Below are 57,671 nucleotides of genomic sequence, written 5' to 3'. Positions count from 1 at the left end.
CGGTACCTGGCAACTATCTGGCAGGAGGGATCGCCGTTACCATGTGGCAGGGTTTTCTGCTCTGTTGTTATAACAGTTTTAGAGGGTGTTTGGAGGATTAGGCAAAACTTCCGCATGAATCGACTAACCCGTTTCCGGAAGACTGACGCATAATAGACCTGCATTCATTAAACGGAAGGAGTAGTTGATATGAAATATAAAACACTTGGCAATACCGGGCTTCTTGTATCCGAGCTATGCCTGGGAACGATGACGTTCAGCAGCGGGCAAGGCGTCTTTCAACATATCGGCCAGGTAGGCCAATCGGGCGCGGACGAAATGGTGAAGGCCGCAGTCGAAGCCGGCATCAATTTCTTCGATACGGCCGATTCTTACGCGAACGGCGAGAGTGAAACTACGTTGGGGCAGTCTTTCAAAAACCTGGGGATCGCCCGCAAAGATGTCGTGTTGGCCACGAAGGTTTTCAACCGGCTGAGTCCGGACAAAAATGACGTGGGGCTTTCCCGCAAGCACATTATGGACGCGGTGGACGGCAGCTTAAGACGTCTTCAGACGGACTATATCGATCTTTATCAAATGCACGGCTTCGACCGAATCACGCCGATGGAAGAAAGCCTGCGCGCATTTGAAGATCTTGTGACGCAAGGCAAGGTCCGGTATATCGGGGTCTCCAACTGGTCGGCATGGCAAATCGCCAAAGCGCTGGGGATTTCGGAACGCAAAAATTGGGCCCGTTTCGAGTCGCTGCAAGCCTATTATTCCATTGCCGGAAGAGATTTGGAGCGCGAGCTCGGTCCTATGCTGGAATCCGAGAAGGTGGGGCTGATGATTTGGAGTCCGCTCGCCGGCGGACTGTTGTCCGGCCGCTTCAACCGGGACAACCAAAGCCCAGAGGGTTCGCGGCGCACCAGCTTCGATTTCCCGATTGTCGACCGTGAAAGAGCGTGGAACATTATGGATGTCATGACGCCGATCGCGGAAGCCCATAACTGCAGTCCTGCAAGAGTGGCGTTGGCTTGGCTTTTGTCCAGACCGGTGGTGACTTCCGTCATCGTAGGTGCAAAACGGCTCAGCCAGCTGGAAGACAATCTGGCGGCGACGGAATTGGAACTCACCGCCGAAGAGCTCCGGCTGCTTGATGAAGCGAGCGCCCTGCCGCCGGAATATCCGGGCTGGATGCTTGACTATCAGGGAGGCGTGCGCCCGTGATCCGCTTCAAATAAGCCGAGGGATACAAAGAGAAAAGGGACCGCTCAGGTCCCTTTTTTTGCGTTACTCGCCCTGAAGGGGACAGAGATTTTGTTTATTTTTCCAATATGAACTATGATCTTATTATTGGAGACATCCACCCCGACATACGAACGAGTTGAAACTGTTTTCGAACTGGAGGAGACGATTGACCATGGAATCCGGCGATCAAAATTTGAATGAAGAATTGATCCGCAGTCTTGAACGTTTTACCGGCAAGGACGGCGTTTATGAGACGGACATCCCCGATCTGCGGATCATACGTGCCTCGGAGCTTACGAAAATGGATCATACGATATATAAGCCGTCGATTTGCGTGGTCGCACAAGGGTCGAAGCAAGTGATTACCAATCAAGAAAGCTTTATTTATAGCCCCGAGAACTACTTTGTGGTCACCGTCGATATGCCGGTGCAAGGCCAAATTTTGCAAGCGACACCGGAATCGCCTTATTTGTGCCTGCAGCTATTTTTTGGCGCGAAACAAATCGTTGATATTATGAAGGATTCCGGGCTCAACCGGAACACCCAAGAAGACTCCGGAAGGGGGCTTGCGCTCAGCAAGCGGAGTCCTTTGTTCATGGATGCTTTGGTTCGGTTGGTGAACTTGCTGGAAGCCCCTGAGGACATCCCGCTCCTGGCTCCCATGCGTATTCGTGAGGTGCTGTACCGGGTGCTTCAGGATGACAGCACACATGCCGTCCGGCAGATGGCGCTAACCGGCAGCCATTCCCAGCGGATTTCCGGGGTAATCGAGCGGATCAGGGATGATCTCGCCTCGCCGCTGCGGATTTCGGAGCTTGCATCAAGCGCAAACATGAGCCCGTCCTCGCTTCACTTTCATTTCAAACAGGTTACCGGAATGAGTCCGTTGCAATTTCAAAAAAGGATCCGGTTGCAGGAGGCCCGAAGGCTGATTCTTACCGGGGCGGCGGATGTCGGAGGCGCCGGCTTCAGCGTGGGCTACGAGAGCCAATCCCAGTTCAGCCGCGAATATTCCAGATTGTTCGGCATGCCGCCGACCTCCGATATCAAACAACTGCGAGATGCTTTGCAGGCAAAATAGATGAGGAAACCGTGCGGGTTCGGTTATCCCCTTTGAACATAGCTCGTCCGCAATCCCGAGCAGGGTCACCCCGATCATGAAGACGATCCATGCGTATTGGATTTTGATCAACCGTTCCTTAAGGCAAATCCGGGACAGAATCACGGAAAATATGCTGTACGAAGTAATCAGCGGTGCTGAAAAAGATTGCGTTGCTGGACATGGCGAAGACATAGAAGAACTGTCCGGTCGTCTCGAAGACAGCGGCGTATCCTTTGACGCGCTCCTGGAAGAGGGGGCAAAGAATATGGGTGCATATCGCATCGCATTTCATGCAATATTTGCTTGGATGTAGGCAGGTAACTTACTATCATTCATTTATACACCCTTTTTGTGGAGGCCGATGGGAGCACTTGGACCGAAGGGTTCTAGGAGAGTAGGACATCGCCAAGCAAATGAAAGAGCATTGCTGACGCTCGGCTGTTTTGTCCTTTTCGGGCCACTTATTGCTGTTCCGTTGCTAAAATACCTGCAAAAGTGCAGTAATTTCCGGCTTCGTCGCAGAACTGGAGGTAAAAACCTGCAAATATGCAGTTTTTGAGCCGAATACGTCCTCAATTGCTGCTTTGCAGACCCAAAGCCTGCACTTTTGCAGGTATTTTGCGAAAATGCGGTTAATCGAGTGAAATAACTGTACTTTTGCAGGAATATGAAAAGATCTCTTCTACAAACAAAAAATGAAGAGTTTTTTAGGTCTTTGAGCATTAACGGAAAGCAATGAGATGGGAACAACGAATAGGGAGCAACAATCTGCAAGAGCAACACCAGCAAGAGTTTGAGTGGGTTAAGTGCTTTCTTTTTGCAGTTTCTTTGCTCTTGAGTAAAGATCAGCGCAGCTTGTTTGATGCAATGGAATTCAGATACAAAAGACACCGCAAGGGTGTCTTTTTATCTAAATTCGTTCGGGCCGCCTTAAAGCATCACATCAGCCCTTTCATTGCGTTAAAAAGCGGCATGATGGACTTAATCGCGTTGTAGCCCATTTGCACGTACGGGACCGCTTTTTGCACCATGCCGAAGAAGCCGACACGGCCCCCCGTGGAGCCAGCCGCCGCAGCCCCGGCCGCTTCCGCTCCGGCCCCGGCCCCTCCATCCCCTTCAGGTCCTCCTGGTATTCCTGGTCTCCCGTATGCTCCTGGTCTCCCGTATGCTCCTGGTCTGCCATATGCCCCGGGTCTGCCATATCCTCCAGGTCTGCCAGGCCCTCCAGGCCCTCCGGCTCCACCGAAGCCCGCACCGGGTGGTCTGCCGGCACTACCGCCTCCAAAGGAGCCGAATCCCCCAAGTCCGCCCATAAAAGAGCCAAACAATGGCATAAACGCGGATACGGCGGCTTTTTGTTTTCGCGAGCGGGTGCGGGACGATTTTTTCGATTTTTTGGTTTTCTGCTGTGTGGACAGGGTCACTCCGTCCCGATCGATTCCCGTTATCCACCCTACGTACGTCCTTCCGTCATACAACGTCACGCAAACCGGCTGGCCTTTTAGTTGTTTTGCCTTATTTCGGATCTTTGCCGAATTTGCCATTCGTGGATCACCTCGTCGTTCTTTTTTACTTTATATTACTCATGATTGCCTGCACGCTGCCTGTGCTTGTTCCCCATAAATTGTGAAATCATCTCACCTTACGCTAGGGAATCGATATTCCTTGACTTATATATTCCCCATTGGGTATATTTAAAACCAAAGCATAGTGGGGAGTAGATGGCTTATGAACTTAACGACATTTTCCGCTCTTGCCGAATCGAACCGGTTTGACATCGTGGAGCTTTTGCGCGACGGTCCGCTGCCTGTGGGAGAAATCGCCGATCGGCTTGAACTGAACCAGCCCCAAACCTCCAAGCATCTTCGGGTTCTTAGCGATGCCGGTCTTGTGGAGGTCCGGCCGGTTGCGAATAAGCGGATTTACCAATTGCGGGCGGAGCCGCTGCAGGAGATGGGCGCCTGGCTCGATTCCTTCAGACGGGTCTGGGAGGAAAAATTCGACAACATGGATGCTTATTTGCGCAAGCTGCAGCAGAAGGACGAATTTCACCCGTAAACGGAAGTATCGGAGTCCCGGCAAACCGGCACTTCGGGTGCGGATTGCTTTGATTCAATATATTCTTTTTTGGGAGGATTGACATGACTGAAAACTTCGATTTTGAGTTCACTCGCACCTTTGATGCTCCGCGTGAAATTGTTTTCAAGACATGGTCAGAGGTCGATCATCTCAAGCGCTGGTGGGGACCGGTAGGCTTTGAATTGGGCGTGGCCGAGTTTGACTTTCGTCCCGGCGGCATTTTCCACTTCAGTATGAGTTCCCCGGAAGGGGTTGAAATGTGGGGGAGATTCGTGTTTCGGGAAATCGAAGCCCCCGAAAAAATCGTGTATATCAATTCTTTTTCGGACCCGGAAGGCCGCATCGTACCAGCTCCTTTCAGTACTGCTTTCCCGGAAGAGATCCTCTACGTAGTGACTTTCGAGGAACTGGACGGAAAAACGAAGCTAACCTTGCGCGGCGGGCCTGTTAACGGGACGGAGGAGGGAAGCGAAATGTACAAGAGCATGTTCGATTCCATGAAGCAAGGCTTTGGCGGAACCTTCGATCAGCTGGAGCAGTATTTGGCCAACATTTAGAAAACGGCAGTTGGTAAAAATAGAAAGGTCCTGCCCGACGGGTTGTCGTCGCAGGGCCTTTTATTATGGTGCCTAAAATCAAAAACGAGATATTTTCGGATAACGAAAATAATTTGTATTATTTTTGTTTTCAAATTTGCATGACTTTACCTTCCAATGACCCGTAGTTTACAATTCCTAATCTGTCTTGAAGTACTTAAGAAGGACAATATTTCCATATGGATGAAATCGATTCCACGAAGTCCCCTCAAAGTTTTATTTCTAAAAAAGCCCCCTCCGATTTCTTACCGCCCAGTTCCATATAACATCCTGTAATTACAAATACAAGGAGAAACGGAAATAAAGTAATTATCTCTCCCTGGAAAAAAGAGGAATCCCCCAGTGACTTCCATCCGGGGTTTTACATAAACTTTATCCCGGCTTTACGGAGGATGAATTGAATGAAGCCCCCCCAGTCTTTATGATTCCTAATGAAATTATTTTATACAGGAGGGAAGAGGGAGAGTGAAGAGAGGAATCATGCTGACAAGCCGCGTGCTGGCAGCGATACTGCTTGTAACCTCGTTGCTGACTTCGGGTTTTGCCCCGGTGCATCCGGCAGTCGCGGAATCTGTGGAGAGGAACGCATTTGCCGGCGAAGGCGTAACGGCTACCGCTATCGGGTCCGTTTCCGACGAGTTTGGTCCGGCGAAAGCCATTGACGGCAGCCTGGGAAGCGGAAAATGGAGTTATGTCGGGGGCAGCGACTTGCCCAGTGCAGACAACCCGTACTGGCTCAAAGTTGACGTTGGCGCCGAAGCGACAGTGACCCGTTTTGTAGTTGCGCATGCAAGCGCAGCCGGAGAACCGGAGGAGCTGAATACGAAGGATTTTACCATCGAAACCAGTGACGATGACACGAACTGGAACCCCGTCGTTACGGTTCAGGGTAATACTTCCGGAGTAACCGTGCATAATCTGGATATACCGGTAACCGCCAGATATTTCAAGCTTAGCATCACCAACCCGGGGGCCGCAGATCTAGCTGCAGGCCAATATTCCGCGAATATCTACGAGTTTGAGGCTTACGAGACAACGGTGACGGAAGAACCGGCCGGTCAAAATCCAAACGGCCAAGAACCGGCAACCGGACAGCCAATTGAGCAGCCTGCCTCCATTCCGGTGTCGGGAATTAGTTTGGACAAGTCTAGTCTGAATTTGGCCTTAGGGCAAACGGAGAAGCTGTCCGCGGTAATAGCGCCGGAGAATGCAACAACCCCCGCATATATCTGGTCAGCGGACGATGAGAACGTAGCAACTGTAGCCGAAGATGGAACGGTAACCGCGGTAGGAGCGGGGACAACCGGAATTACGGCTGCTGCTGTAGACGGGGGATTGAAAGCCTCCGCGCTCGTAACGGTTTCCTTGACTCCAACCGCCGAAGTGCGAGTTGCCGGAAACGGGTCGCAGTTGATTCCTAAGGACAGCGACTGGGCCTATTTGGATAACGGCTCCGACCAGGGAACAAGCTGGCGCGAACCGGATTTCGACGACAGTGCCTGGAAAACGGCCGGGGCACCGCTTGGTTATGCGAGCGCCGGCAAGGGACTCGATCTGACAACCTGGATTGAGTACGGCCCGAGTTCCAGCAACAAGTACATTACAACTTATTTCCGCAAAGAGTTTCAAGTAACGGATGTCAATTCGATTGGGCAACTGGCCGCTACTCTCGTCCGTGATGACGGCGCGGTTATTTACTTGAACGGTCAAGAAGTATACCGTACCAACTTGCCTGCGGGCACCATTTCGTCCAGTACTTTATCCCCCGTTGCCGTGGGCGACGAACGGAACGATGAACACTTTGACATCGATCCCTCCCTTTTGGTGAACGGAACCAATGTGATTGCTGCGGAAGTTCATCAGCAGCGAGCCGACAGTTCCGACCTCTTTTTCTCCCTGGAACTGAGTGCGCCTCCCCTAATTGAAAAAGACCAAGGCTTGCTTGCCGAATATTATTCGGGAAACAGCGATTTCAGCTTTGGCGATCATAAAGCAACAACCGTAGACCCACAAATTAATTTCACGAATCTGGACCCGACTCTTCAGTCCATGACCGGCAGCCAGGATCATGCCAATGCTCGCTGGACCGGACAAATCATGCCTCCGGAGACAGGAGACTACACGTTTTACATGATTGGCGATAACGGCTTCAAGCTGTGGATCAATGACCAGCTTGTCATTGACCATTGGGAAAACGACTGGGATAAGGAACAAATTAGCGTTCCTATCACGCTTCAGGGCGGTACGAAATACAACTTCAAAGTGGAGTATTTCGAAGAAAGCGGCGGCTCCAATCTTTATTTGCGCTGGTCCACACAAAATATAGCTAAGGAAATCGTTCCGAGCTATGCTTTTTTCCTTCCGCAAGATTATGCCGGACCCGTAGCCGGAGCAGTATCCAATACCGGCCTGACTGCCACGCTTACTATGCCCTCCGCTATAAACGGATTGCCTGCTGCTTTGGAACAGCATTTCACGCTTCAGGCCGACGGGCAAGCGACCGATGTGCAAAACGTAGAACAAGGTACCGATCCGTCCGAATTGGAGCTGAATTTGTCCTCCAGAATCAATCCGGGGCAAAAAGTCTCCGTTTCGTATGACGGACAAGCCGGACTGCAGCTTGCGGACGGGACGGTCGTTGGCAGCTTTGCATTTAATCCCGCCAACGATTTAGGAAATTATTCGCCGATAGCTATCGCCATGTCGCTCTTCGGCAGCGCTCAGACCAACCGTTCCTTTGCCTGGTACACTACGTACGAAAATCCGGATAAGGCTCCGGCCAACATCAAGGACAGCATCGTGGAAATCGTGCCTGCGGATCAGGATTTCGGTTCCGGCGCGGTGCAGCGGTTCGTAGGAAAGCCGGAGGATACGCGTGTATTAAACAACCTGAAAATCACGAACGACACAACGGGATCATTTATCAGCCATAAAGTCGTCGCACAAGGCTTGAATCCCGGAACAGCCTATAAATACCGGGTCGGCAGCGACGGGAACTGGAGTCAAACCGGCAGTTTTACAACCGAGGCCCCTAATGAGAATGATTATGATTTTCTCTACATGACGGATTCCCAAGGCTCAAATACAAATGATTATGAAGTTTGGGCCAACACGCTGAAAAACGGCCTTACCGATTATCCGAACGCCAAATTCCTGGTTATGACCGGCGACGAAGTGGATGCCGGTTCGCTGGAATCACAGTGGCTCGACTACTTTGGCCAACCGCAGGACATGCTGATGAACCTGCCGATTATGGCGGCTGTAGGTAATCATGAAGGACCCTATAACGATAACTACTATTATCATTTTAACTACCCGAATGATTCGATCCCGGATCCGTTGCCTCCGGGCAGCGTGTACTCCTACGATTACGGGGACGCCCATATTATGGTGCTGAACACGATGGATATCGGCTGGGACGACCGCCAGAAAGCCTCTTTTGACCAGGAAATGGAGTGGCTGAAAAGAGAAGTGGCCCAAACGGATAAGAAGTGGAAGGTCGTCGCTTTCCACAAAGCGATTTATTCGCTTGGCAACCATGCGCTTGATTCGGACATTCTGGCGCTCAGACAAACACTATTCCCGGTCTTTGACGAATTGGGCATCGATGTGGTTTTGCAGGGGCATGACCATACCTTTATGAGATCCTATCAAATGTACAACGACAAGAAAGTCCAAAATATCCAAAAGGATGCGAACGGCAATCCGCTGAATCCTGACGGTACGTTGTATATGATCAACAATTCGTCCGGTACGAAATATTACGATCTGAAAAACGGCGTCGACCGATATTATGCGGCGGTGTATGAGCAGCCGTACGAACCGATTTATTCGGGCATTCGAATGACGGAGGACAGCTTTACCATCAAATCCTATAGATCCGGTGAAGATAATCCTTTCGACACTTATACAATCGTTCGGGACGACAGTAAACCGAATCCGGTCGGTCATTTGGCAGCCGGCCAAACCGGCGACGGAAAACTGGTTATTTCCTGGAGCAAACCGGCGGATAAAAGCGTGGACGATGCCGTACGAGGTTTCAGAATTTACGAAGTGGACGGCAAACTCGGGAAAAACTGGAATGCTTATGTTCCGGTTGAAGAAGGCCAAACGAATTATCAATACGTTGTTAACGGCGCGGCAACGGGTCAAACCTACCAATTTGCGGTCAGAGCGGTCGACAAACGGGATAATTCCGCGGCAAGCATCGTGAGTACGGACCCGAATGTCCCAGCGGCTCCTACATCCCCCGTGGTGGATGACGGGCATAACTTGTTCGGATGGACCAGCGTCCCGGGATATTCCGATCTGTCGGATTACGAATACAGCGTCGACAGTGGGGCCAATTGGCAGGATGTGACGGCAAATCCGCAGCCGGTCGGTGATCGCAATTATCCGGCGGGGACGGTCATGGTGCGCGTCAAAGCCGACCCAGCCTCCGGCATGTCCGCCGGTCTGCCGCTTGCGTCGGATCAACCGTTTACCGAAGGCGGAATTCAAGAGACTTACTCGCTCACGGGTGTTGTGAAGAGAGAAGGTCAACTGAAGCTGGAGATTACGGCCGACAAGCAAGTGGATTACTCCGGAGATGCTTACGTCGTCTTTGAATTGCTTGAGGGGAACACGCCGGTCCTGATTAATGCGATTCCGCTGCAGGAGGACAAGCTTACGATTTCCCAATACTTTAACGTAACGGGAACCCGGTACAGTGTGAAGGCATTTGTGTTTGACCAGTTCAACAGCGATTCGCGCGTTCCGGTCCAATTGGCTAAACCGATTGTGCTTCAGTGACAGAAAGAAAGAGAGGACGGATACGGTGAAGAAATATATAGCGGCCATTTTGGCCTTGTTGTTCGTGCTTTCACCGGTTTCGGCTCTTGCGGCGGGCTCCTTTACACTCGATTTGAGTCAGAAGGAGGTCCGGCGCGGGAGTGAAATCACGGTCTCCGGCACAGTTGCGGACGAGGCCGGCAATGTAGTGGTGAAAATCGTTAGTCCCAATCAAACGGTGTTTTTTATCGATACGTTGACGCCGAAAGACGGAGCGTATTCCAAAACGGTCTCTATTCCGACAAATGAGGATCTTGCTCCGTCCGGCTTATATACGGTAATCGCAGGTGACGGAACCGAGACGGAAAGCAAGACGTTTACCTTAACGGAGCAAGCGGTCAATCCGGGAACCCCGGCTCCTGATCCTGTAGGTGACCCGCAGGAGGGGAACAGTCCTGTAGCGCCTCCAGCGGGCAACATAAGCATTCCCCCGACCGCTGGCCAGGCTAACGGATCCAGCATTGTGCCGGAGCGCGGCCAGAACGGCGGGTATATCGTTGGCAGCGGCACAATCAATGACGCTATGGGAAAAGCGACGGATGCGGTAACCATTGAGCTTCCGGCGACGACCGGGGAATCGGGAAACGCGTTGGAAATCCCTGCGCCGTCCTTGAACGATCTCAGAGATAAAAACCTGGATCTGATTGTACACTCCGGCAATCGTACCGTTCGTTTCCCGGCCGGTTCCATCACGTCATCGGAAGATGAAAACTCGCGTATTCGCGTGGCACTGAGCGCCGTTTGGAGCAACGATGCCAAGGCGATGGTCGAACAATCGCTTCAGTCCAATCGCGAATATACTTCCACGGGAGTTGTTCTTTCCGTGGTGATTCAGTTAATTAAGGGCGGCAGCGTCACTGAAATTCATAATCTGAACCAGCCGGCTGCCGTAACCGTGAACCTTACGGATGACGAAGCAAAGCGGATTTCTGCCGATCTGGCGGGTATTTATTATGTTGACGGCAAAAAGGTGGAGTACGCGCCGGGAACGCTGCATCAGAACACGTACACCTTTACCGCGCAGCATTTTTCTTACTACACGATTCTGGAATACAACAAAACCTTTGGGGATCTGGCGGGTCACTGGGCTGAGAAGGCCGTCAAATCTCTGGCGGCCAAGCATATTGTGAACGGCATCGATGACCAGCATTACGCGCCGGAACGCAGCATTACCCGGGCCGAATTTGTCGCCTTGATCATGCGCTCGGTTGACCAAGCGGGGAATGCGGGCGCGAAAGCAAGCGTCCCGGCGAAATCCTTTACGGATGTGCCTTCGGGCCAGTATTACACGCAACTGGTAACTCAAGCGGCAGGGCTTGGCATTGTTTCGGGATATGACGGAAAATTCCGGCCAAGTGACCGAATTACTCGCGAAGAAGCGGTGGTATCGCTGATGCGCGCGGCGAAATATTTCAATTTGGCGGCGGGCCACGGAGCTCCTGCTTTTGCCGATGCGAAAGAGATTTCCTCGTGGGCTTCATCAGCCGTGAATGAGGCTTGGGATAAGGGATTGATCCAGGGGGACGGCGCCCGCTTCAATCCAAGCCACCCGGTAACCCGGGCGGAAATTGCGGTTATGGTCCAACGGTTGATGACTGACAGTTCATTATAAGAGGGAAGCGAGGGGAACTATACGCCATGGCAAAAAGAATCATCTCGGTATTTATGGCGTTGCTGCTGCTGAACAGCTTAGTGGAATCACTGACGACAAACACCGTTTCAGCAGCAACCACGGCAGCTGTGCAGACCCGGAACGTAGCGTTAAATGTGACGGTACAAGCTTCCGGTCAAAGCAGCAATACCGAAAGCGCAAGGTATGCCGTCGACGGCAAAGCCGACACGAAATGGAGCGATAACTCGAGCGCGGCCATCAAGTGGCTGAAGCTTGATTTGGGAAAGGCTTATACCATCAATGAATGGACGGTTAAAAATGCCGGGATCAACGAAACGGGAAACAGTCCGTTCTGGAATACCAAAAATTTTCGCCTGCAAAAGAGTGATGACGGTGTCGTCTGGACGGATGTCGACGTGGTGCAAAACAATGCGCAGACCATTGTGGATCGCTACTTGACGGCTCCGGTCTCGGCTCGTTTCTTCCGGCTCTACGTGAGTAAGGGAGCTTCGGACTCCAATATTGCCCGGATTTATGAGCTGGAACTGTATGGGGTGGATCAAGGCCAGGTACCTGCTTATCCCGGAACGAACCTGGCTCCCGTCGATTACGTGGATCCGTTTATCAACACGATGGGAGACAACGGACAGACGAATCCCGGACCCTCTACTCCGTTTGGTCTCGTATCGCTGGGCCCGGACAGTGATGGCGGCGCGTTCAGCGGTTACTATTACCAGGACAAATATTTAAAGGGATTTTCGCATCTTCGTTTTAGCGGAGTAGGCTGCAGCGGTGCGGGCGGCAACATTCTGATGATGCCGGAAACGCGTTCTTTTACGAAGAACAGCAGTGAATACAAGCAGTTGTACGACAAAAGCAGCGAGCAAGCCTCCGCCGGATATTATGCGGTAACGCTGGCTTCCGGGGTCAACGTCGAGCTGACCGCGTCGGATAACGTGGGCTTCCATCGTTATACGTTCCCGGCTTCCGCGTCCACCGGCTCGGTTTTGGTCGATCTCTCCAATTCTTATGCCGGTATGCTCGACGCTAATCTTAGCGTGGAGAACAACAACGAAATTTCCGGTATGATCAAATCGAAAAACGTGTGCGGAAACGGTTATTACACGATGTATTATTCCATCCAGTTCGACCATAATTTCGATTCCTATACTTCCTGGCAGGGCGACGCTACCGGAACGGAAGCAACGCGCAGCGGCTCCAATAGCGGAGTGTGGGTGAATTTCAACACGGTGAACAACAAAGTGGTACAAGCAAAGGTTGGACTTTCTCCAATCAGCGTAGAGCAAGCCAAATACGAACGGGATCACGATGTCGCGGATTGGAATTTCGACGCGCAGCACGAGAAAATACGCGACACCTGGAGCGGCTTGCTGGGCAAAGTGGAAATTACCGATGCCGATGAAGAGAACAAACGGGTATTTTATACGCAAATGTATCATACGTTCCTCCATCCGAAAAACGTGACGAGCTCTGTTGGTACTTTCAAGGCGGGGCGGGATGAGAACACGATCCGGCAAGCCTCGGAGCTTGGCAGTGATTTTGAGTATTACAACGGCTGGACAACCTGGGACGATTTCCGTAAATACGCCCTGTTCTCCGTGCTGACGCCAAAGGAATTCAACAATATGGTGAAGTCCCTGGCAGACCTGTACAAAACGCGTGGCAGCTACACGCAATGGGGGGACGGTTACTGGCCAAGTCCGACAGTGCGCAATGAGTTCAACGGCGCGGTGCTTCTCGACGCTTATTCGAAAGGATTCCGGGATTTTGACGCGTACACGGCGCTGCAGGGCATGGCCGTTGACGCGGATAATTTCGGCGACCAGGACAAGGTGTCGGGACAGCTGGAAAAAGCAAAAAGCGGCTATTTCCCGATGAAATTGGCCGAACTGCTCGGCGATAAAACGACCTACGAGAAATACAAGCAAGTGGCTCTGTCTTACAAAAACCTGTGGAATCCAACTCAGGCCGACGAAACCGGCCAGAAGATCGGGTTCTTTACGCCGAATGGTTCGAACATCAACGGGGCGGACGTTACGGCGGTCGATAAATACGCCTATCAAGGCAACTTGTGGCAGTACCGCTGGGATGTTCTGCAGGATGTCAACGGTCTGGCCGATCTGATCGGCGACAAAACGGAAATGGCCAAGCAGCTGTTGGATTTTTTCAACAAGGATGAATATATGGCCATCAACGAAACGGATTTGGACGTGCCTTATTTGTTCGACTATCTGGGCTATCCTTATCTGACCCAATATTTTGCCCGGCAGTATACGACGGAAGTGGTGACGCAGAAATACCATAACCACGGGCTGTACTCGTCTCCGTTGAAATCCCGTGTGTACCGGGACGATCCGGAAGGGTACCTGCAATCCATGGACGACGATGCGGGCGCTATGGCTTCCTGGTTCGTATACAGCGCCCTCGGTCTGTTCCCCGGCAATCCGGGAGACGCCGATTTCCTGATCGGGTCGCCGATTTTCTCGGAAGTGAAACTGCATCTGGACGGCGGCAAAACCTTTACGATCAAAGCGAACAACGTGTCCAGCGCGAACCGGTTTATCCAGTCGGCCAAGCTGAACGGAGCGGACTTCAATCAAGCCTGGATCAGCTATGTCGATATCATGGCCGGCGGCACCCTTGATTTTACGATGGCTTCTACGCCGAATACGGCTTGGGGCGCATCGGCAAAAGCCGCTCCTCCGACAACGGATTACGCGACGGGTATCGATAATTCGCTCACCCGGCAAAACTTGATCGTCGAAGGATCGGATTGGAAGTACTACGATCAAGGACAATCTGCCGGCACTGGTTGGACAAGCGAGGCCTATGACGACAGCAACTGGAACACGGGTACGGCTCCGCTTGGCTATGACGACAAGAATTATGCCAAGACGGTCGTCGGCTACGGAGCGGACGGCAACAACAAGTATCCGACGACGTATTTCCGCAAGACGTTTGAAGCGTCCGATCCCGCGGATTATCTGGAGCTTGATGCCAGCTTGATTCGCGATGACGGAGCGGTCGTTTATCTGAACGGTCATGAAATCATCCGGACGAACATGCCTTCCGGCGCTGTGGAATATAACACTTTTGCGAACGCCACCGTTAATGACGAGCGGGACCGGAATGTGTTCAGAATCGACCCGTCCTATCTTGTGAAGGGGACAAACGTGCTCACTGCGGAAGTGCATCAGGTTAACGCAACCAGCTCGGATATCGCGTTCGACTTCGGCCTGACCGGAGTCCGGGAAATGGCGAAGCCTGCGGCTCCAACGGAGCCGGTTGTGAACGATACAGCGAACACTTTCGGCTGGACGAATGTGCCCGGCTACGAGCAGGCCTCCGATTATGAATTCAGCACGGATGGAAGCCATATTTGGACGACCGCCACGGCGAATCCGCAAGTCGTTGGTCCGGTAGCCTATGATCCGGGCAAGGTTCAGGTGAGAGTAAAAGCGAACGAAAGCCTGAATCTGGCTGCGGGCGAAGCGCTAGCTTCGAATGCGGCGTATACTTCCGATGTGAAATGGGACGTTTTTGATTTGAATGCCGACGTTAACCGGACGGGCAACATGGTCGTTGACGTATCGGGGACATTAAAAGGAAACTATGCCGATTCCGCGGTAGCCGTCATCCAACTGATGAACGGCGGCCAGCAGGCTTATGTCACCAGTGCGGTTCCTGTGGAAACCGGCAGCTTCGATCTGACGCAAACCTTTAACGTCAACGCGAAGAAATATCAGGTTAACGTTTATTTAGTCGACGATTTTGACGGCAATATTTATGACTCCCTGTGGTTGGCCGACCCGATCGTATCGCAGCCTGAGCCGCAGCCGGATCCGGGGACGCCGGGCGAAGACCCGGGAACGCCAGGCGATGAGCCGCTGCCCGAGCCGCTTCCGGTACCGCAGCTGCAGCCTGATCTGCCGGATGAACCGGTCGAGCCCGAGCCTCCTGCAGCGAACCCGAATACGATCGAGTTCGAGAGCTTCAGCAGTAAGTCGACGGCAAACAATACCTTTAACAACAAACCGATGGCCACCGAAACGGGCAATTTCGGAAATGTAGTCGCCAATACGTTTACCGGAGGCTGGCTCGCCTATAACGACGTAGATTTCGGAACCCAAGGCATGAACAGGGTTACGATTGAATACGATGCTCCTTCCAATAAGGTGCCTGCGGACGCGGTACTGGAATTCCATATGGGCGGAGTCGACGGCGAGCTGGTAGGTACGTATAATTTGCAGGCAACGGGCAGCAACTGGGGAACTTACAATACGGCCCAGGCGCTCTTGTCCAAAACGGTCACCGGCGTTCAGGATTTGTACATTGTCATGAAGGGAAGCACGGATTCCACGCATCCTTATATCGGCAATTTCGACCGCTTCACATGGGGCTTCAAGGCGACCCGAAACGACTTCGCGCCTTTGGAGCTGGAAAAATACGACGAATGGACGACCAGCGTCAATCCGGTTAACGGCGGACCGCTAAAAACCGAAAACGGCAACGGCAGCCAGCAGGTGGCCAATACGTTTAACGGCGCATGGATGGCCTATAAGGGATTGGATTTCGGCAGCCCAGGCGTCAACCAATTCTCCATCGTGTATTCCGGCAACTCCACGAATACGGCGGCCAATGCATCGGTTGAAGTTCGACTCGGTGCTCCTGATGGTATCTTGGTAGGAACCGTGGCCACTCCGCCGAATGCAAGCAGTTGGGGAACCTATTCTACGGTAACTGCCAATTTGACGAACACCCTTACGGGGGTCCAAGACATTTATCTCGTGCTGAAAGGGACGACGGACGGTACTTATAAGTACATCGGCAATTTTGAAAAAGCCAACTTCACGTATACGGGCGGTCAGCCGCAAGAACCGACAATTGACCCGGTAAACGGAAAATTGGCGATTGAATTCGAACAAAAAACCGATTGGACTACAGCCGTCAACCCAAATAACCGCAATCCGTTAGGCACGGAAAGCGGCAATGGCGGCACGGTCGTTAAAAACACGTTTGACGGCGCTTGGCTTCTTTATAAAAACGTGAATTTCGGGACGGACGGTATGAACTTTGTGCAGATGGTTTATGACGCTCCTTCCCAAAAAGCTCCGGCCGACGCCCGGGCGGAAATCCGTTTGGGTGCCGTCGACGGAACCTTGGTCGGCACCGTAAATCTGGCCAATACCGGCAGCGGTTGGGGAACCTATCGAACCGCTACGGCCGATTTGACCACAACGGTAACCGGGAAACAAAATGTGTACATCATTCTGAAAGGCACGACGACCAGCGCGTTCACTTACATCGGCAACTTCGACAGATTTTCCTTTGAGAAGACCAGAGCGGACTTTGCCAGAATGGAATTCGAGAAATACGACGCCTGGTCCACGGCGCTTAACCCTAACAACAATACTCCGTTAGGGACGGAAGGCGGTAACGGCGGCACTGTGGTGAAGAATACGTACTCTGGTGCCTGGCTCGCATACAAGAACATGAACTTCGGCGGTGCGGGCGTCAATCAATGGTCCGTTGAGTACGCGGGCAATACTGGGAACTGCGCGGCCGATTCCACGGTTGAAGTTCATCTTGGCGCGGTCGACGGACCTTTGGTCGGAACACTTGCGGTGCCTCCGACGGCAAGCGGATGGACAACGTACCGAACGGTGAGCGGGGATTTGAATCAAACGCTGACCGGCGTACAGGACATCTATCTTGTGCTGAAGGGTACGACAAACGGAACGTATAAGTACGTCGGCAATTTTGACGATGTGCGCTTTTCGGTAAAATAATCGTTTTTAATGAATAATCAAGCAGCAAAAAGAAGCCGAGCCCCTTTCATCCCAGATGAATCGGGGCTCGGCCTCTTTTGTCATTCACCGCCGCTTGGCGGCTTTTTTGATGGTAGCATGCTGTTCCGGAACCAGATAAGGCGTCAGTTTTCTGGCGATCAGTTGATGGCCCTCGTCATTGGGATGGATGGGCAGTATGCCGCCGGTAATACCGGCTAGCGCATCTTCCAAGACCCCCCTGCGATACCCGTGAATTAATTCCGTTTGTTTCCCCTCAAACCAGGAGTGAACCGGCGCGACGGAGATGCCGTAGCTTTGGGCGATCCCTTTGGTTGTTAAATTAAGCGCACCGATGGCCGCTGCCGCCAGCGGGCTGTTCGGAAACGGGTTGTACTGCGTGCAGCACACGATATGGGCGCGAGTGACGCGTTTAACGTGCGCCATCAAGGCGCGCAGGTTGCGTCTGTAACGGCCGATGAATTGCTCCGCGGTAAAGGTCTGTTCATTGCCCAGCGCATATAATGCGGCATCCGCGACATCCACGCCCCCGATCCAAATGGAAACGACGGACGAGTGGCTAAGGACCGGAGTGCCCGACCAGACGACGGCATCCAGCAGATCGCTGCTGTTCCATCCGGATTGGGCGATCACATAGGAGCCGTTCACCCGCGGGGTGGTCGACATCAGCTTGAGGGCAGCCAGCCTGGGATAAGACCTGGTCCATGAAGAGGCGTCTTTCCCAAAAGTAATCGAATCGCCAAGCGCTGTATAGATCATCGGAGTATCCCCTCACTATTTTGAAATGCGGTCTATGTCTCCTAAAGATATGATATTGTGCCGATGCTCGGGTGGTGTGGGCAAGCGTGGCGATAGGCGCCGGGCGCATAACCTGCGGCGGAGTCCAGGGCGGGATTTCTTCGTAGTTGAAAGAGCGGACTCATTGGAGGCATAGGCTGATTTGTTAACTTTTAGGATGAGCAATACTGCGTTAACACTGCACAGCTATGATAATGTTGGTAGGCTTATTTAACCTATGACGATAACAGGAAAGTTGGAAGGATGGGGGATGTCATGGGAAATAAAAAATGGTACAAGCGTCTGCTTCTTTCCCACTTCGTGATCCTCTTCGTTTCCGGAGCGGTTATTATTTCGATTACCTATGCGATTACGTACGGCAATTTAATCCGGGAGAACCAAAAGGCCAGCGACACGTATGCGAACCATGTGATGGACGGCATGACGTCCGCTTTGAAAAATATTGAACTGACGCTCGCCAACCAAATGGTTAAAAACGAAGCGATCAACGATTTTTTTAACGGGAGCACTTATGAATCCAATCTGATTAACTACAAGGCCTCCAGCCAAATATCCAAAATTCGCAATAATCCGTTGATACAGTCAGTTTACTTTTACAGAAAAAGAGACGGAATGGTATTAACGGGAGGGTACATCAAAAAGCTTGCCGATTTTCAGGACAAATCGTTTGTGCTCGGCCTGCAAAGTCATCCGCAAAACGATCATTGGTCGTCAATCCGCTCCTATTCCGAGTTTCCGCTTATTGATCCCCCAGAGCGAATCATTTCCATAACCAAGAACATCGGCGACGAGGGGATTATTGTACTTAATGTGAAAGCGGGTCCTCTTTTATCGATGGCCGGAAAGCTAAGGAGCGGTGTTCGGAGCTTCATGAACATTTTTGATGAGCAGGGGAATTTGATCTATTCGACCAGTCCGGCCGGCTCCAGATCGAAACCGCTCACTTCTTTGAATTCCGGTTACATCGGCTGGCAATTTTCAAGCGGAACGACAGGCGGCAATCTAATTGGCCAGGCCGCCATATTGTCCTTGATTCCTTTGGCGATCATTGTGCTCGCTTTAATTGCCGTCATTGCTTTGATCATGTATATCACTCGAAGAAACTATAGGCCGATCGAAAATATGGTACGGCGGGTCTCTACTTATCAGCATGAGGAGAAAACGCCGGGGCGGGATGAGTTTTCGATCATTGAACAGGCATTCGATACTATGCTGACGCGTATGGATCAGATGGATCGGCAGCAGGCGGAGAACCTTCGTGTCAAACGCAAGCAATTTTTCATTGAGCTTCAGGATGATGAGAATTCCGTGCCCATGCAAGAATGGCAGGAGTATGCTCAATTGTTTGGGCTGCCGCAAACGCCGTGCAGTCTTATTTTGGCCATTATGGAGATCGACAAGTACGTTCCGTTGCTGCGCCAAAATCCGGAGGAACTGCTCGCGTCAAAGGAGAGGCTGGAAAGGGAAATCGAGTCGATAGCGGATTCCGGAGGAAAAAGGGTCTATACGGAATGGATATCCGGCGACCGGTTGGCCCTGATCATTGGCGTTCAGCCGGAAGACGGGAACGACTTGTTTTCCGCCGAAAACGTATTTGAAAAGCTGCGCAAGCGGGCAGAAGAAGAACTGATTTTTTCCATAACGATAGGCGTTGGCTCACCGGTTGACGATTTATCCAAAATCAAGGCGTCTTACCGCGATGCTCTCTCCGCGCTGCAATTTAAAATGACGGCGGGCAACAACCGGATCATTATTTACCGGGAAATCAAAGACAGGGAGAACGCCGTTAATTCGCTCTACTATAAATGGCTGGAGGACATGATCCACCACTTCAGGATTCCGTCGCCGGAATGGCGGAACGATTTCGCCCGAATTTTCGATCATTTGGGAGAACAGGTGCTGAGGAACGACGAAATGCAGCTGCTCCTAAATTATTTGATGCACCGTTTCGCCCGGGAGATGGAAGAGATATCGCCGGAAATCAACGAATATTGGCAGGACGTTACTTATCCCAAGATGATCGGGGCGCTCGCGGAGCGCGAATCGATGACGGAAATCAGGGGCCTGTACGAGTCGCTGATTGGGAAGCTGTACGATAAATATACCGGTTTTCTGGAGTCCGGAAGCAAAGACCATCTGATTTACGAAATCAAAAAGTATATCGAGGACCATTACGACGATCCCGATTTGTCTCTGAATCATATCAGCGAACGGTTCGGGATTAACGGAAAATACGCCAGCCAATTATTTAAAGAGGAGTTCGACGTCAAGTTTGTCGATTTTCTGATCGGGCTGCGTGTCGGCCAGGCGCAAAAATTGCTGCGCGAAAGCGACAAATCGATCAACGAGATTTCCCGGGAAGTCGGTTACGAGCATACGATTTCTTTCGGAAGAATCTTCAAGAAAATGGTGGGCGTGTCCCCCGGGGATTACCGCAGACGGATGCAGCAAGGACGAAGCAAGACCGGATCTTAATATGTACAATGAGCCCTTGCCGCGCGGTTTTGGGCTTTTCTTATGCTTGCTGAAATTCGTTTGTTCGCTGAATTTGGTATGTTCCGCAGCTGATTTGACGGCCGGCGGCCAATCTGCTTTTTTGTATATCCCACGGAAACATGTAAATTGTTCAGCTTGTCCAAAAGACGCTATAACGTAATTGCAGTCAAAACTTATGGCGAGGTGAATTATGAGGAAGAAAGTGTGGAGTTACGTTCTATCGGTTGTCGCAATAACGGGTTTGCTGGCAGGATGTTCGCCGGCCGCCAATAACGGGGCTCCGGCGTCGTCGTCGGAGAAGCCCGCGACCAAGACGGAGCAGGTTACGCTTAAGGTGGGTATTTTCGACAGAGGCAATTCGCCGGCGGGGGTTACGGTCACGGACAATTATTGGACCGATTATGTGCAGAAGAATTTTGGCGACCCCAATAATATTAAAGTAGAATTTGTGCCGATTCCGCGTACCGACGCCACCGATAAAGTGAATGTCATGATGTCCAGCGGCGATGCGCCGGATATCGTATTCGCCAACACCAATGTTCTCACCTCATACGGCTATGCCAAGGACGGCGGTCTGCTGGCGCTAGATTCGCTCATTGACCAGTACGGGCCGAACCTGAAGAAATATCTGGCTTCCACGCTGGATCGCGGCAAGGTTGAAGGTGTCCAGTACTCGATCCCGGGACTGCGGGTCAATACGGGCAAATATGAAAACCTGATCCGCAAGGACTGGCTGGACAAGCTGGGCCTGCCGATGCCGAAGACGACCGACGAAGTTTATCAAACCTTGAAAGCTTTCAAAGAAAAGGATCCAGGTCAAACGGGCGGCAAAGTTATTCCGCTGGGCTTCTCGCTGACCCCGGCGTCCATCGAGCCGATCGTGTGGTCCTTCATCCAGGACGGACTCACGGACGAGCAGCGCTATACATTGTCGGAAAGCTTGGGTTACCCTCTGCTGCTGCCCGGCCACAAAGATGCGGTTCAGTTTCTCAACAAGCTCTATAACGAGGGTCTGTTGAGTCCGGACTTTGCGCTCGATAAGGATGAGAAACAGGTTTTTCAGGATGTGATGACCGGCAAAGTCGGCATGTACAGCGATAATCTGGGCAACAGCTACAACGACACCCCCGGCATTGCCAAAGTGTTGACGCAGAACGTTTCCGGATCAGAACTCGTCCCTATCGATCCTTACACCAACAATGCGGGCAAACATCTGAAGCCGGAGTACGATCCGACAGGTTTTTACCTGATGATTCCGGCGTCAAGCAAGCGCGGAGTGGAAGCCATCAAATATTTGGACTGGATGGCTCAGCCGGACGTATTGTTTACGCTGATGAACGGAGTTGAAGGAGAGGACTACACACTGGTGGACGGTCTGCCTCACCGCTCCGATTCCGACGAAACGAGCAAACGGATGTACAATTCCAACGATATTGTAATGATTACCCAAGGCGAGGATTTCGGCAGCGACGAGAAAAACTGGGAAGCTGCCGCTGCGGCCGTACCTGAACAATTTCAGCAATATGTGAAAGATGCCTACAAAATGTCGCTGACGGACACGATCAACTATGCGAATTTTACGACTCCGATCGAAGCCGAGAACAAGTACATTCCGACGCTGCAGGATAAATACAACGAGCTCATCGTCAAGAGCATTATGGCAAAACCGGCGGATTTCAACAAAGTCTACGATGATCTGCTGAAGGACTACATGGCCAGCGGCGGCGACGCTATCCAGCAGGAACGCACGGAAGCCTTTAAGACGATGAAGAAATGAGATCTTTCGGACTTTACTTCTATCGCCATTGGCAATTGTACGTTTTATTGATCCTGCCGCTCGCTTACTTTCTGGTTTTTAAGTATGGTCCCATGTACGGAATTCTGATCGCTTTTAAGGACTACAATCTGTTCAAAGGCGTGGGCGGCAGCCCCTGGGTCGGTCTGGATGTTTTCCGGGAAGTGTTTGGCATGAGCAGCTTCTATGAAGCGCTTAGGAACACCTTCATGCTGAACTTGCTGGATCTGCTCGTATCCTTTCCCGCTCCCATCGTGCTTGCGCTGCTGCTCAACGAATTGACCGGACGCCGGTTTAAAAAATTCGCGCAAACGGCGCTGTACCTGCCGCACTTTCTGTCCTGGGTCATTATCGGAGGCATCATGTACCAGGTGTTTGCCACGAATACGGGCATTGTCAATTTGCTGCTTGGTTATCTTGGCTTCGATCCGGTTCCGTTCCTGACGGACAAATACAATTGGTTGATTACGTATTTGGCTGTCGGCGTATGGCAAAGCGCGGGCTGGGGAACGATCATTTATTTGGCCGCCATCACCGGGGTGAATACCGAGCTGTACGAGGCCGCCGCCGTCGATGGGGCGGGGCGGCTGCGCAAAATGTGGTCGGTGACGCTCCCGGGCATCCGGCCGACGATTATCGTTCTGCTCATTCTCAAGATCGGGGAAATTGTCCAGATCGGCTTCGACCGGCCGTATGTCATCGGTAATGTGAGCGTCCGCGATTTTTCGGAAGTGATCAGCACCTTCGTATATAAAACGGGGATCCAGACGGGCGATTACTCGATTGCCACCGCCGTCGGTTTGTTTCAGGCCGTGCTTGGCATCGTGCTGCTGCTGTCCGCGAATTATATCGCCAAAAAAATAACGGAAAACGGAGTGTTCTGATGAGCGCTGTAAACCATCGACAGAGGATGGCCCGGACAACGGGGGATCGGCTTTTCCGGTTCTTCAACATGGGCTTGATCGCCGTATTCGTCATTTTGTGCCTCGCGCCCCTTTTGCACATCGCGTCCATGTCGCTTAGCTCCAACCGCGCCATTCTGTCCGGAGAGGTGACCGTGATTCCGCTCGATCTCACGATCGAAGCCTACCGGAAAATCTTTCAGGACAACACGATGGTAAGATCGCTGGGACTGACGCTGCTGCTGACGGCGGGCTATACCGGCCTGGCCATGCTGATGACGATCGCGGCCGCCTATTCATTGTCGAAGCGGCTGCGGGGACGAAAAATTTTCATGTTTCTGATTGTTCTCACCATGTTTTTCAGCGGAGGTACGATTCCCGATTATTTGCTGATCAGAAGCTTGCATCTGACGAATCATATCGGATCGCTGATTTTGCCAACGATGATGAATCCGTTTTTTCTCATTATTCTCATCACATTTATTCGCTCGATCCCGAGCAGTTTGTCGGAGGCTGCCGAGATCGATGGAAGCAGCCATTTTCAAACGCTGGCCCGGATTATTTTGCCGCTTTCCATGCCGGCGATCGCCACGCTCAGTTTGTTTTATGCCGTCGGCCGGTGGAACGGCTTCATGGATGCTTTGATGTACATTACCGATCCCAAGCTGTACCCGATCCAGCTAAAGCTGTACCAGATTGTCATGAACAGCATGACCAATGATCCCTTGTCCATGCAGGGAGAACAGCTTATTTCGGTACTGCCGGAGAGCATCAAAGCGGCGAGCATCATGTTCGCTACCGTACCGATTCTCGTAGTGTATCCCTGGCTGCAAAGGTATTTCATTTCCGGCGCCATGCTGGGATCCGTAAAGGAGTAGGCCTTGTGATAAATAAGCGCGAATTTTCATTCTCTACCTGCTGGAATATCAGGAAACACCGGGAAGGGAGAGCGATGATCGAAGAGATCATGGCTCTCGGCTTCGGCCGGGTTGAGCTTAATTACAACGTCACGCGGGAGCATCTGGAAACGATCGAGCCGATGATCGCAAACGGAGATGTCCTCATATCCAGCGTACATCACGCCTTTCCCTTCATAGACGACAAAGAATATGACACGGATTCGGCCATGCTGGGCTACGAGGATGAACCGAGACGCTTGCGGGCGGTTGAACTACTGAAGCAGTCTGTCGAATATGCCGCCCGGTACGGCGCTGAAGCGGTGGTCGTGCATCCCGGGGAAGTTTCGTTCCCGGTCAATGTGGATGCGCAGCTTAAGAAAATCTATCAAGAGCATGGCAGGGATTCGGAGGAATACGCCGCGCTGTGGCGGGAAATGGCGGAACGGCGGGACAGGCTAAGCCCCTTTTCCCTGGAACGGATTCGGCGGAGCCTGGAAGAAATCAGCGAATTTATTGCCCGAAAAGGCTATCCGGTTGCTGTCGGCATCGAAACGAGAGCCCGCTGCTATCAGATTCCGACGCTTCGGGAAGCCAACTGGCTCATTGACAGTCTGAAAGGCAGCCCCGTCGGGCTTTGGTATGATATCGGACACGCCATGATGATGGATCGGATGGGGCTGTACGACAATTTGGTCGATCTCCGGGATGTGGCTTCCAAGATCGTCGGCGTGCACATTCACGAGACGATCGGATTGTCGGATCACTGGTGTCCGTATGTCCATAGCGGGAACGATTATTTTGACCATTTTCTTAACGTTATAAAGGATGCGCCAATCAAGGTTTATGAGCTGAAGGCGCAATGCCTGCCCGAAGAAATCGAACGAAGCCATCGGGTAATCACGGAAAAAATAGCTTCTTTGGAGGGATAGAGATCACCATGAACAACGAGTGGATTGCCAAGTATGCTCCTTATATTTATTTCGACAACAACGAGCCGTTTTTCCCTGTGCGTGTCGGCATTACGGTACTGGAAGAAGCGGGGCCGTCGCCATCAACGCGCAGAACGTTTGTGTTTGATGATCCCCGGCTTCAATATGTGATCGAATATGCGATCTATTGGGACTACGATATTCAGCATCTATACGAGCTTGAGCATGTGTGGGTTTATGTCGGGCATGACGGCGAAGTGTTGGATTGCGACGCCAGCTTTCACGGCAGACATTTCAAGGGGCTCCTTCACGATCGCAGCAATCTGGTGGACGGTACTCACGTCAAACTGTATTCCCAACCCGGAAAACACGCATTCATGCCGCAACCCGACATGTTCTATCTGATCCCGGATCTGATGTCCGCTACGGATGAATATGCCGGCAGACGCGGACTGCTCGTGACCGGACCGTTCGACGGGGTGTATTCCACCGATGACGAAACCGACCGTCTGGTAGAGCGGTATTTGCGCACTCGCCGCTTCAAGCCATCCATGGAATTTACGGAATACCGGATCGATCCCGCATTGTATACAACCTGGGCGCAGCTGCATGCGGAAGTACCTGTTCGTATCAAGGAAAGACTCGCAGAAATCGAATTGCTCGAACAAGAAGGAGGAACCAATCAATGACGGAAAAACTGAAAATTGGCGTTATCGGCTGTGGATCCATCGCATTCGGCAAGCATTTGCCGTGTCTCAGCAAGCAGGAGCAAGTCATACTGAGCTCATTCGCGGATATTGTGCCCGAACGGGCCAAGCAAGCCGCGGAGAAATTCGGTGCCGCGGATGCTAAGGTGTACGCGGATTACCGCGAGTTGCTGGCTGATCCTTCGATCGATGTCGTACATGTGTGCACCCCTAACGACGCCCATGCCGAAATCTCCATCGCAGCGCTGGAAGCGGGCAAGCATGTGATGTGCGAGAAGCCGATGGCCAAGACCGCCGCGGATGCCCGCCGTATGGTAGAGGCGGCGCGCCGCACCGGCAAGAAGCTGACGATCGGCTATAACAACCGCTTTCGTCCGGACAGCCTGTTCATGAAGCAAATGTGCGAGAATGGAGAGCTGGGCGATATTTATTTTGCCAAAGCACATGCGCTTCGCAGACGGGGCGTACCGACGTGGGGCGTTTTTCTGGATAAGGACAAGCAAGGCGGCGGCCCTTTGATTGATATCGGTACGCATGCGCTCGACCTGACGCTCTGGCTGATGAATAATTACGAACCGCGCGTCGTGCTGGGCACCACTTACCAAAAGCTGTCGCAGCGCAAGCAGTCGGCCAACGCCGGCGGAGCCTGGGACCCGGACAAGTTTACGGTGGAGGATTCGGCGTTCGGGATGGTCGTCATGAAGAACGGCGCGACCCTGATGGTGGAATCAAGCTGGGCGCTGAACATGCTGGATACGCGAGAGGCGATTTATACGCTGTGCGGTACCGAGGGCGGAGCGGACGTCAAGGAGACGCTGCGGATCAACGGCGAGAAGTACGGCCGTCTGTACGCCAACAACATTCAGTTTGATGTCAAAGGTGCGGACTTCTTCGACGGCCGCAAGGAAAGCATGCATGAAAAGGAGTGCCGCCTCTGGATCGAGTCGATCATCAATGACACGGCGCCGATGGTTTTGCCCGAGCAGGCTTGCGTCGTTTCCGAAATCATCGAAGCGATCTACGAGTCCAATCGCTCCGGAGATGCGGTTTATTTTGACTAATATTGAGGGAGTCGAAGGAGGAAGAGCGGTAATGATCAACACCGCGATATTGAGCTATTGGCATGTTCATGCCAAGGATTATGCGCTGGAGGCGGAGAAGCATCCGGAAATCGCCATTAAAGCCTTGTGGGACGAGGATCCGCTGCGGGGCAGGCTGCAGGCGGATACGCTCCACGTGCCCTTTTACGGCAATTTGGAGGAACTGCTGGCCCGGCCGGACATTGATGCCGTGATCGTCACAACCCCGACGACCATGCACCGTGACGTCATTATAGCCGCGGCTAAGGCAGGCAAGCATATTTTCACGGAAAAGGTGCTTGCTCCTACCGCTAAAGAGTGCGATGAGATTTTGACTGCGGTCGAGGAGGCGGACGTAAAGCTGATGGTGTCCCTGCCCCGGCTGAACACTCCATTCGCGCAGGCTGCGCAAGAGGTGATCGCCAAAGGTTTGCTTGGCCGGCTGACTCAGGTACGCGTAAGAATGGCCCATAAAGGCGCGCTGTCGGAAACGGGCCTGCCGCCTTACTTTTACAGCCTGGAGCAATGCGCGGGCGGGGCGATGATCGATCTCGGCTGTCATCCGATGTATCTGACCCGCCTGCTGCTCGGTATGCCGGAGAGCGTCAGCGCCAGCTACGGCTATGTGACCGGCCGCGAGGTGGAAGACAACGCCGTCACCGTGCTTCGTTACCCGAGCGGCGCGCTTGGCATCGTCGAGGCAGGTTTCGTGAACCCGTTGTCGCCGTTTACACTTGAAGCCCACGGCACGGAAGGAAGCATGATGTTTTCCCTCCAAACCCGCAAGCTGATTGTCGCCAGCTCGGCGAATGGCGAAAATTCTGTCATGGAATGGCCGCTGCCGGAGGCGCTGCCGTCGGCCATGGAGCAGTGGGTGACCCATATCTCGGAAGGAACCGAGGCAACGCAGAATACGGAACTGGCGCTTGATCTGACCCGTTTGATGGAAGCCTCCAATCTGTCGGCCAGCTTGGGTGCGGCCGTGAAGTTGTCCTAGCGTAGTCCCAGCCCTGAATTTGGGAACCAAAAGGCAAAGAGCAAAGAGGCCGTCCCCCAGTCATCATTGATGACCAGGGAACGGTCTCTTTGCTCTAAGTATTTATACAAGTTATGGCGATGCCCACTGATGGTGGATGCTATGCTGATGTTACACCGACACCGACGCTGCATGGGGCGAAACCGGATCGGTAAAAAGCCGAGTCAAGTAGCAGCGGCGGTATCATCACGGAAATCGGTAAGCATCCCCGACCATGCTCGGCAATAGAATCGTCGCTCACCTGTAACGAATCGTATTGACGTTATTCCCGCATTTTTCGGCGAGTTACCAATCTAACGGACTCCACAGTCGTTATTTATCACCAATGAGCGCAAATCGGCCCATTTTCCCCTAAATAACACTTCTCAGATCCGTTAGAATTGTAAACCTCCCATTTTCGCGCAAATAACGTCACTCCGGTCCGTTACAGCATTTTTTGAAAACCACATCGAGTTTTGAAACCACATCCAGATCTCCGTCAAACTCATCGAGCTCATCTTCTCGGATAACCTCCTTCTGCGTTCAAATAACGAAAGTTGAAAACGAAATTTATGTCGAAGTATTGAAAAAAATGTCGAAACTGCGTATTCTTTACATAAGAAGATCGTCATTGTTTTTGACTCTTCTTCTACTCTTTATAGCAAGTATTCCGTACAGCGTATTAGCACTGTTTTTGCTAGCATTCTTGCAATTTTGGCCATCCCATTGTAGAGTGCCGTGTTACATAACATTTGTCGGACATCATTTTTTCGTTTCGCCAAGAAATTCATATTGTTTTTATACATAACTCGGCCGCAGGCGCCGAACTCTCTTCATTCTACCGGGAATCTACGGGTTGCCAAAACGAAATTACTCACCATATATCAAGGTTCCGTGCAGGGAATCGTATTTGTTGTTCTCTTCTTAACTATTAAGCTTTTTTACCCGGCTAAAATAACATGATGGCCGGCTTTTTCCATAATCTCATGAAATACGAGATTACATTATGAAAGGGGAGCAAGTTATGAAGAGAATCAACCTCAATAATACCCGGATAGGAGTTAAAGTGAGTTTGCCGCTGATCGTGGCCATCCTCGCTTTGGCTCTTGTCACCACCCTGGCTTGTTACATGAACAACCGGATTTCCGATCGGCTGGTCAAAGGTCTTTACGACGAGGTGCATCAAAGCTCTTACTGGCTGATCAATGCCGACAGGGACTATTACCAGGCCTTAACGGCGGGGATGGAGATGGAAAAAGCGAGCACCGAAGAGGAGCTTGCCGCCTACAAGAAAGACTATCTGGACAATCTCCAGCAGACGAGCGACCGTGTCATGGAAGCCAAGAAGATTATGATGGCGAATAAGGACGTATTTGAAGGCTACAAGCATAAGGATTCTCAAAAGACCGTATTTGAACTGTTTGACGCGTTCGACAAGGACTTCAGCACGAATAAATCGCTGTTTGATATGGATGCCAATAAACCGGTAGATAAAAAGCAATATTTGGACTCATTCACAACGGCAAGAAGCAACCTGGATCAAATCGAACAAATTATAGATGATTACGGCAGCGATGTCATCAAAGAGGACAAAGCATTCACCGCCAATTCGAGAGTATTGATGATCGGTATTTCCGCGGCCGCAGCCGCAGTTTCCATTGCTTTTGGAATCATGATTTTCATTTACATCGATAAGAGAACCAAGCTGGCGGTCAGATTGATCCAAAAGACGGCAAAATTCGAATTGAAGCTGGACCACGGCTACGAGAAGTACCTTAACGATAAGGATGAATTCGGTGTAATCATACAAGCCGAATCCGCAGCCAGAAAGGAATTCCGCGAAATCGTCATCAAGGTTGTGGGGGAGACCGACGAATTAAAGAAATCCATAGAAACGGCAAATGACAGCCTGGCGGAGCTTTGCGAGGGAGTCGAGGAGATATCGGCTACCACCGAACAGCTGTCGGCAGGGATGGAAGAAACCGCGGCGTCTACTCAGGAAATGAACGCCTCAGCCGAGCAGATTGAGGCTGCAGTTGAAAATATGGCCGAAAAAATGCAGGAGGGAGCCGTCTCCGCCTCCGATATTTATCAACGGGCCGAGGAGCTGGGCAAAAACTTCAACAAGTCCTTTGAGAGCGGAGCAAGGATTTTTGCTGAAGTAAAGGAGAAAGTAGAGCAGGCGTTGGAGGAATCCAAGAGCGTTGAGCAGATTAACGTTCTAGCGAACGCCATATTGCAGATTACCAATCAGACCAATCTGCTGGCCTTGAATGCCGCCATAGAAGCGGCAAGGGCAGGAGAGGCCGGCAAAGGTTTTGCCGTTGTCGCCGGTGAAATCAGAAAGCTTGCCGAAAATTCGAAGAATACCGCAACGCAAATTCAGGAAATTACGCAAGTCGTTACGAATTCCGTCGGCAATCTTGCTGAAAACTCCAATGAGCTTCTGAGATATGTAGGAGACGAGGTGCAGGAGGATTACAGACTGATGCTGAACGCGACGAAGCAATACGGCGACGACGCGTATCATATCAGCGGGCTGGTGACGGAGCTGAGCGCCACTTCGGAAGAACTGCTGACCTCCATTCAAAATATCGTGACATCCATTAATGAAGTGACGTTAGCCGCCTCCGAAGGAGCTGCCGGAACCGGAAATATTGCGGAGAAATCCGCAATCGTTGCCGACAAAGCCACGGAGATCGATCACGTCATGAATTCGACAAACGAGAGAGCCGTTGTTTTGAAGACGATGGTATCGAAATTCGAAGTGTAAATAGGACGGAATGGAAGAGGGTGTCTCAAAGGCCATCATAGATGACTTTAGAACACCCTCTAAAACTTATCATTAACAACAAACAGAACAGAAAAACCTGCCAGATCGCTGCCAGGTACCGGATCGACTTCGAGGATTTGCGTTAAAACAAATGGTCTGGTCAACGGCGTCCCAAAACGCCGCATTCCTCCGATACTAGAAATAGAGGCATTTTATGGCCTTATTCTACTGAAGAGGCCTCATTCTGGATGAATAACACCGTTTTATGGCCTTATTTCTTCGGAAAGTCCCGCTTCCCCTCGGTTTTGGACGTTTTGCCGAAAATAGGACCATTCTGCACCGCTATTTTCAGAAAAATGCAGTTTCGGAGTGAAATAAGGCCATTTTATACCGTTATTCGAGAAATCGCCGCTTGTTGCCGATTCCAGGCCAGGCCAGGACAGCCCGGCCCCGTTCAGCGCTTACCGTCCCCGAACAGCCAAAGTCAAAGAATGCCGGTCCCGAACCCGATGGTGCTGAACCCGGACGCGCAGGAGCAGCTCATCCTCGATGCCGAGCTCCCTCCGGCTGACCGGACTGCCGTCAAGGCCTGCCCGTACGTGGACTTGCGCGCCGTACATCAGGTTTATCGGCGATTTGCCTAAAAGCGGGAGCAGATTCAATAGAAAAAATGAGGGTGCAGGGAAAACGCCTGGGCACTTCCTTCCATTTCACTTTTGATTCCTATTCAGTTAAAGTGAGGGGTTCGTCATATGAGCTCATTTACTTTTGGGACAGCCTTTTATGTTCCATTATGAAAATTGGATCTTAACTTCCCTGGGCAAGCTTCTTCCGCGGGCCGTTCCGGTCCGCTCGGGAGTGGCGAATGAGCTCGGCGTAATAGCCGCCAAAGTTCAGCAGTTCCTCATGCGTTCCTTCCTCGGCGATGCGGCCGCTTTGGATGACAATGATGCGGTCCGCGTGCTGCACGGTGGAGAGGCGATGCGCGATGACCAACGTCGTTCTTCCGGCGGATACGACATTCAGGGCATTCTGGATGAGCTGCTCCGTTTGGGAGTCCAGGTTGGCCGTGGCCTCGTCAAGGATAAGGATCTTAGGCTTGAACGCCAGAATCCGCGCGAAGGAAATCAGCTGGCGCTCTCCGGCGGAAAGCCCGCTGCCCCTGTTGGACAGCCGGGTATCGTATCCGTCTCTGAGGCGTTCGATCATCGGATGGGCGCCGATCCGCCGGCAGGCCCGGATAACCTCTTCCCGGCTGATATCCTCCCGGAAAAGACGGACGTTGTCGATGATCGACCCGGAGAACAGGAACGGGTCCTGCTGAACCAGCCCGACGATGCGGTGCAGCGATTCGTGCGGCAGCTTGCGGATATCGGTGCCGTCGATCTCGACGGTTCCTTGATCCACGTCATAGAAGCGCGTCAGCAGATTGACGAGGGAGCTTTTGCCCGCGCCCGTCGTCCCGACGATGCCGATGAACTCGCCCGAACGGATATGCAGGTCAAGGCCATGCAGAACCTCCTGCCCGTCCGTATAGGAGAAGCGGATCCGGTTGAAATCGACCCGGCCATCCACTGCCGCCGGGCTGAGCAGCTTCGTCTCTTCCGGCTTAGGCTCCTGAACTTCGGGTTCGGTCGAGAAGATCCGCCACAGCCGGTCCATGGACACGATCGTCGACTGCAGCGTGTTCCACTGCTGGGTGATCTGGTTGATCGGCTGGAAGAATTGGCGAATATAGCTGATGAAGGCGTACAGCACCCCGAACTCGATGCGATGCCCCAAAACCGCGTAACCGCCCATCCAAACGACAAAGGCCACCGACAGGTTGCCCAAAATATCGAATGAGCGGTTGAACAGCACCGAAGCGCGAACCTCGCGCAGGTTGGCTTGCAGATAAACGGTATTGCGATCGGAAAACCGGGAGGCCTGCTCTTTTTCCTGATGGAAGGATTGGATGAGGCTCATGCCGGTCAGGTTCTCCGCGGTAAAAGCGATCAGCCGGGACAGCAGCGAGCGGGCCCGCTGGTAGCTGGTGCGCAGGTATTTGCGGAAGGCGACGGCGATCCCTACGATAATAGGAAATAGGATCAGGCAGTATAAAGCAAGCTGCACGTCGAGCGCAAACATAAACACGACAACCAGAATCAGAGAGAGGCCGTCGCGCACGAGACTCAGCAGCACCTGGGTGAAAAACTGGTTGATCGTCTCCGTATCGCTGGACTCGTTCGTGACCAGACCGCCCATAGAGTTGCGGTCGAAGAAGGACATAGACTGGTTCGTGATGTGCTTGAACAGGTCCTTTCGCAGCAGAGCGACGATGCTCTGGCCAACTCGCTGCAGCAGGTTCGCCTGAAAATAAGCGAAGGCATCGCTGAACGCTTCAAGCACGAGGTAAGCGAGGGCCAGCCCCAGCAGGATACGCGGACCGTAAGCGCCAAACAGCACTTTTTCGTCGATCGCGTATTTAATGAGATAAGGCTGCAGCAGATCGGCGGAAATAGCCACGAAGGTCAGGGCAAAAACCGTCAGAAACGCTTTGCGGTGAGGTTTGGCGTAGGATAGCAGGGCGGCGAACGCTTTGCGCCGGTTTTCCGGGGATACTTCGTACCGCCGGGGGCTCTTGGTGTCCGAATTAGCCGGCATCGCTTTCCCCTCCTTCCTGAATCTCGTACAGCGTGGCGTACAGACCGTCCGATTTCAGCAGCTCTTCATGCGTACCCTGCTCCACAATCTGGCCGTCTTCCAGCACGATGATGTGGTCGGCATGTTTAACGGCGCTGATGCGGTGAGCGATGATCACGGTCGTTTTGCCTTTTCGAGCCTCGCGCAGGTTGGACAGAATCTTCGTTTCCGTGACGGCGTCGACCGCACTGACGCTGTCGTCGAGGAGCAGAATCGGCGCGTCCTTGATAAGGCCCCGGGCCAGGCTGGTCCGTTGGCGCTGCCCGCCGGACAGTGTAAGCCCGCGCTCCCCGAGCTCCGTTTCGAACTTATCGGGGAACTCGGCGATATTGTCGTGCAGATCGGCCAGCTTCGAGGCATGCACAACTTTGTTCAGCTCCGATAGCCGGTCAAAAAATGCAATGTTGTCGCGAATGGTCGTGCTGAACAGGAATCCGTCCTGAGGCACGTAGGCGATTTGGGTTCGCAAGCTTTCCAGCGACAGATCGCGGATATCCTTGCCGCCGATGAACATCGTTCCCCGCGGCGGGTCGTACACGCGCAGAAGCAGCTTGACGAGCGTCGTTTTGCCGCTGCCCGTCCGGCCGACGACGCCAAGCGTTTTCCCCGGCTGCAGCCGGAGATGGATGTCCTCAAGCGATTCACGCCCGGCATCGGGGTAAGTGAAGGTCAGGCCGCGGATTTCAATGTCCGCATCCTGTTCCTTGAGCTCCAAGGCCTCCGCCTCTTCCCGGATATCCGATTTTACGGACAATAGCCGGTTCAGCCGGTCGACCGATGCCCGGGAGCGCTGCATCAGATTGATCACGTTGCCGATCTGCCGCAGCGGGTTCATGATCATCCGCAGATAGAGGGTCAGCGCGACGAAATTGCCGAGGGACAGCTTCCCTTGCGTGACAAGCAGTCCGCCGTAGGCGATCGCGATCACCATCGAAACCGCACCGGCGAAAGGCAGCAGCACCTGAAACAGCGAGCTCATCCGTACGAGCGAGAGCTGATTGTCCAGGATCCGGTCGACCGTCTTTCCGAAACGGGAGCGGGCGATTTCTTCCGCCGCGAAGCTTTTCGTTACCTTGATCCCTTCGAACTGCTCCTCCGCCGACTCGGTCATGGCCGCCAGCGACTCCTGCACCTTGCGGGAGCGGTCGCGAATTTGGGGGCCGAAGCGCACCACCATAAAAGGAATCGAGACCAGCGGCAAAATGCAGACCACGATCAAAAGCGCCGGTATGTCGCTGACCACCATCATCACGATGACGGAAACCAGCAATACCGACGCATTAATGCTTTGATTCAGTCCGTTGGCGATCGATTCCCGGACGCTGGTCACATCGTTCATCACATAGCTGAGCAGCTTGCCGATCCCGTTCTTGGAGAAGAAAGCCTCGCTTAATTGGGTAAAGTGCTGGAACAGCTGCTGCCGGGTCCGGAATTCGAAAATCCTTCCCAGACGATGGTTGACGTATTGCCCGATTCCGAAGCAGAGGCCGTAACCTACTGCGATGCCCACCAGAATCAAGCTGTAAATCATGATGCCGTTTTTCGTTAAGCTGCCCTTCTGCAGTTGATCCGTGAAATCCCCGAGCACCTTCGGAAAATACGAATAGGTAATATTGGCGGCCGCCAGGAACAGCACGGCCAAGATATACTGCAGCAGATGCGACTTGATATGATCGAACAGCAATGTTTTTCCCCGCATAGGGCATCCCGTCCTCTCCGTGTTTTGCCGTAGATCCGTTTCTTTCCGCCCACGTTCGTTTCAACCTTTTTATCATACGGCAAAATAGGGATACCATCAAACCCGAAAATTACAATCCTTTCACCAAACCCCCGTCCACAAGCAGCGTCTGGCCGGTCACGTAGGTATTGGCGAACGAGCCGTAAAATACGACGTGGCGCGCGAATTCTTCCGGCGTCCCGGGACGTCCCAGGGGAATTTGCCGGGCGGCCTCGGCCTGGACATCCTCCAAATGTTGGCTGAGCAGTTCAGCCCGTTTGAGGTCCAGTTCCAGGATCCGGTCGGTGGAGATCCGCCCCGGTGCGACCGTGTTGATCAGAATCCGGTCGATGGCGAACTCGGTGGCCAACGTTTTGGTCAAGGACTGCACCCCGGTGCGAAACACATTGGACAGAATCAGTCCGTCGATCGGCTGCTTGACGGAAGAGGACGCCATATTCACGATTCTTCCGGCTCCGGCGGCTTTCAGGTAGGGCAGCGCCTCGCGAATGAGGCGAATGGGACTCAGCAGGCTGAGCTCAAAGCCCTTTTGCCAATCCGCGTCTTCCATATCTTTAAAGGAGCCGGGCGGCGGCCCTCCGGCGTTCGTCACCAGCACGTCCAATCCGCCGGAGGTTTTGGCGGCGGTATGAATCGCATGGCGGATATCTTCCCCGCTCGTCAAATCCATCCTCACGATTTCGGCCAACACGCCGGTCAGTTCATGAATCTCGTCGCGCGTTTCGGCAAGCTGCACCAGGCTTCGGCTGGCAATGGTCAGCTTGGCGCCCTCTCGCGCGTATTGGAGCGCGACCGCTTTGCCCAGCCCTCTGCTGGCCGCGGCCACAAACACCGATTTATCCTTCAGCAACAGGTCCATGTCAGGACAACCTCCTTGTTTTTATAGCTTATTAATATATAACTTGAACCAATGAAAAAGTAACTTGGCAAGAGTGTGAAATGTTCTGACAGAAGCTAAAAGCTTTCTGAAAGAAAGCTGCACCTTAAGCATACGCTTCGTTCGCCTTTGTGACCGGATTTCTACTCCATCTGAATGTAAACAATCAAAGAAATCCGGGAACAACAGCGATCGAAAGAATATTTCACACGGATGCCGCTATACCTATTCAGTCTTTTGGTTCAATTTATATAGAACTTCTTCTTTTATTTTCCATTGTATCCCAGTTCGCGAAAAGTAAATATATTTTCAAATCGGTCATTTTCATTTCTTATGCCGCTTGGGCATCTTCGGTATGATTTGTACATGAATCTTATGTACGAATGAGGTGTATGGTATGAACAAAATGTTGGCCGAGACGGGCAAGGGCAAAACGAAGCGCAATACTTCGCTGCGCCTGTCGAGGAAAAGAGGAGAGCAGTTGTCGGGATACCTGTTTATTTCGCCGATGATGATCGGTCTTACCGTGCTTACGATTGTTCCGACCGTGATCTCGCTGATCCTCAGCTTTACGGACTGGAGTTTTATCGCCGGGATCGACAGGATCAAGTTTACGGGCTTCAAAAACTATTCGCTGCTGTTCCATGACCGGGTGTTTAACATTTCGCTGAAGAATAATCTGGTTTTGCTGCTGGTGGTTCCGATTCAGCTCATTATTTCGCTGGTGCTGGCTGTCGTCATCGACAAGCTGGTGTACTTGAAGAATGTGTTTAAGGTCATTTTCTTTATGCCTTACATTTCAAGTATCGTGGCCGTGGCGATCGTGTTCCAATTGCTGTTCCACCCTTCGTATGGGCCGATCAACCAGTTCCTCAGGGCCTTGGGTGTCAAAAATCCGCCGACCTGGCTGGCCGATATGCATTACGCGCTGCCGTCGGTCATGATCATTATGATCTGGGTGGGGATCGGTTTCTCCCTGATCGTATATATGGCGGCGCTGCAGTCGATTCCGAAGGATCTGTACGAATCGGCGGACATTGATGGAGCGACGACATGGACGCGGTTCACCAGAATCACGTTCCCGCTGGTATCGCCGACGACATTCTTTTTGCTCGTCACCGGATTCATCAGTACGTTTAAATCCTTCGATATCATTAAAGTGTTGACGGAGGGCCGGCCGGCTTACCATACGTCGGTGATCACCTACTACTTGTACACGACGGCGTTCGAAAACCTGAAAACGGGCTACGCTTCTTCAATGGCTTGGGTATTGTTCGCTTTCGTGCTGTTAATTACGCTCTTCCAATTGTACGGACAGAAAAAATGGGTCAACTATTAAAAGCGGGGTGTCTTTGTGGATAAACGGAACGTAACCGGCAGGACGATTGCCACCCTTCTGATGACAATTGCGGGGATTGCTTTTATACTGCCTTTTCTATGGATGATTTCAGCCTCCTTCAAGCCGGAGGTGGACGTGTTCAAATATCCGATCGAATGGATTCCGCAGCATTGGAACATTCGGCAGAATTATCACGACGTATGGTTCGGGGAACATCCCTTCGCCGTCTATTATTGGAATACCGTCAAGGTCAGCATACTGACGACATTGATTTCCGTGGTGGTCTCCAGTATGGCGGCGTTCGGATTCTCGAATCTGGAGTTCAAAGGGAAAAACGTACTCTTTATGATCGTACTGATGACCTTCATGATTCCGAGCTATTCGATCATTGTGCCGCAATTCATGATTTTCAAATGGCTTCACTTGTTCGATACGCATCTCGGGCTCATTCTGATCGGCTCTTTCAGCGCCCTGGGGACGTTTATGCTGCGGCAGTTCTTTCTCGGGCTGCATAAAGATTACCTGGATGCCGCCAAAATAGACGGCGCGGGCATCGGCCGGATTTTTGTCCAAATCGCCGTTCCGCTCGTTCGTCCGGCGCTGGCGACTTACGCGATTTTGCGGTTCATCTGGACCTGGAACGATTACGCGAACCCGCTTATTTTCCTGCGCAGCGACAACTTGGAGACGATCCAGATCGGCATTCAAAAGTTCGCCTCGGAGAGCGGCGCTTTCTATTCGCTGATCATGGCGGGGACCGTTTCGGCCATCCTTCCGCTGATCGTGATCTTCGTCATTGGACAAAAACAAGTGATCGAAGGCATTTCGATGGGCGGCGTAAAAGGGTAAAAATATTTCTTAACAGGTAAAAATAGACGCTCTGAGAGAATGGGCAAATCAGGTAAGTTTAGGGTGCCAAGCAAATTGTGCAACTATATGGGAGGGTTAACAATGAAGAGAAAATGGTTGTCGCTCACGACGGCCGTGCTGCTGGCTGCAAGCCTAGTGGCCGGCTGTTCCGGCGGGTCGGGAAATTCGGCGTCGGACAATGCGAATAATCAAAACAGCGGTTCAACAAACTCGGGTGCCAAAGAACCGGTTACGATCAAGTTCTTGGGCTGGGAAAAAGCGGCCGTCTACCAACCGGCGATTGATGCTTTTGAACAGAAGAACCCGGACATCAAAGTTGAATACGTACCACTTGTTGAAAACGATTCCAACGAAACGATTAAGAAAATCGATTTGATGTACGCATCCGGCGAAGATTTTGACGTATTCTCCTTGAACTCCGCCCCGGCGTTCGCCCAAAGAGCCGCAAACGGCATGCTTGAGCCGCTGGATGATTATCTTGCCAAAGAAGGCGTCAAATACGAAGACGAATACAAAGCCGAACAACAAAAAGTGGACGGCAAAAGATTTTCGCTTCCGGGCAAATTCGGCCCATGGTTCGTTCTGCTGAACAAAGACAAACTCGATGCCGCCGGTCTGGAAGTACCAAAGAGCTGGACCTGGGATGAGTTCCGCGATTATGCCAAGAAGCTGACCTCAGGCGATGGAGCCAATAAGGTCTACGGCGCTCACTTCCATGAATGGAAGGACTACTTCCTGCTCAACCTGTACAGCGCGCCTGAAAACCAAGGCATCATGAAAGACGACGGCTTGACGCTGAACGCGGACAATCCGCTGATGAAGCAATCGCTTGAGCTTCGCTACAACATGGAAAAGGTCGATAAATCGTCGACGCCTTACCAAGACGTTATTACGCAAAAAATTCCTTACCGGGATCAATACTTCCAACAAAAAGGCATCATGATGCCAACCGGCCCATGGATGATTCCGGAAGCGGGCGGCACGGACAAAATCCCGGCAACCTTCGTATCGGCGTTTGCTCCATGGCCAACGAACAACGCGGGCGACGAAATTTATTCTTACGGCGGTGCCGACTCGCTCGTCATTTCCTCCGCGTCGAAGCATAAGGATGAATCTTACAAGTTCCTGCGTTACTTGTCCACGGAAGGCATGGCGCTGACGAAACAATTGTCCGCATGGAAAAAAGCCGACCTGAACAAGGAAGTTGACGAAATCGTTTCTTCCACGCCGTCTCCGGACAAAATCGACAAGGATTCTTTGATCAACGTGCTTAGCGTGACCAAGCTGCCGGTGCCTCCGGTAACCGTATCTTACGCAGGCGACCTTGAAAACGCGTATATCGCGGAAGTCGACAACTATATGCTGGGTAAAACCGATATCGATACCACGATTACCAATATCAAGACCAACCTGCAAAAAATTATAGATGCGAACAAATAATCGAAAAATTATAATGAATTCAGGGGGATAACGATCCCCCTCTTTTATCTTTTTTGCGAACGGGAGGGAAACGCCTTGCGATTTCCATTTTTGGGCTGGAGACAGAAACTCATCATGACTTCACTTCTGTGCCTTTTTCTCCCTTCGGTAATTACGCTCGTCATCACCGGAGTATATACGAAAAGCGAGCTCAGGAACAAGGCGGCCGTAAAGGCGGAGCAGTCGCTGGAGGTGGCCGAGCTTTATGAATCGAATCTGATGAAGGATATGGTGAACGCCTTTAATCTGATTCAATACGATACGGAAATGATTACGGATCTGCGCGTCGCCTGGAACAAATACAAGGTGGATAACCAGGCAAGCGTGGACTTTTTTTCGTTTAAGCAAATTACGGAGAAGCTGGATCGGATCGCGTTTTTCGGCGGCAAAACCTATGTGACGATTCTGCTCCCGAACGGCCTTTATTTCAGCAACTATTCTACGTATAAGAACGATCTCGGATTTATGTACCAGGAGCCGTGGATCCGGCAGCTCGCCAAGGAACCGGTCAATACGACGTATTGGCTGGGCACGCAAAAAAATTACGTGAACGCGGACGCCGAACAAACGCCGAATCTGGTCACGATCGTGCGGACGATCCAGCTTTACAACAGCGGCGTCAACGCCTACATTGTTCTCAGCAAGCCGGAGGATCAGTTCAGCCAGATTTTTGCCAAATATGCTTCCGACCAGACGATGATGGTGCTGGACGCGGACGGAACGGTCATTTCCCATACGAAACGGGATCAGGTGGGGAAAACCTTCACGGGCAAAAGCGCGCCGGACGGGGAGTACAATGTCGTTACCTGGAACGGCCTTAAATACCTATCCATCAGCCACGAGCTTCCGTTCGCCAATTGGAGCATGCGGAGCTTAACCCCCTATGAAAGCGTCACCAATAAAATCGGGAATCTGTTCAATAAAGTATTTATTTTGCAGACGATCTTTTTCGCGCTGTTTGCGATTGTGCTGTTCACTTTCCTGAACCAGTGGACCAAGCCGATCATGCGGTTGTCGAGGACGGCTTCGAAGGTGGAAAAGGGATTTCTGCACGTGCGTTCCAAAGTGACCGGGCGGGATGAGGTCGGCCATTTGGGTTTGGCCTTTGACCGGATGCTTGAGCGGGTTGAGGAAATGATCCATCAGATCGAATGGGAGCAGTCGCGAAAGCGGATGGCCGAACTGGAGCTGCTGCAGGCCCAGGTCAACCCGCATTTTCTGTTTAACACGCTCAATTCGATCCGCCTGCAGCTGATCCTGAACGGGGAGCATGAAATCGCCGGCACGATCGCCTCCCTGTCCGCGCTGCTGCGGATGAGCATCAACCGGAACAACGAGTTTCTGCCGCTGCACGAGGAGGTCGAGACGACCCGGCATTATATGCAGCTGATGAACTTCCGGCACCATGACGGAGTGAAGCTTCATATCAACCTGGCTTCGGATACGCTGCTTGAATCGGTGCCGCGGTTCACGCTCCAGCCGCTGGTCGAAAACGCCTATAATCACGGACTTAAGCAAAAGGAAGGCGAGATTTCCATCTCCGCCTGGAAGCAGACGGATTTTCTCTATATCGAAATTAAAGATTCCGGAGTTGGCATGACAGAGGAGAAGCTGCAGGAAGTCCAGAGCGGGACGCCGGTTTCCGGAATCGGGCTCAAGAACGTCAGGGAACGTCTGCAGATCATTTACGGAGAGCCTTTTGCCATGGAAATGAACAGTTCGCCCGGCTTGGGCCTTTCGATCACCTTAAAGATACCGCTAACCGCCAGGGAGGAAAACAAGCATGTATCAGGTCATATTGGTAGATGACGATGTGACGGTACTCGAATTCTTAAAAAAATTAGTGCCATGGGATGAAATGGGATTCGAGCTGGTCGGAGAATATACGAACGCCCTCGATGCGATTCAGCGATGCGGCGAGGTGCTGCCGGATCTCATCATTACGGATATCGGCATGCCCGGTATGGATGGGCTTGCCTTGATCAAACGGCTTCAGGCGCTGGCCAAAAACATTCACTTCGTGATCTTGTCCTGCCACGACGAGTTCCACTTCGCCCAACAGGCCGTGCATCTTGGAGTGCAGGATTATATTTTAAAAGAAACGCTCAGTTTGGAGGGAATTCAGGAGACCATGGGGCGGGTGAGGTCGAAAATCGAGGCGGACCAGCACCTGAAACGGCATGTCGACCATTTGAACTATCAGGCTCACCGCAGCCGGACGGCGCTCAAGGAGAAGTGGCTGCGCAATCTGCTCACAAACCCCGTGTTGGATGATCGGGTTTTGCTTGAGCAGCTGCGGGATTTTGGAATGCATACGGAGCTTGGGCATTTCATTCCCGTCTGCTGCCGGATTCATCGCTTCCACGATGCGATCGACCGTTACATCTATGAGGATATGGTGAAGTTCATTGTGGAGAATGCCGTGGAGGAGCTGCTTCGCGAGGAGCCAAACGTGCTGTTCTTCAGTTATTCGGCGCAGGAGTTTTTCTGGCTGTACGCCTGCCGGAAAGAGCTTGCCACGAACCCTTACGAGAAGCTGGCGCAAATCGCGCACCATATCCAGCACGCTTTTGCTAAATACTTGAAGATTGAGCTGTCGGTTCTGATCGGGGAGATGGTCACCGAAAGCAGCTGCATCAAACGACAGCTGCCAAAGCTGCTGTCCGGGGTGGACGATTTTTTCTATGCCCCCGGCCCGGTGATCGCCAAATATCACGACATTCCCGGCAAGGTCAAACGGGAGGACCTGTTCACGCATTATTCCGAATACAGCGACAAACTGAACCGGCTGCTGATTGAAGAAAACGGGGATATTGAGTCGGTCGTCGATCGTTTCTTCGAATTTATCCGCAGCCGCAAATTTCAACCGTCCGACGTCAAGCAGTTCGTCTGGAAGCTGGCGCTCGATCTGCAACTGAAGCTGAAATTCAATCAGCAATTCGATAAGGAACGGGTGCAGCATGATATCGTACAAATGCTGAACGCCAGCGAGATCCGCGATTGGCTTCTGCAGTTCATGCGGGAGGCGGTAATGCATGCCGAGCAGATTTCCAAGCAGAGCAAAAAATCGGAAATCATCGACGCCCAGAAATTCGTGCAGCTCAACCTGCACCGGAAAATCGCGCTCGAAGAGGTCGCCGACCTGCTGCATCTGAACGTCAGTTACTTCAGCCGGCTGTTCAAGAAAGAAACGGGTGAGAGCTTCATCGAATACGTGAACCGGATGAAAATGGAGAAGGCCGAAATGATGCTGACGAACCCGGAAAATACCGTGGAGAAGGTCGCGCTGATGCTGGGGTACGACAATAAAAGCTATTTCGTCAAGTTGTTCAAAACCCATTTCGGCATGTCGCCGAGCCGGTTCATCTAGGAGGGAAGCGAGGCCGCCCATATTACTGCAATAATGCAGTTATTTTGGCCCGTTTTGGCTCTACCGGAACGAAAATACTGCAGTTACCTCTGAGCCCTCTAATGAAACGGTGGCCCACCCTAAGAATTGTTGCATAATGTGCAGAATTTTGAGTCTGCCGGACGGCTGCCGCAGGTTTATGTTGTAAAATGTACAACAAATTCCTGCAAATTGGTTGTGAAATGGCCGTAAGAGCCAAAAATGCTGTACGAAATACAACATTTCAGATACTTTGACCGGGTCATGGTGCAATTGCTGCACAAAATACAACATTTTAACGTTGCGGCCGGTCCATATCACGATTGCAAAAATAACTGCATTTATGCAGGCATTTTCTTGCTCAGAACAAAAAGTCGGCTGGGGGTCGCTTCCCGAGCCGACTTTTTTGTTCTCACCTGTTAAATCTGCTGAATGTATGCCGCGTAATCGTGTGCGTATTGTTCAAGTTCGTCGTCGCTAAGCTGCCGCACTCCGTTGACGACAAAAGCGGGCTTGTACGTCATGCCCACTTTGTTGGCCATGGCCTGGAACGGACGCAGCAGCTCGCTTAAAGCGAAGTGGTTAATTCCGCCCGCTTGGTAAGCGTCCTTCACGGCGCCGGTGGAGATGGCGACGCGCAATTCCTTGCCGGCCAACGCATCGCCTCCCGGTCCGTAAGCCCAGCCGTTTAGCAGAACGTGATCCATCCATTTTTTCAACAAATACGGCGAGCTGTACCAATAGAACGGAAATTGCAGGATGATGCAATCATGGGCGGCGAGCAGACGCTGCTCTTCGGCGACATTGATGATTTCGTCCGGGTAAGCTTCATGCAGTTTATGGATGGTGACGCCCTCTATGTTGGTCAACTCGGCGGCAAGCCGTTTGTTCACCCGTGATTGTTCGAGATTCGGGTGGATGACGATGACTAAAGTTTTTGGCTGATTGGACAAGCTGATCACTCCCAGATAGGATAAATATTTTGCGCTGATCCCAGTGTAAGCCTTTGGTTTTGCTTATACAACTCTTCGATATTTCCGCCGCTTTACAGCCACTATCCGCGTAGCAGCCGTCTTACAGCCCTATCCGCATAAAGCGGTTTTTTTGCCGTTGCATTATACAGTCAAACTGTATATAGTATAACTATACAGTTGAACTATATAAGGCGACACTAAGCAACGAGGAGTGAAACGATGGGCAGGGATCGAAATTTGCCGCTCACGGAAACGGTTTATTATATTTTACTGGCCCTGATGGAGCCGGCGCACGGTTACCTCATCATGCAGAAGGTGGAGGAACTGAGTGGAGGACAGGTGAAGATGGCGGCGGGTACGCTGTACGGAGCGGTTGAAAATCTGGTGAAGCAGCGGTATATCCGGCCGGTCGGAAGCGAGGACAGTCGGAGAAAAGTGTACGCCATCACGGAGGAGGGCCGGGCGGTTTTACGGCTCGACTATGAGCGGATGCGGCACATGCTTGAAGTGACGAGAGGAATTCTGGATGCGAACGCGGCAGGAGGGAAATCGAATGATCAAGTATAAGTTTTTTATCGATTTCGAGAAGGAAGAAAAGTGGCTGAATCAAATGGCTGAGGAGGGATACGCGCTTGCCGGCAAATCCTTAGGTTATGAATTCGGAAAAGCGGAGCCGGAGCAAGCCGTGATCCGGATCGATTACCGCCAGTTTCGGAAGCAGTCCGATTACGAGGATTACAAGGCGATGTTCGAGGACAGCGGGTGGCGGCATCTGGCGGGGAGCAAGTATTCCGGCGCCCAGTATTTCAAAAGAATCGGCGAAACCGGAAGTGAAGATATTTTCTCGGACGTCCCATCCAAAGCCGGACGCTATCAGCGATGGTCCGAGATGTGGCTTTCGCTGGCGTGCTCCTTCATTCCGATATTCGTCGCTCTCATGATGACGGGGGCGGTGAATACAATGGCTTTCGTTCATCCCAAAGCCTTGTATTACACGCCGGGCTTGTGGGCGAAGAGCGGGTTTGATTTTTGGCGGGCGTTTCTGTTTGAAACACCGTTTGCCTTGATGCGGGGCTTTATCTGGATCATGATTCCCGTGACGATTTTGCTGTATCTGATTTTTGCCGTCCGGGCCAAAAGCCAATACCGGAAGGCCATCAAATAGCAAATGTTCGGTGAAAATAAAGTATTAGATATGACCTGTTAAAAGAAACAGCGACGGACCAAGACTTGAAAATAAAGCCTTAGACCTGCCGCTGTTGCCATTCGGCTAACATTCCCGAGAGCTTCTGCAACCGCCGGCTCCCGACCCGAGAATACCGGCGGGCAGGAGAGTTTCAGTCGCGAACTCCATTAGTACATTTTGCGTAAGAACGCTGTCCGTCAAGGCCTGCCGCTGAACCGCTCGAGCGCTTCCTCGGTAGCCGGCGCGAAGAGGTTGACGAGGTTGCCGTCGGGGTCGCGAAACAGTGCAGAGCGGTTCCCCCATGGCATCGTAGTTGGTTCTTGAACCCACTCGTCGACAAGCAGCTTCAACCGCGTGTACTCGGCATCGACGTCGTGGACGCGAAACTCGATGATGACGGTGTGGTTGTCGGCCGCGCGCGCGGAACCGGCGCCGAACAGTTGTACCGTCTGGGAGTGGCCGATCGCCAGGGTACACGATGGCAGAACGAACTCAGCGAAGACAGGCGCTGGGCGTTTCGCCGAAGCACCTGTGACTTTCTCATAGAACGCGACGAGTCGATCCAAGTCGTCAGTAATGATGCGTACAGAAGCGAAATTCACGAGACATCATCCTTTCAATTATATAACGCTACGATACCGTATCGTAGCATATTGATCTGGAAAATGCAAGTGACTGTATGGTGCTGTATCGGCAATCCGAAATCCCCGGCGCCAAGGATGCTCCCATGGTATAATGTGAAGGACTTTTTATTTTAACGCAACGGATCCCAGTTTAAGTACTTTTTGTTGGAGGGAAGATGGTGACTACGTCTAAAAAATCCGAACGTGTGCCGTCGGCCAATTTGAATAGACGCGTCGAACGTTCACGACATACCGTCCTGACCACTGCGTTTGAACTGCTCGGCGAAGGCGGTGTGGCTAGCTTCACCGTCGACGAAGTGGCGCGTCGTTCCGGGGTCGCGAAGACGACCATCTATCGCCACTGGCCGACGCGGGAAGCACTGGTGATCGACGCCTGTTCACGGATGATTGCGGAGCAGGAAACGCCCGACACCGGCTCACTCGAAGGTGACGTCACGGCTATCCTGGTGGAAATCGCGCACCTGCTGACGACGGCGAATTGGTCCTTCGTCCTGCCGTCAATCGTCGACACCGCCGAGCGCAATCCGGAGTTCGCGGAAATCCACAGTCGGATTCAGCGCGGACACGCCGCCCCCCTGCGAGAGGTCCTGCAGCGGGCGCTAGCCAGGGGCGAACTGTCGGCACACGCCGACGTGTCAACGATCGTCGCAGCCCTGCTGGGGCCACTCTTCTACCGCCGCTGGTTCTCACGCGAACCGATCGACGACCAGTTCGTAAAGGCGATCATCAAACGCACACTCGCTTCACTTTAGTACGAGACGTCTAACACTTTATTTTCTTCTGACAGCAAAAGAGGCACCGGCTGCATTTTAATGCAGCGGTGCCTCTTTTTGTTTACTCCTGATCGTATATTCGATCAAACCGGCTTCTTCCCGGCGGTCAGATACTTTTCCGTCAGAATCGTCAGCATTTGAATGCCGACTTCATTATGCCCGCCTTCCGGAATGATCAGATCGGCGTATTTCTTGGACGGCTCGATAAACGCTTCATGCATCGGCTTCACCGTAGCCAGATATTGCTGGTGGATCGAATGAATGGAGCGTCCCCGTTCCTCCATATCCCGCAGCACGCGGCGGAGAATGCGGACGTCGGAATCCGTATCCACGAACACTTTGATATCGAGAAGACTGCGGAGCTTTTCGTCGTACAATACGAATAAACCTTCCACGATAACGATATTATTCGGCTTCAATTCGACGTTTTTGTCGGAGGATCTGGTATGAATCGTGAAGTCGTAAACCGGCGCGAAAGCGGCTTGTCCGTCCTTAAGCACGGAGAGATGCTCTACAAGCAGTTCATTGTCAAAGGCGAAAGGGTGATCGTAGTTCGTTAGTTCGCGTTCGGACATGCCCAGATGCGATTGGTCCTTATAGTAATTATCCTGTGATATGAATGTAACTTTATCTGATCCAAGCTGCTCAATGACGGAACGGGCTACGGTTGTTTTCCCGGAACCGGTGCCGCCGGCGATACCCATAATTAGCATGGCGATTCAAATACCCTCCTAAACGATTTCCCTTTAACATTCCAGTATTGTAGCACAGCATGCGTTTTTTTTCACCTTCATCATGCACTGGGAAAATCCGGGGGCGTTCGTTTTTTTCTCGGAAAAAACAGCTCGATTTGCGTGCCGCGGTTGAGGGCCGATTCGACCCGTATGCTCCCGCCATGCACATCCACGATCCACTTGGCGATCGACAGCCCGAGTCCCGTTCCGCCTTCCGCCCTTGATCTGACTTTATCCCCGCGGTAGAACCGCTCGAAAATGTAAGGCAGGTCCGCTTCGGCGATGCCGCTGCCGCTGTCGGAGACGCGGATGCAGACGGAATGCGGCACGTATTTGCTCTCCACCTTGATCCGTCCGCCTTCGGGTGTGTATTTCAGGGCATTTTCCAAAAGAATGATCATCAGCTGGCGAATCCGGCCCTCATCGCCCCAAAGAATCAAAGGCGCCTCACACTTGCTTTCGATTTCGACGCCTTTCGTTCCGGCGAGCAGCCGGAAATGGCCCGTCAGCTCGCGAATCAAGGCATCCAGCGCAAAATCGGCCGGCTGGATTTGGAGCCGGTTCGAGTCGGAGCGAGCCAGCGTCAGCAGGTCGTCCAGCAGCCGGCTCATCCGCTTGCTTTCCTTGAGGATCTCGGCAATGTGCGGACTCTCCTCTTCAATAGAACGATCGGGATGGCGCAGCAGCATTTCCGTCTGCGCCTGGATGATCGCGGTTGGCGTGCGCAGCTCATGGGAAGCGTCGGCGACAAACCGCTGCTGTTTGTCCCAGGAATTCCGGATGGGCACAAGCGCCCGCCCGGCCAGAAACAGCCCGGCCACAATGGAGATAACCGCCCCGGCGGCCATCCCCATTGTAAGATCGCGCAAGAGGGAACGCAGCGTATGGTTCACGTCCTCCAGGCTGCGGATGACGCTGACCGAGACGATTTGGCGCGAATCCAGGGTATCGTATTTCGGAAATTCCAGGACGCGATAATTGCGGCCTCCAACCTCCCGGTTTCCGGGGGAGGCGGCTTTTGCAGCGTTTTTAAGTCGACCCGCCTCTTCCAAAGGAAGCGACTGCTGCGGAAACTGCTCAACCAGCCGCCCTTCCGCATCCCAGAACAAATAGATGGTCCTGTCGTCCTGCTCGGGATCGGGATGATCGGACCGCAGCCACTCCGACAGGTTGTGATAGGATTCCACCCGGTGTTTGGCCTTCGTTAGGCTCTCGTCGACCTCCCGAACCAGCCGGTAGTGCATATGCGCGTACAACAATGTTCCCAGAACCGCGAGAATCAGCAAAAAAACGGCGGTATTCAGTATAGCCAGCCTTCTGCGGGTGCTATTGAACATGGGCGTCACCCTTGCAAATATAACCGATGCCCCGAACCGTCCGCACAATGGACTCCGCCCCGTTAGCGGCAAGCTTTTTGCGAAGATGGTGAATGTATACGTCCACGGCGGTCGTGGCGGAATCGGAATTAAACCCCCATATCCGGTCGAAAATCTGTTCGCGGGTTAGAATTTGGTCCTTGTTGCACAGGAAGAATTCCAGAAGGGCATACTCCGTCGCGGTTAAATGAAGCGGCGTATCCTCGTGAAAAGCTTCCCTCAAGGACGGTACCAGCCGGACGGGACCGCAGGCAAGCTCCCCCTCTTGCCCCAGCGTGCCTTTTCTTCTCAAGACGGCGCGGGTTCGCGCCAATAATTCGGAAACCGCAAAAGGCTTCGTCACATAATCGTCCGCTCCCGCGTCCAGTCCGGCCACGCGGTCATCAACCGCATCTTTGGCGGTGACAAGGATGATCGGAACCGTTTGGGAATGGCCCCGCAATTTTTTGACGATGTCCACGCCGTTCATTTCCGGAAGCATGACATCGAGAATGATCAAATCAAAAATCGCCTGCTCAGCCAAATAATAGCCGTCTTCCCCGTTTTCCGCCCCATCGGTCACAAAGCCTTCGCTTTCGAAAATATCACGGATCACGCGGAGCAAAGAAATGTCGTCTTCCACTACCAATACTCGCATCGCTAATTCCCGCCTTTCCCTTACAGGTCATTTTATCAGAAGCCCGCTTTTTAAGAAAATTTAAATAATCCGGTTTTATACTAAAAGTCACCGGAGGGGGAGCCATTATTTCCGAAGCTGGATGGAGGGATTTACGTGGCAAAAATGAACAAAAAATGGGTGGCTTTATGCTCGGCAGCCATTGCGGCGGTTTACGCGGCCGGGCTATATGCGACGGACACGGAGGCCCGGAGCGGGCAAGCGGCGCAGCCGGTGGCGGCGGCCGGCATTCCTCGGGTGGCTGCGCCAACCCAAGACGCGAAACCAAGCCAAAGCGCGATTCAAACTCAAAGTATATATAAAGACGGCACCTACACAGGGATGGGCTCGAATCGGCGCGGGTCAATTCAAGTGAATGTTACGATTCAAAACGACAAAATCACCGAAGTGGACGTCAGCGATTACGGAATGCGTTATCCGGAGAGCGACATTGCGGGCTTGCCTGCGGATGTGATACAGCAGCAAAGCGCCAAAGTCGGCAATGTGTCCGGCGCCACTTACAGCACCCGGGCTTTTGAGGATGCCGTCCGGGATGCGCTGACGCAAGCCCGGAACCTGCGGTCATGAGAAAAACGAAGCTGTATATGGATACGACGGTGGATATTGAGGTGGTCCCGGGTGCGGGGATAACGGATGAGAAGGCGGAGCTATGCATCAATCGGGCTTTTGCCGCATTCCGCAAAGTGGAAGACGCTTGCAGCCGTTTTAACCCGGATAGCGAACTGATGCAGGCCTGCCGGAATCCGGGCATTCCGGTGCAGGTCAGCCCGGTTCTGTTCGAACCATTGAGGTTCGCCGTGGAGATGGCGGCGCATACGGAAGGAGCTTTTGATCCGACCGTCGGCAAAAGGCTGGAGAAGCAGGGCTTCAACCGCCATTTTTTAACGGGTGCCGTTATGAACAGCCCCTCGGCTGAAGAGGTGTCTTTTCTTGATATCGGGCTTGACGAAACTCGCCGGACGATATTGCTGAAGAAACCGCTCGTCATCGATTTGGGAGCCGTTGCCAAAGGGTTCGCCATCGATTTGGCTGCGGGTGAGCTTCGGGACTTTCCCGGTTTTCTGATCAATGCGGGCGGCGATTTATATGCCGGAGGATACGATGAGGCGGGCAAACCTTGGGAAATCGGCATTCGCCATCCCGAGCGTAAAACGGAGATCATCGATCTAATCAAGCTGACGAACGCGGCAATCTGCACGTCGGGAAGCTATGAGCGGAAGAGCGAGAAAGAAGCCGGTATGCATCATCTCATCGATCCCCGGACGGGACTTTCGCGGAACGATTGGGTCAGTCTCAGCGTTATCGCTCCGTATGCCATGCTGGCCGACGCTTGCTCTACCGCGGCGTTTGTCTTGGGGCCGGGCGAAGGGATGGATCTGATCCGGCAGGCGGAATTGCAGGCCGTCGCGATCACTTCCGATTTACGAATCATAAGAGTAGGAGGGATGGGCAATGACCATCAAACAATGGATTAAATCACCTAAGGGCTATGTCGCCGTTACCATGCTGGTATATTTGCTGTTTGCGTCCTGGATGCTGCGCGATATCGGCGGGATGATCAACGCCATGCTTGCGGTTGGCACCGGTTTGATCGTAGACGTAGCTTTAAGCCTCATCAAACGAAAATCAAAAATCATGCCGGACGGAACCGTCATTACCGGACTAATCATTGCCCTTGTGCTGAGCACGGCGAGCGCTTGGTACATTACGGCAGGTACGGCGGCCTTAGCCATCCTGTCCAAGCATTTGTTCACTTATAAGAAGAAACCCGTTTTTAACCCGGCTGCGCTGGGACTATTGCTCTCGATCATTCTTTTCGATCCCGGGCAAAGCTGGTGGGGGGCGTTCGGCGACCTTCCGGCCTGGACGGTTTTGCTGCTGCTCATTGGCGGTTACGCCGTAACGAATCGCATCAATAAGTACGCTCAGGTATTTGCTTTCCTGGGAACGTCGTTTCTGCTTCTTCCCCTGCTGGGACTGTTCGGCGCAGCCGATGCTTTTGACGGGCTCCGATCCCCGTTTGTGAACGCTACCTTGTTTTTCGGATTTTTTATGCTGACCGACCCGCCTACGTCGCCGGCCAAAACGAAAGATCAAATCTTTTTCGGTACGCTTGTCGCTTTGACGGGAACGGCCATTTACGGGCAATTCGGCGGATTGATGTATCTGTTTATCGGACTTCTTACCGGAAACCTGTACCATTGGATGAGAGCCAGGTGGTCTTCGAACGCGACTCGGCAGAAGCGTTCCGGCGTGAAACAAGTGAAAAAAATGCAACTCCCCTGATCTTGACCCGATCATATGGCGAGTTGTTCCTACTTTTGAAGGAGAGTCCCTGGGCCTATGAGCCCGGAGGCTCTCTTTTTTGAGGAAAAAATTTACATTTGAAAGGTGTCGTACTCCCTGAATCCTGTCCGGGCAAAAGAGGATATCCCTACTTATTGCCCACTCGCTAGGTCAACAGTATTATTTTTACATTTTAGGAAAGGGAAAATATAACAATCGGCAAAATTCGACCGATAAACTACATGCGCCAAATTTTGGAATGGAGGGAGCAGAAGAGGAGAGAAGAGAGAAAATAAGGACTTTTTTCATAAATATAATCATTACGCAAATGATGCGAGGAGGAAACGTAACAGTATGATGAACGGTTTATCCAGAAAATCGGGCAGCATCCGCAAATGGCTTCATGGCTTTTTGATTTTTAGCTTGGTGTTGTCTTTTTTTCCGTACATAGGAAACGGGAAGGCAAGCGCGGCGGAAGGGGATTACCTTTTGTCGCTCAATCGTCCCGCTTTTGCGTCTTCGACGCAGGACAACAACACGCCTGATTTGGTTGTTGACGGCGATCTTCACACCCGTTGGGAGAGCGTATGGAAAAAGGACCCTCAATGGATTTACGTGGATCTCGGGGCAAGCGCTTCGATCTCCCGGGTTACAATTAACTGGGAGAACGCTTATTCGAAAGCATTTGAAATTCAGGTCTCCGACAACGAAGTAAAGTGGGATTCCATCTACTCCACGAAGGAGAACAAGGGCGGCATCAGCGACTTGGCCGTCTCCGGGAAAGGCCGCTATGTGCGGATTTACAGCACGGAACGCGCACAAACGGCATATGGCGTGTCCATCTATGAGTTTGGCGTTTACGGTACCGGAGGCGTTAATCCTCCGCCAAAACCGGAAGTTCCGAACGTTGCCTTGAACCAGCCGGTAACTGTTTCTTCTCAAGAGAACGAGGAGAAAGCGGATTTGGAACCTGCCAATTATTTGGCGGCAAACGCGACCGACGGCAATTCGAACACGCGTTGGTCGTCCAGACATAACGACACGCAGTGGATTTACACCGACCTCGGGCAATCATATACGATCGGCCGCGTCGTTCTGAACTGGGAAGCGGCTTACGGACGGGCCTATGATATTCAGGTCTCCGACGACGCTTCCAATTGGACGACCGTGTACCGGCAGCTCAAAGGCTCCGGCGGCAAAGAGACGATCCCGCTATACGCGAACGGCCGTTATGTTAAAGTAAACGGCATTGCCCGCGGCAGCGACAACGGATACTCCTTGTTTGAGTTGGAGGTATATCCGTACCGGGATGGCGACGATCAGCCGGTCTATGACATCCCGGCAATTCCGACGCCTTCCACCGTTTCGGTAGGGGCAGGCAGCTATGAGATCAACGACATCACGCAGTTGGAACCGAAAAACCCGAAATACAAAACCGATGACGTGGAAGCGCCGATTCCATCCAATGACTGGTGGCAATCGATTCTGATCTCGAACATGGGGAACGGTGACAGCTTGATTACCCTGCCGTTCAAGAACAGATATACGAAGCAAGGTCTTGCCATTCAGAACCCGGGCGCAGGATATACATCGGCGGATGGCGGGTCTATGGACGCTGATGGCGATCCGGACTTGTACATCATGCCAAGCAACGTTAATCCGACTTCGCTGACAACGAAAATCTCGGGTTACGGCGACTATTCCGCGAGCGTTGTGCTGAGCGATGACGATACGCGGAAGATGAGCACCACGTTTGTAAAAGGTTCGCCGTTCCTATACAACACGTTCGAATCGGATACCGTTTTGATTCAATCTCCGGTGATCACCCGGCTGTTTGACGACAATAACCAAAGTATCCTGGAAGGCGAAGAAGCAACCTTGACCGGCGACCATATCGGGATTGAAGTCGTCAACAAGGATCACGCGCCTCAACCGCAAACCTTTACGAAGGACTACGGAATTTACGCTCCGGAAGGTACGGTATTTACGAAGCTGGGGAATACGCTCAAAGTTAAATTCGCGGGCAGCGAGCAGTACCTGTCCGTCGGGACCTTGACGTCGAGCGCGGACTTAAGTTATTTCTATCAGCATGCGTACGCTTTTGTAGCCGATACGGAAGTTAGCTACAACTATGATCAAACCTCTTCCATCGTGACGACGAACTTCCATACAGTAACGGATGTGAAGCGTCCGGGCTTCTCCTCGGACACGCTGATGGCGCTGCTGCCGCATCAATGGAAGATTTCCTCTTCCACGCTGACGCAGCTCGCGTATCCGTCGATCCGCGGAACGCTGAAAGTGCATGAAGGAAACGAGTTCACGACAAGCGATCGTTTTTACGGCATCATTCCGCAATTCGTCGAGCCTAACGATCCGACGTATTCGCGGGCGCAGATGACTGCTTACTTGGATTCGCTGGACGCGGATGTGGCTCAAAACTTTATGGTCACCGACCCGTACTGGCAAGGCAAAAAGCTTCATCCGCTGGCGCTTGGGGCCATCATCAGCGATCAAATCGGCGATACGGAAAGAAAAGAGAATTATCTCAGCAAGCTGAGAACGATTTTGACGGACTGGTATACGTACTCACCGGATGAACCGAATCATTCGTATTACTTCCATTACTCGACGGATTGGGGCTCCGTGTTCCCGTTCGCGAGCGGATTCGGCGTGAATACGGGCCTTACGGACCATCACTTCACGTATGGCTATTATGTATTTGCATCCGCCGTTCTGGCGACTTACGATGAAGATTTCCGCAATCAATACGGCGATATGGTCGAAGTGCTCATTCGGGACTATGCGAACCCGTCCAAAACGGACAGCGAGTTCCCTTGGTTCCGCAACTTCGATCCGTATGAAGGCCACTCCTGGGCCGGCGGTTACGCCGACAACCGGAGCGGGAACAACCAGGAAGCCGCCGGTGAAGCGCTCTTCGGCTGGGTTGGCGAATATATGTGGGGCATGGTGACCGGTAACAATACGTACCGCGACGCAGGCATCTGGGGCTTCACAACCGAAGAAAAGGCGATCGAACAATACTGGTTCAACTATGACCATGACAACTGGCTGCCGGGCTATCAACACTCGGTTGTAGGGCAAGTATACGGCAGCGCTTATTTGTACGGAACCTTTTTCTCGAACAATCCGCAGCATATTTACGGCATTCACCTGCTGCCGCCGGCCGAATGGGTGACTTACTACGGTAAGGATCCGAGCAAGGCAGCGGAATTGTACAATGGTTTGGTGAAAGATTATGGCGGAACGGAAGATACTTGGCAGCATATCATTTGGCCGTTCGAATCGCTGAGCGATCCTGAAGCGGTCCTGGCCAAATGGGACGCCTCCGTCATGCAGCAAAACGAAGTGTTCAACGCCTATTGGTTCGTTCACAGCATGGCTACCTTGGGCAACCGCACGACCGATATTTGGGCCGATGACCCGGCGGTTACCGTGTACAACAAAGACGGACAATACACGGCTCAAGTATGGAACCCGACCGATAGCGAGAAGACGATCACGTTCTACAACGAAGCAGGGGTAACCGGTTCAACAACGGTTCAGCCGAAGGCGCTGGTAGCGGTTGATCCGACGAAAGTTACGGCTCCGGTGCCTGACGATTCCAACCAGGGCGGCGCTTATCTGGACCGTACCGGCTGGAAGATTACGGCTTCCGACAACATTTCAAGCAAAGCGCTTAACAATATGATTGACGGGGACGCCAGCACTCGCTGGACTTCCGAAAAACCGCAAGCCAACGGACAATGGCTGCAAGCGGACTTGGGCGAACCGCAAGCCTTCGATACGATCTTTATGAACTCCGGAGGCAGCTACGGCGACTACGCTCATGGATATGACATCCTCGTGTCGAACGACGGCGTGGAGTGGACTAGCCCGGTTGCAAGCGGCGTAGGAAATTCGCAAAGCAATGTTGTAACGTTTCCGGCACAAAAAGCGCAATACGTCCGTATCGTGCAAACAGGCGAAGCTTCAAACTGGTGGTCGATTACGGAACTGAAGCTGGCTCTGTTCAGCGATGATGCGCCTCAGGATCCAACCGGCGGCGGAACTCCACCGAAGGACCCGCAGCCAGGCGAAGATCCGAAACCGGGTGAAGATCCGAAACCGGAACCGGGCACCGATCCTGACCAAGGAAGCACTGGCCCTTGGGACGGAACGTATCCGGATGCAAATACGGTCAAATTGGATCGCACTAACTGGACAGTTACCGGCACCGCATCGAATAATGCCGATAACGCCGCAAACCTGATTGACGGCAATAACGAGACGCGCTGGACGACCAGCCATGAACAAACAACAGGTCAATGGCTGCAAGTGGATTTGGGCGAGCCCCAAGTCTTCGATACGCTCGAAATGGATTCCGAGAACTTCAGGGACGATTTTGCCCACGGATATCAGGTCTACACTTCCAATGACGGCGTGACGTGGGGCGAAGCTATCGCTAAAGGCGCAGGCAACATGGGAACCACGTTGGTTTCGTTCCCGGAACAGCAAGTTCGTTATTTGAAAGTGGTGCAAACCGCCAAAGAATCGCATTGGTGGTCGATTGGCGAGCTGAACTTGTTCGATAACGGGACCGGCAAACTACAAGCCTTGTCCCGCGAAGACTGGACCTTGGAAGCATCCGACTCGGCGGGAGGCGATCCGGCTTCCCAAATGATTGACGGCGATTTGAATTCCCGTTGGTCCACAGGGAAGGCTCAAAAGGAAGGCCAATGGATTCAGGTCGATCTGGGCAGCGAGCAATCCTTTGATCAAATCCGCATGGCCGCGGCCGGCAGCCGTAATGACTATGCGCATGGTTATCTCGTGTACGTCTCGAAAGACGGCATCGACTTTGGACAGCCGGTTGCCGGCGCCCGCGGAAACGGCCAGGACCTCCTGTCGACGTTCCCGACGCAAACGGCGCGGTACATCCGGGTGGTTCAAACCGAATCGGTATCCAACTGGTGGTCGATTGCCGAGTTTAACGTTTATGCTTCCGTTTCGGGTCCGGATCTTCCTGGACAGCCTGACGACAGCCTGGGCGCCGTACTGGATCAATCGAACTGGAACATTACGACATCTTCGACCAATGCCAGCGAAGCGCCTTCGAAAATGTTGGACAGCAACCGCGATACCCGTTGGTCGTCCGGCCACGATCAAGCGGATGGCCAATGGATTGAGCTGGACCTCGGCAGCCTGCAAAGCTTCAGCCGTGTTGAGCTTGACTCCGGCGCGTTTTCGGAGGATTACACGCGCGGTTACGCCATCTATGTCTCCGAAGACGGAGCAGCGTGGAGCGACGCGGTGGCCAGCGGGGTTGGGAATTACGGCATAACTGCCGCGGCATTCCCGACGCAAACCGCACGATACATCAAAATCGTGCAAACCGGCTCCGCCCCGAAATGGTGGTCGATTGTCGAGCTTAACGTATTCAAATAATATTACCTTTGCATGCACAACGGTAAATATAGAAAGAACCTATCCTTTGGGATAGGTTCTTTTGTTTGTTGTTTTGTGAGGTAAGATAGGTAACCTAACGGGAAAAAGTACTGCTAATCTCGCCGAATCGGACATTTCGCTCCAACTAAATGGAAAACCTCCAGCTATTTCTCGGAAAACGGGTGGTGAAGCGCCGATTCCGCTAATTTAGCTGGAGGAAATGGAGTTAGTTAGTGTGTTAGACCCGGTTACGGCTGAATTAACGGGATGATTGGGAGTTAATTCAAACCAGATGCCGATCTGTTGGCCATTTGTTTGTTGTGTGCGTGGTGAGAGGTCATTTAACGGGAAAAAGTACTGCTAATCTCGCCGAATCGGACATTTCGCTCCAACTAAATGGAAAACCTCCAGCTATTTTTCAGGAAAAGGGCTATGCAGCGCCGATTCCGCAAATTTAGCTGGAGGAAATGGAGTTAGTTAGTGTGTTAGACCCGGTTACGGCTGAATTAACGGGATGATTTGGAGTTAATTCAA

Annotated in this window: 40 protein-coding genes; 29 read left to right on the top strand and 11 right to left on the bottom strand. The window is 52.4% G+C overall.

The annotated features are described in order from the left end of the window. Positions 1-189 precede the first annotated feature (189 nt). The 3 genes from ACI48K_RS23385 to ACI48K_RS23375 all read left to right on the top strand — a co-directional run bounded on the left by ACI48K_RS23385 (position 190) and on the right by ACI48K_RS23375 (position 2,645). Positions 190-1,209: an aldo/keto reductase gene (locus ACI48K_RS23385; protein ID WP_475030045.1), complete on the top strand. Its 1,020-nt coding sequence runs from the start codon at positions 190-192 to the stop codon at positions 1,207-1,209. 193 nt (positions 1,210-1,402) lie between these two features. Then, positions 1,403-2,311, top strand: coding sequence for an AraC family transcriptional regulator (locus tag ACI48K_RS23380; RefSeq protein ID WP_475030044.1), 909 nt, complete (start codon positions 1,403-1,405; stop codon positions 2,309-2,311). A 76-nt stretch (positions 2,312-2,387) separates the two neighbouring features. Beyond that, the gene (locus ACI48K_RS23375) at positions 2,388-2,645 is read left to right on the top strand and encodes a hypothetical protein (RefSeq protein WP_475030043.1); all 258 of its coding nucleotides are present in this window, start codon (positions 2,388-2,390) and stop codon (positions 2,643-2,645) included. Positions 2,646-3,284: 639 nt separating this feature from the next. Here the strand turns inward: ACI48K_RS23375 and ACI48K_RS23370 are convergent. Then, the gene (locus ACI48K_RS23370; RefSeq protein WP_475030042.1) at positions 3,285-3,617 is read right to left on the bottom strand and encodes a hypothetical protein; all 333 of its coding nucleotides are present in this window, start codon (positions 3,615-3,617) and stop codon (positions 3,285-3,287) included. A gap of 443 nt (positions 3,618-4,060) precedes the next feature. Between ACI48K_RS23370 and ACI48K_RS23365 the strand changes: the two genes are divergently transcribed. From ACI48K_RS23365 to ACI48K_RS23345, 5 genes are all read left to right on the top strand, one after another. Continuing rightward, positions 4,061-4,390, top strand: coding sequence for an ArsR/SmtB family transcription factor (locus ACI48K_RS23365; protein ID WP_475030041.1), 330 nt, complete (start codon positions 4,061-4,063; stop codon positions 4,388-4,390). 83 nt (positions 4,391-4,473) lie between these two features. Then, positions 4,474-4,968, top strand: a complete 495-nt coding sequence (locus ACI48K_RS23360; RefSeq protein ID WP_475030040.1) for an SRPBCC family protein — start codon at positions 4,474-4,476, stop codon at positions 4,966-4,968. A 504-nt stretch (positions 4,969-5,472) separates the two neighbouring features. Continuing rightward, the gene (locus ACI48K_RS23355; RefSeq protein ID WP_475030039.1) at positions 5,473-9,798 is read left to right on the top strand and encodes a PA14 domain-containing protein; all 4,326 of its coding nucleotides are present in this window, start codon (positions 5,473-5,475) and stop codon (positions 9,796-9,798) included. 25 nt (positions 9,799-9,823) lie between these two features. Then, positions 9,824-11,449 carry an S-layer homology domain-containing protein gene (locus ACI48K_RS23350; protein ID WP_475030038.1) on the top strand — a complete coding sequence of 542 codons (1,626 nt, stop codon included), beginning with the start codon at positions 9,824-9,826 and terminating at the stop codon, positions 11,447-11,449. Positions 11,450-11,475: 26 nt separating this feature from the next. Continuing rightward, positions 11,476-17,259: a GH92 family glycosyl hydrolase gene (locus ACI48K_RS23345; protein ID WP_475030037.1), complete on the top strand. Its 5,784-nt coding sequence runs from the start codon at positions 11,476-11,478 to the stop codon at positions 17,257-17,259. A gap of 84 nt (positions 17,260-17,343) precedes the next feature. Here the strand turns inward: ACI48K_RS23345 and ACI48K_RS23340 are convergent, their stop codons facing one another. Beyond that, positions 17,344-18,036: an SGNH/GDSL hydrolase family protein gene (locus tag ACI48K_RS23340; protein ID WP_475030036.1), complete on the bottom strand. Its 693-nt coding sequence runs from the start codon at positions 18,034-18,036 to the stop codon at positions 17,344-17,346. A gap of 294 nt (positions 18,037-18,330) precedes the next feature. Here ACI48K_RS23340 and ACI48K_RS23335 point away from each other — a divergent pair, with 294 nt between their 5' ends. The 9 genes from ACI48K_RS23335 (at position 18,331) to ACI48K_RS23295 (ending at position 30,670) form a co-directional block, all read left to right on the top strand. Beyond that, positions 18,331-20,550, top strand: coding sequence for a helix-turn-helix domain-containing protein (locus tag ACI48K_RS23335; protein ID WP_475030035.1), 2,220 nt, complete (start codon positions 18,331-18,333; stop codon positions 20,548-20,550). Positions 20,551-20,761: 211 nt separating this feature from the next. Continuing rightward, positions 20,762-22,348, top strand: a complete 1,587-nt coding sequence (locus ACI48K_RS23330) for an extracellular solute-binding protein (RefSeq protein WP_475030034.1) — start codon at positions 20,762-20,764, stop codon at positions 22,346-22,348. Beyond that, positions 22,345-23,250, top strand: a complete 906-nt coding sequence (locus tag ACI48K_RS23325; RefSeq protein WP_475030033.1) for an ABC transporter permease — start codon at positions 22,345-22,347, stop codon at positions 23,248-23,250. Before ACI48K_RS23330 ends, ACI48K_RS23325 begins: the two co-directional genes overlap by 4 nt. Positions 23,251-23,276: 26 nt before the next feature. Further along, entirely contained in the window at positions 23,277-24,146 is an 870-nt protein-coding gene (locus ACI48K_RS23320) for a carbohydrate ABC transporter permease (RefSeq protein ID WP_475030051.1), read from the top strand. Between the two features lie 5 nt (positions 24,147-24,151). Further along, on the top strand, positions 24,152-25,096 hold the full coding sequence (locus ACI48K_RS23315; protein ID WP_475030032.1) for a sugar phosphate isomerase/epimerase family protein: 945 nt from the start codon (positions 24,152-24,154) through the stop codon (positions 25,094-25,096). Between the two features lie 8 nt (positions 25,097-25,104). Continuing rightward, a complete protein-coding gene (locus ACI48K_RS23310) occupies positions 25,105-25,785 on the top strand; it encodes a hypothetical protein (RefSeq protein WP_475030031.1) in 681 nt (226 codons plus the stop codon). Next, positions 25,782-26,864: a Gfo/Idh/MocA family protein gene (locus tag ACI48K_RS23305; protein WP_475030030.1), complete on the top strand. Its 1,083-nt coding sequence runs from the start codon at positions 25,782-25,784 to the stop codon at positions 26,862-26,864. Before ACI48K_RS23310 ends, ACI48K_RS23305 begins: the two co-directional genes overlap by 4 nt. Positions 26,865-26,895: 31 nt before the next feature. After that, positions 26,896-27,879 (top strand): Gfo/Idh/MocA family protein, encoded by a 984-nt coding sequence (locus tag ACI48K_RS23300; RefSeq protein WP_475030029.1) that lies wholly within the window; start codon positions 26,896-26,898, stop codon positions 27,877-27,879. A gap of 1,042 nt (positions 27,880-28,921) precedes the next feature. After that, the gene (locus tag ACI48K_RS23295; protein WP_475030028.1) at positions 28,922-30,670 is read left to right on the top strand and encodes a methyl-accepting chemotaxis protein; all 1,749 of its coding nucleotides are present in this window, start codon (positions 28,922-28,924) and stop codon (positions 30,668-30,670) included. Positions 30,671-31,131: 461 nt separating this feature from the next. Here ACI48K_RS23295 and ACI48K_RS23290 read toward each other — a convergent pair whose 3' ends face one another. From ACI48K_RS23290 to ACI48K_RS23275, 4 genes are all read right to left on the bottom strand, one after another. Beyond that, the gene (locus ACI48K_RS23290) at positions 31,132-31,290 is read right to left on the bottom strand and encodes a hypothetical protein (protein ID WP_475030027.1); all 159 of its coding nucleotides are present in this window, start codon (positions 31,288-31,290) and stop codon (positions 31,132-31,134) included. 187 nt (positions 31,291-31,477) lie between these two features. After that, a complete protein-coding gene (locus tag ACI48K_RS23285) occupies positions 31,478-33,313 on the bottom strand; it encodes an ABC transporter ATP-binding protein (protein WP_475030026.1) in 1,836 nt (611 codons plus the stop codon). After that, positions 33,303-35,051, bottom strand: a complete 1,749-nt coding sequence (locus ACI48K_RS23280; protein ID WP_475030025.1) for an ABC transporter ATP-binding protein — start codon at positions 35,049-35,051, stop codon at positions 33,303-33,305. The genes ACI48K_RS23285 and ACI48K_RS23280 overlap by 11 nt, the downstream gene beginning before the upstream one ends. A gap of 109 nt (positions 35,052-35,160) precedes the next feature. Continuing rightward, positions 35,161-35,949: an SDR family oxidoreductase gene (locus tag ACI48K_RS23275; RefSeq protein ID WP_475030024.1), complete on the bottom strand. Its 789-nt coding sequence runs from the start codon at positions 35,947-35,949 to the stop codon at positions 35,161-35,163. Positions 35,950-36,364: 415 nt separating this feature from the next. Here ACI48K_RS23275 and ACI48K_RS23270 point away from each other — a divergent pair, with 415 nt between their 5' ends. The 5 genes from ACI48K_RS23270 to ACI48K_RS23250 all read left to right on the top strand — a co-directional run bounded on the left by ACI48K_RS23270 (position 36,365) and on the right by ACI48K_RS23250 (position 43,025). Then, complete coding sequence (locus tag ACI48K_RS23270; protein WP_475030023.1) at positions 36,365-37,306, top strand: carbohydrate ABC transporter permease; 942 nt, start codon at positions 36,365-36,367, stop codon at positions 37,304-37,306. A gap of 60 nt (positions 37,307-37,366) precedes the next feature. After that, positions 37,367-38,155 (top strand): carbohydrate ABC transporter permease, encoded by a 789-nt coding sequence (locus tag ACI48K_RS23265; RefSeq protein WP_475030050.1) that lies wholly within the window; start codon positions 37,367-37,369, stop codon positions 38,153-38,155. 102 nt (positions 38,156-38,257) lie between these two features. Then, positions 38,258-39,616 carry an ABC transporter substrate-binding protein gene (locus ACI48K_RS23260; RefSeq protein WP_475030022.1) on the top strand — a complete coding sequence of 453 codons (1,359 nt, stop codon included), beginning with the start codon at positions 38,258-38,260 and terminating at the stop codon, positions 39,614-39,616. Positions 39,617-39,691: 75 nt separating this feature from the next. Beyond that, positions 39,692-41,464 (top strand): cache domain-containing sensor histidine kinase, encoded by a 1,773-nt coding sequence (locus tag ACI48K_RS23255; protein WP_475030021.1) that lies wholly within the window; start codon positions 39,692-39,694, stop codon positions 41,462-41,464. After that, positions 41,439-43,025 (top strand): helix-turn-helix domain-containing protein, encoded by a 1,587-nt coding sequence (locus tag ACI48K_RS23250; RefSeq protein ID WP_475030020.1) that lies wholly within the window; start codon positions 41,439-41,441, stop codon positions 43,023-43,025. Before ACI48K_RS23255 ends, ACI48K_RS23250 begins: the two co-directional genes overlap by 26 nt. A gap of 437 nt (positions 43,026-43,462) precedes the next feature. Here ACI48K_RS23250 and ACI48K_RS23245 read toward each other — a convergent pair whose 3' ends face one another. Then, positions 43,463-43,996, bottom strand: a complete 534-nt coding sequence (locus ACI48K_RS23245; protein WP_475030019.1) for an NAD(P)H-dependent oxidoreductase — start codon at positions 43,994-43,996, stop codon at positions 43,463-43,465. Positions 43,997-44,236: 240 nt separating this feature from the next. Between ACI48K_RS23245 and ACI48K_RS23240 the strand changes: the two genes are divergently transcribed. Together ACI48K_RS23240 and ACI48K_RS23235 are read left to right on the top strand one after the other, a co-directional pair. After that, a complete protein-coding gene (locus ACI48K_RS23240) occupies positions 44,237-44,584 on the top strand; it encodes a PadR family transcriptional regulator (RefSeq protein ID WP_475030018.1) in 348 nt (115 codons plus the stop codon). Further along, positions 44,571-45,182, top strand: a complete 612-nt coding sequence (locus ACI48K_RS23235; protein ID WP_475030017.1) for a DUF2812 domain-containing protein — start codon at positions 44,571-44,573, stop codon at positions 45,180-45,182. The genes ACI48K_RS23240 and ACI48K_RS23235 overlap by 14 nt, the downstream gene beginning before the upstream one ends. Before the next feature lie 218 nt (positions 45,183-45,400). Here ACI48K_RS23235 and ACI48K_RS23230 read toward each other — a convergent pair whose 3' ends face one another. Next, positions 45,401-45,805, bottom strand: coding sequence for a VOC family protein (locus ACI48K_RS23230; protein WP_475030016.1), 405 nt, complete (start codon positions 45,803-45,805; stop codon positions 45,401-45,403). 197 nt (positions 45,806-46,002) lie between these two features. Here ACI48K_RS23230 and ACI48K_RS23225 point away from each other — a divergent pair, with 197 nt between their 5' ends. Continuing rightward, positions 46,003-46,599, top strand: a complete 597-nt coding sequence (locus tag ACI48K_RS23225) for a TetR/AcrR family transcriptional regulator (protein ID WP_475030015.1) — start codon at positions 46,003-46,005, stop codon at positions 46,597-46,599. Positions 46,600-46,703: 104 nt separating this feature from the next. Here ACI48K_RS23225 and udk read toward each other — a convergent pair whose 3' ends face one another. The 3 genes from udk to ACI48K_RS23210 form a co-directional block, all read right to left on the bottom strand. After that, the gene (udk, locus tag ACI48K_RS23220; RefSeq protein WP_475030014.1) at positions 46,704-47,333 is read right to left on the bottom strand and encodes a uridine kinase; all 630 of its coding nucleotides are present in this window, start codon (positions 47,331-47,333) and stop codon (positions 46,704-46,706) included. Positions 47,334-47,413: 80 nt separating this feature from the next. Beyond that, positions 47,414-48,691: a sensor histidine kinase gene (locus ACI48K_RS23215; RefSeq protein ID WP_475030013.1), complete on the bottom strand. Its 1,278-nt coding sequence runs from the start codon at positions 48,689-48,691 to the stop codon at positions 47,414-47,416. Next, on the bottom strand, positions 48,681-49,367 hold the full coding sequence (locus ACI48K_RS23210; RefSeq protein WP_475030012.1) for a response regulator transcription factor: 687 nt from the start codon (positions 49,365-49,367) through the stop codon (positions 48,681-48,683). The genes ACI48K_RS23215 and ACI48K_RS23210 overlap by 11 nt, the downstream gene beginning before the upstream one ends. Positions 49,368-49,511: 144 nt before the next feature. Between ACI48K_RS23210 and ACI48K_RS23205 the strand changes: the two genes are divergently transcribed. From ACI48K_RS23205 to ACI48K_RS23190, 4 genes are all read left to right on the top strand, one after another. After that, complete coding sequence (locus ACI48K_RS23205; RefSeq protein ID WP_475030049.1) at positions 49,512-49,973, top strand: FMN-binding protein; 462 nt, start codon at positions 49,512-49,514, stop codon at positions 49,971-49,973. Continuing rightward, entirely contained in the window at positions 49,970-50,881 is a 912-nt protein-coding gene (locus ACI48K_RS23200) for an FAD:protein FMN transferase (RefSeq protein ID WP_475030011.1), read from the top strand. Before ACI48K_RS23205 ends, ACI48K_RS23200 begins: the two co-directional genes overlap by 4 nt. Further along, positions 50,859-51,692, top strand: a complete 834-nt coding sequence (locus ACI48K_RS23195; protein WP_475030010.1) for an RnfABCDGE type electron transport complex subunit D — start codon at positions 50,859-50,861, stop codon at positions 51,690-51,692. The genes ACI48K_RS23200 and ACI48K_RS23195 overlap by 23 nt, the downstream gene beginning before the upstream one ends. A 354-nt stretch (positions 51,693-52,046) precedes the next feature. Continuing rightward, positions 52,047-57,137: a discoidin domain-containing protein gene (locus tag ACI48K_RS23190; RefSeq protein ID WP_475030009.1), complete on the top strand. Its 5,091-nt coding sequence runs from the start codon at positions 52,047-52,049 to the stop codon at positions 57,135-57,137. Positions 57,138-57,671 lie beyond the last annotated feature (534 nt).

This window comes from Paenibacillus terrisolis (assembly GCF_056171975.1).
This window is presented reverse-complemented; position numbering and strand designations above follow the sequence as displayed.

Excerpts from the sequence above, each read along its gene's own strand:
- ACI48K_RS23275 (WP_475030024.1), bottom strand. The coding sequence starts at position 35,949 with ATGGACCTGTTGCTGAAGGATAAATCGGTGTTTGTGGCCGCGGCCAGC.
- ACI48K_RS23205 (WP_475030049.1), top strand. The coding sequence starts at position 49,512 with ATGAACAAAAAATGGGTGGCTTTATGCTCGGCAGCCATTGCGGCGGTT.
- ACI48K_RS23375 (WP_475030043.1), top strand. The coding sequence starts at position 2,388 with ATGAAGACGATCCATGCGTATTGGATTTTGATCAACCGTTCCTTAAGG.
- ACI48K_RS23345 (WP_475030037.1), top strand. The coding sequence starts at position 11,476 with ATGGCAAAAAGAATCATCTCGGTATTTATGGCGTTGCTGCTGCTGAAC.
- ACI48K_RS23285 (WP_475030026.1), bottom strand. The coding sequence starts at position 33,313 with ATGCCGGCTAATTCGGACACCAAGAGCCCCCGGCGGTACGAAGTATCC.
- ACI48K_RS23215 (WP_475030013.1), bottom strand. The coding sequence starts at position 48,691 with ATGTTCAATAGCACCCGCAGAAGGCTGGCTATACTGAATACCGCCGTT.
- ACI48K_RS23265 (WP_475030050.1), top strand. The coding sequence starts at position 37,367 with ATGACAATTGCGGGGATTGCTTTTATACTGCCTTTTCTATGGATGATT.
- ACI48K_RS23325 (WP_475030033.1), top strand. The coding sequence starts at position 22,345 with ATGAGATCTTTCGGACTTTACTTCTATCGCCATTGGCAATTGTACGTT.
- ACI48K_RS23200 (WP_475030011.1), top strand. The coding sequence starts at position 49,970 with ATGAGAAAAACGAAGCTGTATATGGATACGACGGTGGATATTGAGGTG.
- ACI48K_RS23210 (WP_475030012.1), bottom strand. The coding sequence starts at position 49,367 with ATGCGAGTATTGGTAGTGGAAGACGACATTTCTTTGCTCCGCGTGATC.
- ACI48K_RS23365 (WP_475030041.1), top strand. The coding sequence starts at position 4,061 with ATGAACTTAACGACATTTTCCGCTCTTGCCGAATCGAACCGGTTTGAC.
- udk (WP_475030014.1), bottom strand. The coding sequence starts at position 47,333 with ATGCTAATTATGGGTATCGCCGGCGGCACCGGTTCCGGGAAAACAACC.
- ACI48K_RS23380 (WP_475030044.1), top strand. The coding sequence starts at position 1,403 with ATGGAATCCGGCGATCAAAATTTGAATGAAGAATTGATCCGCAGTCTT.
- ACI48K_RS23240 (WP_475030018.1), top strand. The coding sequence starts at position 44,237 with ATGGGCAGGGATCGAAATTTGCCGCTCACGGAAACGGTTTATTATATT.
- ACI48K_RS23330 (WP_475030034.1), top strand. The coding sequence starts at position 20,762 with ATGAGGAAGAAAGTGTGGAGTTACGTTCTATCGGTTGTCGCAATAACG.
- ACI48K_RS23280 (WP_475030025.1), bottom strand. The coding sequence starts at position 35,051 with ATGCGGGGAAAAACATTGCTGTTCGATCATATCAAGTCGCATCTGCTG.
- ACI48K_RS23305 (WP_475030030.1), top strand. The coding sequence starts at position 25,782 with ATGACGGAAAAACTGAAAATTGGCGTTATCGGCTGTGGATCCATCGCA.
- ACI48K_RS23235 (WP_475030017.1), top strand. The coding sequence starts at position 44,571 with ATGATCAAGTATAAGTTTTTTATCGATTTCGAGAAGGAAGAAAAGTGG.
- ACI48K_RS23195 (WP_475030010.1), top strand. The coding sequence starts at position 50,859 with ATGACCATCAAACAATGGATTAAATCACCTAAGGGCTATGTCGCCGTT.
- ACI48K_RS23335 (WP_475030035.1), top strand. The coding sequence starts at position 18,331 with ATGGGAAATAAAAAATGGTACAAGCGTCTGCTTCTTTCCCACTTCGTG.
- ACI48K_RS23385 (WP_475030045.1), top strand. The coding sequence starts at position 190 with ATGAAATATAAAACACTTGGCAATACCGGGCTTCTTGTATCCGAGCTA.
- ACI48K_RS23310 (WP_475030031.1), top strand. The coding sequence starts at position 25,105 with ATGAACAACGAGTGGATTGCCAAGTATGCTCCTTATATTTATTTCGAC.
- ACI48K_RS23270 (WP_475030023.1), top strand. The coding sequence starts at position 36,365 with ATGAACAAAATGTTGGCCGAGACGGGCAAGGGCAAAACGAAGCGCAAT.
- ACI48K_RS23290 (WP_475030027.1), bottom strand. The coding sequence starts at position 31,290 with ATGTACGGCGCGCAAGTCCACGTACGGGCAGGCCTTGACGGCAGTCCG.
- ACI48K_RS23295 (WP_475030028.1), top strand. The coding sequence starts at position 28,922 with ATGAAGAGAATCAACCTCAATAATACCCGGATAGGAGTTAAAGTGAGT.
- ACI48K_RS23225 (WP_475030015.1), top strand. The coding sequence starts at position 46,003 with ATGGTGACTACGTCTAAAAAATCCGAACGTGTGCCGTCGGCCAATTTG.
- ACI48K_RS23190 (WP_475030009.1), top strand. The coding sequence starts at position 52,047 with ATGATGAACGGTTTATCCAGAAAATCGGGCAGCATCCGCAAATGGCTT.
- ACI48K_RS23300 (WP_475030029.1), top strand. The coding sequence starts at position 26,896 with ATGATCAACACCGCGATATTGAGCTATTGGCATGTTCATGCCAAGGAT.
- ACI48K_RS23250 (WP_475030020.1), top strand. The coding sequence starts at position 41,439 with ATGTATCAGGTCATATTGGTAGATGACGATGTGACGGTACTCGAATTC.
- ACI48K_RS23340 (WP_475030036.1), bottom strand. The coding sequence starts at position 18,036 with ATGATCTATACAGCGCTTGGCGATTCGATTACTTTTGGGAAAGACGCC.
- ACI48K_RS23320 (WP_475030051.1), top strand. The coding sequence starts at position 23,277 with ATGGCCCGGACAACGGGGGATCGGCTTTTCCGGTTCTTCAACATGGGC.
- ACI48K_RS23360 (WP_475030040.1), top strand. The coding sequence starts at position 4,474 with ATGACTGAAAACTTCGATTTTGAGTTCACTCGCACCTTTGATGCTCCG.
- ACI48K_RS23260 (WP_475030022.1), top strand. The coding sequence starts at position 38,258 with ATGAAGAGAAAATGGTTGTCGCTCACGACGGCCGTGCTGCTGGCTGCA.